The organism is Pannonibacter sp. (assembly GCF_051860505.1).
Classification (GTDB): domain Bacteria; phylum Pseudomonadota; class Alphaproteobacteria; order Rhizobiales; family Stappiaceae; genus Pannonibacter.
This window is the reverse complement of record NZ_JBHYDX010000004.1, coordinates 53396-109696: the sequence shown is the minus strand read 5'-3', so window position 1 is coordinate 109696 and position 56301 is coordinate 53396. Positions and strand designations below refer to the sequence as shown.

The following is a 56301-nucleotide window of genomic DNA, read 5'->3' as shown; positions in this document are numbered from 1 at the left end:
CCTTCGGTGCGTTTCTCCATTTGCAGGTCCTGTTGATCCATGTGCCGTCTGGCTGCCTACCTGGGGACCGAGATCCCCCTCGAGAACATCATCGCCAAGCCGAAACATTCCCTGCTTGTCCAGAGCCTTGATGCGCAAGAGGCAAAGCTCAGGGTCAATGGCGACGGGTTCGGGATCGCCTGGTACGGCCACCAGACAGAGCCGGGCCTGTTCAAGGACGTGCTGCCGGCCTGGGCCGACACGAACCTGCAGAGCATCTGCCGTCTGGTGAAGGCACGGCTGTTCCTCGCCCATGTGCGGGCTGCGACAACGGGCGCAACCTCGCGCGACAACTGCCATCCGTTCTCCTGCGGCCGCTGGTCCTTCATGCACAACGGCAACATCGGTGATTTCACGCGGATCCGCCGTGAAATGGAGATGCTGATCGACGAGGACTATTACGCCTGCCGCAAAGGCACGACGGACAGCGAACTGTTCTTCCTGCTGCTCATGACCAATGGTCTCGACGCAGATCCGCAGGCCGCGCTGGACAAGACACTGTCGCAGGTACTGGACATCGCCGTGCGGCGCACGACCGGGGACAAGCCGATCCGGCTGACCTGTGTGTTCACCGAAGGCGAGAAACTCTACGCGTTCCGCTTCGCCGACGATGGTCAGGCCCCGACCCTCTATCTCTCCGAATGCCTGGACCACGGCGGACGGGCCTTTGCATCGGAGCCACTGGAGGGGGCCTGCGCGCGGTGGCGTGCGGTGGAACCGGACAAGCTGTATGTGCTCAGCTGCGACGGCGCAGTTACACGTCCGCTGCGCCTGGAGAACGCCTTCGCAGAGGCTTGACGACCGACCATATTTGAGAAATATTCTCAAATATGGAAAACGCACACTCATCTCCCCCCGAGGCTGACCTCGATGCTCAGATTGCCCAGCGGCTGCGTCAGCTGCGCCTGGACAAGGGCTGGTCGCTCGATGACCTCGCCAAGCGTAGCGGCGTCAGCCGGGCGACCCTGTCACGGCTGGAGAACGCGGACGTCAGCGCAACGGCCCAGGTGCTGTCCCGTCTGACAACGGCGCATGGCATCACCCTGTCCCGACTGATGCAGATGGTCGAGGACGAAGCGCCGGCCCGCGTTCCGCTGGCCGCGCAAGTGCTGTGGACGGATCCGGACACCGGCTATCGCCGGCGGATCGTTTCGCCGCCAGCCCAATCGCTTGCCGGAGAGGTGCTGGAGTCCACCCTCCCCCCTGCGACCCGCATTGCCTATGACGCCCCGCCCAGGCCCAGCCTTGAGCATCATCTGGTGATGCTGGAGGGCACGCTGTCGGTGACCCTTGGCAACGTCCGGCATGACCTCTCCGCCGGCGACTGCCTGCGCTTCCGCCTGAACGGCAGCAACTCCTACGAAACGCCCGGCGACAGTGGCGCGCGGTATCTGCTGTTTCTGGTGTGAACGACGGCAGACCCAAAACGACAGATCAGGTCCGGGCGTGATCCCGACCCAAGACCCCCGACAGACTGAGGTGACAGATGACCCTTGCCGAGCAAACGCAGGCCCATGCCGCACGCCTTGTCCGCCTGACCGCAGACACGTTTGAAGACCACGTCGTTGGCCTTGCCGAAGTGCTGACCGCCTGCGTCCTTGACGGGGCGAGTGTCAGCTTCGTTGACCCGTTCAGCCCCCAGGACGCGCTGCGGTTCTGGCGCGGCAAGGCCTTGCCGGGTGTTCTCGCCGGCGACGTTGACCTGATCGTCGCGCTGGTCGGCGATGAGGTCGCAGGCACCGTGCAGCTGGCAGCCGATACGCCGGCCAACCAGCCGCAGCGCGCCGATGTGCGCAAGCTTCTGGTTCACCCCAAGCACCGCCGCAAGGGCATTGCCCGGTCGCTGATGCTGGAAGCCGAGGCCTGCGCGGCGGCCCGGTCGCGCAGCCTTCTCACCCTCGACACCCGGACAGGCGACGCCGGTGAGCAGCTCTATCTTGACCTTGGCTATCAGGTGATCGGCCACATCCCGGCCTACGCCCTCGACCCGCGCAAGCAGCGGTTCGAGGACTGCACCTTCATGTACAAGCGGCTTCGATAAACAGATTTACCAGCTCTTGAGCGAGCGCAGGAGATAGGACTTCTTGTACATGTGATCCCCCATGCGCCCGAGCAGCCGATCCAGCGTCGCGATACCGGCGAAAAGATGCGGCCCTTTGTTGAGCATGACGCATTCAGCCCGCGTGGCCATGGCCGCATCGGTCATCTCACCGCGTGAAGCAATGCCAGTCTTCAGGAAGCTCTCCATAACCTGCGTTGCCCAGATGGCCGGGACATGCGCGGCTTCGCAGAGCCACAGGATCTCCTCCTGCATTTCAGCAAGGCGGGCGAAACCGATCTCAACCGCCAGGTCACCGCGCGCAATCATGACTGCGGTGGGTTGCTGCCCGGCCGAAGCAACCAGCATTTCCGGAAGATTTCTGACAGCCCGTTTTGTTTCGACCTTGAGAACCAGCCCAAGTTCACGCCAATCGTCCGGCCGTTCCTGTGCGAGCGCGGCCTGCAGGTCAGCCACATCTGCAGCTGTTTGCACAAAGGAGAACTCAATTGCGTCGGCATGCCGGGCCAAAAAAGGCAGGAGCGACCGATCGTCATCAGTCAGCGCAGGCACGTCGATGTCGGCATCCGGAAAATTCAGTCCTTTCTCAGGTTTGAGCTTGTAGCCCTTGCCTTCGGGGCATACATCGACACCGAGCCTCAAGCCCCAGTCATTCGTCGCCAAGACTGTTGCGGCCACCTTGCCGTCATCGAGATAGACGAGATGGCCTGGCTCAGCCGCAAGCAATGCCGCACCAACCTCACACTCAACAGCCGGCAGCTTCTTCGGCGCGCGATCCATCTGCCCCGGGCAGACCACGGCAAACTCGTCTCCTGGCAACAGGCGGCTGCCCTTTGCACCCTTGCGAACCGCACCGGTGCGAATCTTGGGGCCGGGCAGGTCCATCATCACCTTCATCCGCCGTCCGGTCGAATCGGCCGCAGCCTCGACATGGGAGATCATCTTCGCCCAGGCGACAGCATCGTCATGGGCGCAGTTGATCCTGACGGCCTCAACGCCCCGTTCTGCGAGGTGTTTAAAGAATAAAGGATCATCCGCCGACTCACTTGGCAAAGTCACGAGAAGCCGGGTTGGGCGGTGGCGGGACAAGGCGCCGAGCAAGGCTTCAGCGCGAGAGGTGATCAGCTGTTCGCCGTCAAAAAAACCGGCATCGGCGAGAGGCTTGGGTGGCATGCGACCCGTCGCTGCGGCAAGGACCTGACCAAGGGCATCCAAAGTTGGCATGACGCGGCTTTCCGCCCGCCCCAATGATGAAAGTCCAAGAGCCATCAAGCGACGTTGCAGCGGGCGCAGATCGCGACGGCGCAGGGCCAGATACTGGGCGAGGTTACGCGCGCTCGCCGCAAAATCCGTCCTCGCATTTCCGGCGCTCCAGGTGGCAGCGATGGCCTCGGCATCATGCAGGATCGTCTGGCTCAGTTGCTCGATCTCGACGGCAAGCTCTGCCATATCGGATGTTCGAACATGGCCAGGGATTGAAAGAGCATCCGGCACGGCCTGAGGGGGGAGTGCTGCCTTTGCAGTCGCAGGACGTACGCGTTTGCGCGGTGACCCAGTCTGGGCGCCGGGCAGCGGCGAAGCGGGAGCCAAGTCAAGCCCTTGCGGCTCTTCGAGCGGCACAGCGGATACTTGGATCGGCGAAACTGGCTGGTCAGGGTCTTGCATCGGGCACCTCCGCGCTCTCGATAAGCGGACCAGGGCTCACCTGCCTTGATCTGTGGCAAAGCCGGACTGAAACAAAAGCCAGGCTCTCCCAGATCATCTGTTTGCGGTTTCGTAACCCTGTCGCCACGTTGCCAGCCGGTGGGCTTGCCCTTGCCATGTCCACGTCTCATTCCTCACCGAGGGTACGACCTCTCGGGGCAAACGGGACGACCAAGGAGGCAGGGCATGGCAACGACGAAGCGGTTCATTCTTTCCATCGACGGCGGCGGCATGCGCGGGTTGATCCCGCTCCGGGTACTCGAGGCCCTGGAAGGCCGGCTGACGCTGGCAGGTGTAGAACTGCCCATGCACCGGCTGTTCGACCTGATGTGCGGCAGTTCGACGGGTGGTCTCATTGCTGCGGGACTGGCTGCGCCACGCATCGAAACAGGACAAGCCGGCAATCCCTCGCACCTTCGCGGCGAAGCTGCAGCGACGCTCGGCGAGTTGCGCCGCTTTTTTGAGGAAGATGCAAGGTCGCTGCTGACCCACAGTCTCGGCAAGCGGCTCTCCCGCTTCGTGACCAATCCGCTTGGCGTCTTCGACGAACGCTATGACAGCCGGCCATTGGAGCAACTGCTGAAGGACAGGTTTGGCTGGACCTCCATGCAGAGCGCGCTGACCCATCTTCTGCTGACCGGTTACGATATCGAGCATCGCCGGACCCTGCTGATGGGCACCGTGCCGACGGGCGCAGGGACGCGCCCGGACGATTATTACATCTGGCAGGCCACACGCGGGGCCCTGGCGGCGCCGTCCTTCCTTGAGCCAGCACGGGTCGACAACCTGACGCTTGGCCGGCAAGAGACCATCATTGATGGCAGCATTGTGCATGCCGATCCGGTGCTGGTTGCCTATTCGGCAGCACGTCAGCTTGGCTGGGCACCGCGCGATATCGTCATCCTGTCGCTTGGCGTTGGCCGAGCACCGGACCGGGCCATCGACCCGGCCGAGGCAGAGAACTGGGGCGCCCATGGCTGGATGCTGCCTTCCAACGGCGCGCCTGTCTGGTCGATCCTGACCAGCGCCCAGTCCGAAGGCATCGCTGATGCCGCCGCCCTGATGTTCAATGAAATGAACGGCCCGACCTATATCCGCATTGATGGACTGGTGCCTGCCGAGGCTGAAGACTGGGACAATGCCCGCCCCGGAAACCTGCTTCTGCTGAATGGCGCGGCCGACCGGATCATTCGCGATCATGCGCAGGTGCTCGACCGGTTGGCTGCAATCATGGCCGCAACGCTCGCCGGAGATGACACCCTGTGCAATGATCCGGCCGATGTGGCAGCCGCTTGACCGCAGATGCTTGATGATTAACGAAACACAAATGCCTCCGGCGCAGGATGGGAAGCGGGGCCCGAGGCCCTGTTGCGGAGATCCGAGCATGTCACTACCAAGCCGTCCCAAGACCCGCATAACCGGCAGACACTGGCTGGTCGCAGGGGCTGGACTGCTGCTCCTGGGAGGATCGTTTGCACATGCCAACCCGGTTCCGGCGGCCAAGCCGGCGGCCGAATCCAATTCCAGGGCTGTGCCAAAGCCGCAGACTTCCCCTGAACCAGTCGCCGCCCTTAAGGGCGATGCCCCAGCCAAGGACTATTTCGGCGCGATGAAGGGCCCGGCACCGCTTGCCGCCCGCTCGATCGGATCCTATGCCAAGGGATGCCTGGCTGGCGCCAATGCGCTGCCGATCAACGGCCCGTCCTGGCAGGTCATGCGCCTGTCGCGCAACCGCAACTGGGGCCATCCGGAGCTGATCCGCTACCTGCAGGACCTTGCCAAGGCGGCCCCGTCGCTCGGCTGGAACGGTCTGCTGGTCGGCGATCTGGCGCAGCCGCGCGGCGGGCCGATGACATCAGGGCATTCCAGTCACCAGATTGGCCTTGATGCTGATCTCTGGCTCACGCCGATGCCGAACCGCGTCCTGAGCGCGGAGGAACGGGAGAACATTTCCGCGATCTCGATGGTCAAGCATCCGCAGGACAAGGCCGGGGCCGATCGCAGCGTTGACCGGGCGAAATGGACAGATACCCATGCTGCCTTAATCCGCCATGCTGCCAAGGACAGGCGTGTGGCGCGGATCTTCGTCAATCCGGCGATCAAGAAAGCCCTGTGCGAATTTGAAACCGCCGACCGGGCCTGGCTCAACAAGGTCCGACCCTGGTGGGGCCATGACTACCACTTCCATATCCGCATGGCCTGCCCGGCCGGCAGCACCGGCTGCTCGGACCAGGATGCACCGCCACCCGGCGACGGCTGCGGCTCGGACCTCACCTGGTGGCTTTCGGATGAACCCTGGGTGCCAAAACTCGATCCGGTGACAGGCAAACCGCCACCGGTCGAGAAAAAGCGGCCGATGGCGCTCTCTGCGCTGCCGAAGGACTGCACCAGCGTGCTGACAGCGCGCTGATCAACTCAGACAGCAGTTCCAGCAGCCGGCGCCGGTGCGTTGTCCAGGATCAGGGTCATGAACACCAGATCCAGCCAGCGGCCGAACTTGAAGCCGACCTGCGGCAGGCGGCCGGCGATCTCAAACCCGAACTTCTCGTGCAGGGCGATGGAGGCGGCGTTTTCCGCGTCGATTGCACCGACGAGAGCATGGACACCGGACGCTTTCGCCTCCGTGATCAGCCGCTGCAAAAGCGCCTTGCCGACGCCCCTGCCCTGGGCAGCCTCTGTCACATAGACGGAATGTTCCATGGTCAGCCGGTAGCCCTCCTTGGTGCGAAAGGGACCATAGCTGCCATAACCGAGGATCGTTCCGGCATCGTCCACGGCCACGACCACCGGCAGCCCGGCACCGGTCCGGCCAGTGAACCAGGCCTGCCGCTCTGCCAGTGTTTCCTGCTTGTCCGTCCAGATCGCGGCGAGGCGTCGGACCGCATCATTGTGAATGTCGAGAAGGGCGGGGACGTCATCGAGCGTGGCCGGTCGAAGCAGCATGGCGGCATCCTTTAGGGTCGTGTTCGCAATCCGCCTAGCCTGTTTGCCCTCAGGTGGGAATACGCCAGTTGCCGCAACCGCGAATTCGGCGGCAAAAGCTCAAATTCTCCGTATCTTCGCCGTGCAATCCCCTTTGCGCAAATCAAAGGGAGTGGTAAACGCTCGACCATGACGAGCCAGCCCATTTCCAATATTCGCAACTTCTCCATCGTGGCCCATATCGACCACGGCAAGTCCACACTCGCGGACCGTCTGATCCAGATGACGGGAACGATGACGGACCGGGAGATGACCGATCAGGTTCTCGACTCGATGGACATCGAGCGCGAGCGCGGCATCACGATCAAGGCGCAGACCGTGCGCCTGGTCTATGTGGCCAAGGATGGCAACAAATACACGCTGAACCTGATCGATACGCCGGGTCACGTGGACTTCGCCTATGAAGTGTCCCGCTCGCTGGCAGCCTGCGAAGGCTCGCTGCTGGTGGTCGACGCCAGCCAGGGCGTGGAAGCGCAGACGCTGGCCAACGTCTACCAGGCAATCGACAACAACCACGAGATCGTCACCGTCCTCAACAAGATCGACCTGCCGGCGGCCGAGCCCGACCGGGTGAAGGAGCAGATCGAGGAAGTGATCGGCATCGACGCGTCCGAAGCCGTGATGATCTCGGCCAAGACGGGCCTCGGCATCGAGGATGTGCTGGAAGCCATCGTCCACAAGCTGCCGGCGCCGAAGGGTGACCGCGATGCGCCGCTGAAGGCGATGCTGGTCGACAGCTGGTATGACGCCTATCTTGGCGTCATGGTGCTCGTGCGCATCATCGACGGCACGCTGAAGCGCGGCCAGCGCATCCGCATGATGGGCACCAATGCAGCTTATGAAGTTGACCGCATCGGCGTCATGACGCCGAAGTTTGTCACCTTCGAAGAACTTGGCCCGGGCGAGATCGGCGTCTTCACCGGCTCGATCAAGGAAGTCGCAGACACCCGCGTTGGTGACACGATCACGGACGAGCGCAAGCCCTGCGCCGAAGCCCTGCCGGGCTTCAAGCCGGCCCAGCCGGTGGTGTTCTGCGGCCTGTTCCCGGTCGACGCAGCCGATTTCGAGGATCTGCGGGCAGCGGTCGGCAAGCTGCGCCTCAACGATGCCAGCTTCTCCTTCGAGATGGAAACCTCTGCAGCGCTCGGCTTCGGCTTCCGCTGCGGCTTTCTCGGCCTGCTTCATCTGGAAATCATCCAGGAGCGCCTGTCGCGTGAATTTGATCTCGACCTGATCGCAACGGCTCCGTCGGTAGTCTACCAGATGAGCCTGACCGACGGCACCGACATCGATCTGCACAATCCGGCCGACATGCCGGATGTGGTCAAGATCAAGGAAATCCGCGAGCCGTGGATCCGCGCCAACATCATGACACCCGACGAGTATCTCGGCGCGATCCTCAAGCTGTGCCAGGACCGGCGCGGCGTCCAGATCGACCTTTCCTATGTTGGCTCGCGCGCGATGGTCACCTATGACCTGCCGCTGAACGAGGTCGTCTTCGATTTCTATGACCGGCTGAAGTCCATCTCGAAGGGTTATGCGTCCTTCGACTACACCTTGACGGACTATCGCGAAGGCGACCTCGTCAAGATGTCGATCCTCGTCAACGAGGAGCCGGTCGACGCCCTGTCGATGCTGATCCATCGCTCGCAGTCCGAGCGTCGCGGCCGTGCCATGTGCGAGAAGCTGAAGGACCTGATCCCGCGGCACATGTTCAAGATCCCGATCCAGGCTGCCATCGGCGCCCGGGTGATTGCGCGTGAAACCCTCGCCGCCCTGCGCAAGGACGTGACCGCCAAATGCTATGGCGGCGACGCCACCCGCAAGCGCAAGCTTCTGGAAAAGCAGAAGGAAGGCAAGAAGCGCATGCGGCAGTTCGGCAAGGTCGAGATCCCGCAGGAGGCCTTCATCAAGGCCCTCAAGATGGAAGAGTGATCCCTTCTCTTGCAGCCCGGTGCCGTGCTACCGTTTTCAGCATCGGGTCTGCGAGGGTAAGATGTCGCAAAAGCCGCCAATGCGAGAAACGATTGCCGTCAACAGCAAGCTGATGGCCCGTGCGCTTGACCTTAAACTGGATGTCGTCCGGGCGGCGGAGGCTGGTATCGACCGGGCAATCCAGGATGAGAAGGAACGTCTCTGGCGGCTTGAGAATGCCGAAGGCTTCGAGGCCGCCAACGACTGGGTGGCCCGCAACGGCCTTCCCCTGAACCGGTTCCGGACTTTCTGATGGCCCGTTTCCAGGTGCGCCGCCTGCGCAACAGCCCCGTGCTCGGCCTTGAACTGCAGGCCAATCTCCTCGACAAGCTGACGACCCGGGTGCTTGCGCCGCTGGTTCCTGTCGCCGAACTTGGACAAACCATCCGCCAGATCAATCCGGTGTTCGAGATCGACGGCGTGTCCTATGCGCTGTTGTCGCAGCACATTTCTGCCGTGCCACTGACCGAGATCGGCGATGTGGTGGCCGTTCTGTCGCGGCATTCCGACGCGATCGTCGCGGCGACGGATTTCATGTTCCAGGGATTTTAAACGCGAGATCGACCGGGATTTCAGGCTGCGGTTACAGCTGGCCTGGTCCAACGCCCCTGCTCGACATCTTCAACCTGCTTGTCGATCTCACTCACGACATAGCGGGAGAAGGGACCGAGGTGGACATAGAGCGCCATCATCATCAACACGGGCTTGATCGAGCGGAGATCGCGGGAGGCGGCATAGGCGAGGGTTCGCCAGAACGGCCCCCGAAACTCCGGGTGTCGAACACTCATTGACCAGAGCAGGCGGCCGAACAGTTTCAGGTCATGGAAGAGCCCGGCCCCGAGAAGCTGGCCATTTGCCCCGTCCAGGCGAAGATGATCCGCAACCCGCCGCACGCGCCGGAAATAGGCCTCGGGCGTGTAGATGTCGTCGACGATCTTGCGATAGTCGCGCAGAATGCTGGCCCGCGAACGCCGCGTGTCGAAATTCAGTCCGGACGTGCACTGGTCGCCCATCTGGTCGGCTTCGGCATTGGAAATGTCGAACTCAGCATGCAAACGCCCCTCCCGCTCCAATCGGCGGGTCAACTGTGTGTTGGGAAGCGCGTAGAGCAGACCAACCATGGAGACCGGTATCGCCGCCTCTTCGATCAGAGCTGAAATTTCCTCAGCGACCCGATCGTTCTCCTCGTCGAAACCGACGATAAAGCCGGCCAGAACCCAAATGCCGGCACCATAGATCTTGTGAACGCTCTTGGCGATGTCGCGCCGGGTGTTCTGCTTCTTGCGCGTCGCGTTGAGAACGTCGGGATCGGGGCTTTCGATGCCGATGAAGACCGAGAAGAAGCCCGCCTCCTGCATGAGGGAGAGCAATTCATCGTCATCCGCCAGATTGAGGGATGCCTCGGTCGACATTTCAAATGGCCGCTTCCGCTGCCGCTGCCATTCGGCAAGGGCAGGCAGGAAGGCCTTCACGGCCTTCTTGTTACCGATCAGGTTGTCATCGACAAAATCGACATGGCCGCGGTAGCCGAGTGCATGCAGCCGATCGAGTTCGGCCAGCATCTGCTCGTTGGTCTTTGTCCGAGGCTTTCGCCCGTAAAGCTCGATGATGTCGCAGAATTCGCAGGTGAAGGGACAACCGCGCGAGTATTGGACATTGACCTGGACGTAGTTGCTGAAATTCAGGAGATCGAACCGGGGAATCGGGCTTGTGGTCACATCCGCCTTGAATTTTTCTGCTGTGAACGTTCCCTGTCGCTCACCCCGTTCCCAGGCATCTAGGAACGAAGACAAGATACCTTCGGCCTCACCGAGCACGCGAAAATCAGCCTCCTCGTAGACATGCGGACTGGAGGTCGCATCTGGTCCGCCAACGACCACAGGCACCCCAACCGCCCGACACCGCCGGATCAGCGCCAGGGTGTCGCCCTGTTGCGGCAGCATGCCACCGGTCAGAACCACATCGGCCCAGGCAAGATGGTCGTCGGTCAGGTCATCTGTGTTGCGATCAACCAGTCGTACATCCCAGGTCTCCGGCAGCATTGCTGCAACCGTGATCAGGCCAAGCGGCGGAGCAGGATATTTGGCGCCGATCAGTTCGCAGGTTGCCTGGTAGTTCCAGAAGGACCCAGCGTTGAACCGAGGGTAGATAAGCAAGGCCTTGCAAGCCTGCCCTGCGGGCGTCGTCCTGTCGCTCATACTCTCCCCTCCACCGCCAAGTGACGGAGCACTATGGCCCCGCTTCATTGGAAGGAGATGACAACGCTACGTCAACGAAAAAGGACGAGGCGCAAACGCAACGGCAAACCTACGCGCCCCCTGCTTTGTCTTCAAAAAGCAGCTTTGAGGGGAAAGTTATGACCCAGAACCGTACCATTCCGGTCGGATTTACGAAAGATAGAAAGCCTCTTTACTGCGCAAAATGAAACTCAAATCTCTCGGAAGAGCGCTCTATTCACCACGAATGCAGTGCTCGTGACTTTCTTGGTTCCGAATGCAGGTTTCGATGCCTGCTTCATCCTTGATTAACGACATATGCGGCACTGTTCCACGACAAGGTGCGGCTGATCGACCTCAAGGGATCGCAAATCTACAGGAACCGGAGGCGCTTCCTGGGCGCCTAACACCGAGACAAAATCACATGGCAAAGCAGAAAGTCCTGCCTACGGGCGTTGAGCGATTTTTCAGCGACAAGGATCTGATTGTCTCCAAGACTGACCTGAAGGGCCGGATCACCTACACCAACCGGATCTTTCGGGACATCGCCGGATATTCAGGGGCAGATCTCGACGGCGCCCCGCACAGTCTCATCCGTCATCCGGACATGCCACGCTGCGTGTTCAAGCTGCTCTGGGATACGATCGAGGCCGGCGGCGAAGTGTTCGCCTATGTCAAGAACATGTGCGCGAATGGCGACCACTACTGGGTGCTGGCGCATGTGACCCCGTCCTATGACGCGGCGGGCCGGATGGTTGGATATCACTCCAATCGGCGCGTTCCCAATCCGACGCTCATCCGCGAAACCATCACTCCGCTTTACGCAAGGCTGCTGGAAGCAGAACGCCACGCTCCGGACCGCAAGATCGGGATGCAGGCGGGACATGCCCTCCTGACCGGGCTGCTGCAGGACAAGGGCACGAGCTATGATGAATTCATCCACACTCTCTAAAGCACTCGCCGCCACCGTCCTTGCGCTTGGCGCCTGCCTGTTGTCGGCCTTCTCCGCCCTGACGGGAGCATCCGGATTGGCAGCGGCTTCGGCCTTTGCGGCGATCGGCCTTCTGGGCCTGACGGTCATTCTGCTGCTGCGGAGCCGCGCCGCCATCGCCCATGCGGTGGATGTCTGCACGCGCGTTGGCTGGGGCGACTTCGAAGTCCGGGCCAATGATCTGTCAGCGAAAGGCGACCTTGGCGACCTGCTGCTGGCGTTGAACCACCTGATTGACCGGACGGACGCCTTCATGCGGGAAGCTGCCGCTTCCATGTCGGCGATCCACGAGAACCGGTACTATCGCCGCATTCAGCCCGGCGGGCTGGCAGGCGCGTTTTCGCGCAGTGCCGAAATCATGAACAAGGCAACCGAAACCATCCAGGGCCGTGTTGGCGCCTTCCATCATTCCACAGGCGCATTTGAAGCCGAGGTCAACGAGATCGCGCGGAAACTGGCAGAGGCGGCCGGCGACATGACCGGGACCGCGCGCGACCTGAATGAGGTTGCCCAATCGAACACGGAGCGGATGACAACCGTCGCAACTGCCACCGAAGAGGCCTCGGAAAATGTCAGGGTCGCTTCGGAAGCGACCGATCGACTGTCCCAGTCCGCGCGCGAGATCGGCGCCCAGATCAACAGATCTGCCACCATCGCCCGGCAGGCCGTCCAGCAGGTGGAACAAGGGCAGGCGAAAGCCAAGGGGCTCTCCGCCTCGACAGAAGCCATTTCGGCGATCATCGCCCTCATCTCCGACATCGCCGACCAGACAAACTTGCTGGCCCTCAACGCCACAATCGAGGCCGCACGCGCGGGTGAAATGGGGCGCGGCTTCGCCGTTGTCGCCAATGAAGTCAAACAGTTGGCCGGCCAGACGGCAAAGGCGACAAAGGAAATCACGGAGTCCCTCGCCGAGGTGGAAAGTGCCAGCCGGGAAACGGTCTTTGCTTTCGACACGGTGTCGACCACGATTGCGGAGATCGAGGGCATCACGTCGATCATCGCCTCCGCCTCCGGCGAACAAAGCCGCGCAACGGCCGAGATCGCCACGACCGTGGAGACGACAGCGCAGCGGACGAGCGAGGTCAGTGACAATGTGGTCGGGGTGAGCAATGCGGTCAGCAGTACCCAGGACTCGGCCGAGACAGTGCTTCACTCTGCCAGCAATGTCGCGCAGACGGCTGGCGAACTGACCGAAGTCGTAGCCCGGTTTGTACAGTCGCTGAAACGCGGCCCCCTGGAAGGGCGAGAAGCAGCCTGACGGTTTGCAGCAGGAAATTCGGAGCAACAAAAAAGGGCGGATCACTCCGCCCTTCGTCGTCTGATACCGTGACAGAATCCCCTGCAGCAGCAGCCGGGAAGGCGCGCTGCGGGCTTGGCCGTCAGAGTACCTTTACATGCTCGGCAAGGCCCCGTCCGGCCCGGAACGCCATATCGAAGGCCACAAGCTGGCCCTCCTTCAGCGTCTCGATGCCGGAGCGGCGGAGGCTGTCGATCTCGACCAGCACATCATCGCCTTCCTGGGGTTCGATTGCACCGATACCACGATGCATATCGAACCATTTTACGTTTCCATGATCCATGGACTTACTTCCGTTAATTACTCATTACGTCTTGATATTCCAGCCGAATAGCCGGACTTTGAAACGTCTTGATGACAGTTATGATTGAAACGTTGGCACAGACTACCGCTCACGGCTTGTGGCAACCTTACGCAAGTTTGCGGCCTTGTGGTTAACCAGCGGTTAAACCGCTCAATCTGCACCACCAGGATCGCCCAAAACGGGATATCGCAACCCCTTGCACCCCCAAGGTGGTATAGAACTGCGGCAATTTCAAGAGGCGTATCCATGTTTGTCTTGTGGTACGACCATTTTGCCGGTTTCAAACCCCTCCGACCGGCATCTTCTTATGATCCAGCCACCTGGAGTAAATCCCATGTCCGCCCTGCTTCTCGGCGATCTTGCGCCTGATTTCGAAGTCGACACCACCTCTGGCCCGCTGCGGTTCCACGAAGCCATCGATGGCCACTGGGCTGTCCTGTTTTCGCATCCGAAGGACTTCACGCCGGTCTGCACCACCGAGCTTGGCATGACCGCCAAGCTGAAGGACGAGTTCGACAAGCGTGGCGTCAAGGTCTTCGGCGTCTCGGTCGATCCGATCGAGGATCACCATGCCTGGATCGGCGACATCAAGGACACGCAAGGCGTGGCGCTGAACTTCCCGTTGATTGCCGATCCGGCCCGCACGGTCGCCAGCCTCTATGGCATGATCCATCCAAACGCCAGCGACACTTTTACGGTGCGCTCGCTGTTCGTCATCGGCCCGGACAAGAAGATCAAGCTGAAGATCGAATACCCGGCCTCGACGGGTCGCAACTTCGACGAAGTGCTGCGCGTCATCGACTCACTGCAGCTCACCGCCAAGCACCAGGTCGCGACGCCGGCCAACTGGACCTCGGGCGAGGACGTCATCATCGTGCCGTCGCTCAATGACGAGGCTGCCAAGGCGAAGTTCCCGGATGGCTGGAAGACGCTGAAGCCTTATCTGCGCATGGTTGCCCAGCCGAAGTGACATGCAAGGGCGGCTGGCGGATCAGTCCGCTTCGCCGGCCGCCTTCAGCGCGCTCAGCGCGATGCGGTAGTCGGGAAACTGGAACCGGTAGCCCAGTTCGGCTTTCACACGCGCATTGGAGACCCGCTTGTTCTCGCCGTAGAACGAGCGCGCCATTGGTGAGAGTTCGGCGGTCTCGAAATCCTGTTCCGGCGGTGGCGCCACGCCCATGAGTTCCGCCGCATAGGTGACCACGTCCTGTGGCGGCGCTGGCTCATCGTCAGTCACATTCAAAATACGGGTTTGCGGCCGGGCCATCGAGGCTTCCAGCGCACCGGCGATGTCGGCCACATGAATGCGGTTGAAGACCTGGCCCGGCTTGATCAGCCGCTTGGCCGTGCCCTTCTTGAAGTTCTCGAAGGCGTTGCGCCCAGGGCCGTAGATCCCCGACAGGCGGAAGATCTGGATTGGCAGGTCAGCCTCCCGGCCGAAGGCGAGCCAGGCGTTCTCAGCGTCGACGCGCTGCACCGAGCGCTTGGAAACCGGCTTGCAGGGCGTGTCCTCGTCGACCCAGGCCCCGTCATGATCGCCGTAGACGCCGACGGTCGAAAGATACCCGATCCACTCCGGCCGGGCGGCGGCGATGTCGCGGCCATGGTGGACCAACGCCGGATCGCCGGCCTCGTCCGGTCCGATCGACAACAGCACATGGGTGGCAGTCGCCAGCGCGGCAGCAATGCCCGCGCCCGGCGCGGTGCCGTCGAACAGAAAAGGCTCGACGCCCAACGCGCGGAGCCGTTCGGCCTTGTCCTGCGACCGCGTCGTGCCGCCAATCCACTCGAACCGGTGCTTCACCCGCTCGATGAAGGCGCGGGACGAAAACCCGACGCCGAAGACAAAGAGACGCATGCCAAGGCTCCTGCTGCGAAAGTCTGATCACTGACCCCGTTATAGGGCGAGATGCTTGCGGCGGATCTCGTAAAGCGCAATTCCCGTAGCGACAGCGAGATTTAGACTGTCCGCCTGCCCGGCCTGCGGGATGCGAACCAGCGTCTTGCAGGCGGCGGCGAGGTCTGCCGACAGGCCCTGCTGCTCGTTGCCCATCACCAACAGCGCCGGCTCGGTGTAGTCGACGGTGCGGTAGTCGACCGAGCCTTCCAGATGGGTCGCCACTACCGTGCCCGGCCAGCGGCCGACGAAGGCTTTGAAGGCCTCCGGGCTCGTCTTGACCAGCGGCACATGAAACAGCGAGCCCATCGTCGCGCGCACGGCTTCCACCGCGAAAGGATCGGTGCAGTCGCCGATGAGGATGACGCCCGACGCGCCGACGGCATCGGCGGTCCGAATGATCGTGCCGAGGTTGCCAGGATCCCGCACCCGGTCGAGGGCAATCCAGACGGTTGATGCGCGTGGATCGATGGCCTCGAGCGGCAGCATCTGCTGCTCGTAGACGCCCACCACCATCTGCGGATTGTCCTTGCGGGTGATCGCCTCGAGGATCGGCGTGTTGACCTCGAGGATCAGCGCCCCGCGGGCCTTTGCGGTTGCTGCAGCCTTCTGCGCCACCGGGTTGTCGCGCGCTTCCGGACCGATGGCGAGATAGCGCACCGTCCAGCCGGCGGCGAGAGCGTCGGTGGCGAGCTTCAACCCCTCGGCCACGAACAGGCCGGTCTGGGTCCGGTGCTTGCGCAGCGCCACCAGGCTCTTAATGTCCTTGATGATCGGGTTGGAGTGGCTGGTGATCTGCTTCACCGCGCCGACGCGCGGACGGGAAGTTTCGCTCATGCGCCGCTCCAGCGGGAAAAGAGGGAGGTGGAGAGGGCGCGCGGGCCGTTCTCCTCGCGGATGACCAGTTCGCCCGATTCCAGCAGGCCGCCCTGCCTGGCCAGCGTCTCGGCCATCAGCTCATGCACGGACAGGAACGAGGCGCGGATGGCATAGGCGGTCAGGATCATGAACAGTGCGTTGGGCGACAGGAGTTGCCGCAGCATGTCCAGCATCTCGGGCAGGTTCACGAACAGGTCCCACACCTCGCCCTTGGGGCCGCGGCCGTATTTCGGCGGATCAAGTATGATGCCGTCATAGGTGCTGCCGCGACGCACTTCACGGGCCACGAACTTGCTCGCATCCTCGAGGATCCAGCGGATCGGCAGGTCGTTCAGGCCGGAGAGGTCCTGGTTTTCGCGCGCATAGGCGATGGCCTTCTTGGAGGCATCGACGTGGGTTACCTGCGCCCCGGCCGTGGCCGGCAGCAGCGAGGCAAGGCCGGTGTAGCCGAAGAGATTTAGCACCTTGATCGGGCGGTCCGGCTCGGCGGCCTTTGCCGCACGCACCTTCTCCATCACCCAATCCCAGTGCGGGGCCTGCTCGGGGAACACGCCGACATGGCGGAAGGACATGAAACGCCCGAAATAGCGCGCCGGCCCATAGGCCATTTCCCAGGTCTCGGGCACGCTGCCGGCGAACTTCCAGCGGCCGGGGCCCTCCTCGTCCACGTCGCCGGTGAAGACCGCGTCGGCCCGCTCCCAGACGGCCGGCTTCAGGCGCGGTGTTCCCATCGCCTGCGGCTCCGGGCGCACCACGGTGAAGCGGCCATAGCGTTCCAGCTTCTGGCCGCGCCCCATGTCGAGAAGGGCGTAGTCCTTCCAGCCGGCCGTTTCGAGCACGACGGGCCAGCGCTGCAGCGGCGGCTGGCCGGCGCGCGGAAGGGACGAAGACTGCGGAGCGGCGGAAACCGGCGTGTCGGGCACGGCGTGACCTTTTCAACTGCGAAAGAAAACCAGAAGAAAGCCATTAGGCCGGGCGCGCCGCCCGGTCAATCAATCCAGCCCGAATTCCGCCCCTGCACGGACACGTGAGCGGCTTTCCCGGCGATAAATGCGAAAGCTTTTGACAAGACCGCCAGGATTTGATCGCCTAGCATATCAAGAGGAGACAAGCGGGCCACAAGAGCCCGCGTTGGGAGGAGAAACCATGCTGGGCGTTCCAGGACGCGGGCAGAGCCATGCGGATCGCGTGGCTGCAACGGTCAATAGCAAGGTCTGTGCCGCCACATCCGGCGTTGCGGCTTCCTGGCGACGCTCAATGGTCTATCACGGACTGGATCCCTCCGCTCGCAGACCTGCCCACCGCGTCGAAGCACCACGACTGGAACAGGCCCGAGAACGTTCGGCGTCCCTGATTCAGATCGCCCTGCCAACCCTGGAGCGGCTTTATTCTACGCTCGGCGGCAGCGGCTGCTCTGTCCTTCTGACCGATGCGGAGGGCCTTGTCCTCGAGACGAAACGACTGGCAGGCGATGCCCTCGACTTCGACACATGGGGCCTGACTTCGGGAGCGATCTGGAGTGAGGCGATGGAAGGCACGAACGGTATCGGAACTTGCGTCGCTGAGCGCCGAGCGGTCGTGATCCATCAGGACCAGCATTTCCGGGCAGACAATATCTCCATGAGCTGCATGGGGGCCCCGATCTTCGACCCGCTTGGCCAGATGGCTGGCGTCATCGACGTCTCAAGCTGCCGTCGCGACCTTGAGCTTCCCTATGCGCAGATGTTGGGAATGATCGTTGCTGAAAGCGCGCGCGCGGTGGAGAGCGACCTGTTCCGCTCTGCCTTTCCAGGTTGTCGCATCGTCGTTGCCGACGGTCATGGCACAACCGGTGTATCGTTGCTGGCGCTTGATGCTGACGATGTCATCGTCGGCGCGACGCGGCAGGCGCGCAAGGTCCTGGAACTGACGGATGCAGTGCTTGCCGCAGCGCCTGCGGCGGCCACCTATCTGGGAGAACAGGAAGGAGAGGTCCGGGGAGGCGAACGCGCTGCGCTGCGCCGGGCCTTGGCCCGCGCCCGCGGCAATGTGTCGGCCGCCGCCCGCGACCTTGGCATCAGCCGGGCAACGATTTACCGGAAGCTCGCGCAGCACGGTCTGGATGGCTGAAAGGGCACACCCTGCACTGGCCGTCGCGACGGGCTGACGGCACGAAAGACCTGTCTTGTCTCAGCCTTGAGACAACTACTCACTGTCGCAAGGGAAACTCGCTTGCCGGACCAGACGGTCGGGGGCAGTCTAGCATCCGTTGGATCGCAGCCGGGCAAACTTGGAGGAGACGCACGGCAGCAGGAGTTGGCGCCTGACGTTCCATTCGGAGATCGGGGGCGACTTCTTTTCGGACCCTGCTTGCCAGTGGCCCCAAGGTTCGACACTCTCGCGGTGACGCGACGCCGCGCCGCAAGTTTTACGTGCTGCTTCCTCCTTACGGCGCAAGAGATGGCAGCACGTAAAACTTGTGGCACGGCAGGGCCCCGGACTGGCCGGGTGCCAATTGAAGGGAGGCTGGACCGTCATGGACATGTCGGGTGAGTACCGTATTCCCGCGCCACGCAACGATGTGTGGAACGCCCTGAACGATCCCGAGGTGCTGAAGGCTTGCATTCCTGGCTGTGAAAGCCTGGAAATGACGTCGCCGACGCAGATGACGGCATCTGTCACCTCGAAAATCGGCCCGGTGAAAGCCCATTTTACCGGCGTCGTCACGCTCGAGAACATCAACCCGCCCCAAAGCTACACGATCACCGGCGAAGGCAAGGGCGGCGTCGCCGGTTTTGCCAAGGGCGGCGCGGATGTGAAGCTGACCGAAGACGGTGACGGAACGATCCTGACCTACACCGCTCGGGCGCAGGTGGGCGGAAAACTGGCCCAGCTGGGCAGCCGCCTGATCGATTCCACGGCGCGCAAGATGGCCGACGATTTCTTCGGCAAGTTCTCGCAGATGGTTGCGGGTGCCGCGTCTGGCGCTCAGGACGACGAGGCCGATGTCTCGGACCCGGATGTGGCGGTGCTGGAAGAGGCCCGGACCATCGCCATGACCCAGGCTGGCGAAGCTGTCGTTCACGCGGCAGTCGACGTGGAACACCGGATCGGCCAGGCCGTTGTGGACGCGGAAGGCAAGGTCGAGGAAGCCGCGGCCAAAGGCAGTTTCGGTGGCCCCGTCATGTGGGGCCTGATCGCGCTGGCTGCGGTTATCGCAGTTCTCGCGCTGGCAAGCTGAGGTGACCATCGGAGCGAAGACAAGACCGGTCCGGACGCAAAAAGACAACGTAAATCCATGACATGACCCTGCCTGACGGTGACGCGAACCGGTCGGGCAGACCTGAGGGAGGAACAAAAGCATGGCGAAAGTATCCATGACCGTGAACGGCAAGAAGGTCTCGGCCGATGTCGAAGACCGCACCTTGCTGGTTCACTATCTGCGGGAGGCCCAGGGCCTGACCGGAACGCATGTCGGCTGCGATACATCGCAGTGCGGCGCCTGCGTCGTGCATGTGAACGGCAAGGCCGTGAAGTCCTGCACCATGCTGGCGGCCCAGGCGAGCGGGGCAACCGTCACCACGATTGAAGGACTGGCCAACGGGGCAGATCTGCATCCGGTGCAGGCTGCGTTCCGCGAGCATCATGGCCTGCAATGCGGCTTCTGCACGCCCGGCATGATCATGGCCGCGGTCGACATGATCGAACGGCATGGCGCAAACCTCGATGAGGCCACCATCCGCCACGAGCTGGAAGGCAACATCTGCCGCTGCACCGGCTACCACAACATCGTCAAGGCGATCAAAGCCGCAGCTGACCAGATGGCCGGCATGCGCACGGCGGCCGAGTAAGCGGCACGCTTCAGTTTCCCACCTGCGCGGACGCCGCGCGGGACATCTGAACTGGACCGGCAGGCTGGATCACGGCCGTGAGGAGGCGGCACCAGCCGGGCCGGACACGCAGCAAGACGCTGCCTGAGGGAGAACGTCCATGGGAGTTCAAGGCATCGGGGCTCGTGCCCTGCGCAAGGAAGACAAGCGCTTCATCACCGGCAAGGGCCGGTACACCGACGACATGACGGCCGCGCGCATGACCTTTGCGGCTTTCGTGCGCTCGCCGCATGCCCACGCCCGGATCACCGGGATTGATGCCAGCGCGGCGCTGGAAATGCCCGGTGTCGAGGCCGTGCTCACGGGTGAGCAGCTGGTCGGCGACGGCGTCGGCAACCTCATCTGCGGCTGGATGATCCATTCGCGCGACGGCACGCCGATGAAGATGGGTGCCTGGCGCGCGCTGGAACCGGAGATCGTGCGCTACGCCGGACAGGCGGTGGCCGTTGTCATCGCCGAGACCCAGGGCCAGGCCCGGGATGCGGCAGAAGCTGTCGTCGTTTCCTATGAGGAACTGCCGGTCATCGTCGACCCGGCCGCGGCACTGGAACCCGGCGCACCGCAGCTCCATCCGGAAGCCCCCGGCAACCTGATCTATGACTGGGTCATCGGCGACGAGGCCGCCACCAGTGCGGCCTTCGCCAAGGCAGCCCATGTGACCAAGCTCGACATCACCAACAACCGTCTGGTGCCGAACCCGATGGAGCCGCGTGCGGCGCTTGCCGACTATGATGCGGCCGAGGAGCACTTCACGCTGCACACCACCTCGCAGAACCCGCATGTGGCGCGCCTGGTGCTGTCGGCCTTCTACAACATCGCACCCGAGCACAAGCTGCGCGTCATTGCGCCGGATGTGGGCGGCGGTTTCGGCTCGAAGATCTACATCTACCCGGAAGAGATGGTCTGCCTGTGGGCATCCAAGCGCGTTGGCCGTCCGGTGAAGTGGGTCAGCGACCGGACAGAGGCCTTCCTCACGGACGCCCATGGCCGCGATCACCGGTCTGAGGCCGAACTGGCGCTGGACGCCAACCACAAGATCATCGGCTTCCGCGTCAACACCATCGCGAACATCGGCGCTTACATGTCGCTGTTCTCGTCATCGGTGCCGACCTACCTCTATGCGACGCTGTTGTCGGGCCAGTACGACATCCCGGCCATCTTCTGCAACGTAAAGGCCGTTTACACCAACACCACGCCGGTCGACGCCTACCGTGGTGCCGGACGACCCGAGGCGACCTATCTGGTTGAACGCATGATGGAAACGGCTGCACGCGAAGTCGAGCTGGACCCGGCCGAGTTCCGCCGCCGCAACTTCATCCGCGCCTTCCCGCACCAGACGCCGGTGATCATGTGCTACGACGCGGGCGACTATGACGCCACGCTGGATGCGGCGCTGAAGGCTGTCGACTATGCCGGCTTCCCCGCCCGCAAGGCCGAGGCGGCTCGGCGCGGCAAGCTGCGCGGCATTGGCCTGTCCTGCTACATCGAGGCCTGCGGCATTGCGCCTTCGGCGGCAGTCGGGTCGCTCGGCGCAGGCGTCGGCCTCTGGGAATCGGCCGAGGTACGCGTCAATCCAGTTGGCACCATCGAGGTCCTGACGGGCTCGCACAGCCATGGCCAGGGTCATGAGACCACCTTCGCCCAGCTGATCTCGGATCGCTTCGGCGTCGACACCGACAGTGTGTCGATCGTGCATGGCGACACCGACAAGGTGCAGTTCGGCATGGGCACTTACGGCTCGCGGTCCGGCGCGGTTGGCATGTCGGCCATCGTCAAGGCCCTCGACAAGGTCGAGGCAAAGGCCAAAAAGATCGCCGCGCACCTGATGGAAGCAGCTGAAGGTGATATCGTCTTCGAAGGCGGCCAGCTGAAGGTTGCCGGCACGGACAAGGCCCTGCCCTTCTTCCAGGTGGCACTCGCCGCCTACACGGCCCACAACCTGCCGGCAGGCATGGAGCCGGGCCTCAAGGAAGGCGCGTTCTACGATCCGTCGAACTTCACCTTCCCCGCTGGCACCTATGTCTGCGAGGTCGAGATCGATCCGGAAACCGGCAAGACGCAGATCATCAATTTCGTGGCTGCGGATGACTTCGGCAAGATCATCAACCCGATGATCGTCGAGGGCCAGGTGCATGGCGGTCTGACCCAGGGCATCGGGCAGGCGCTTCTGGAGAACGCCGCCTATGACGAAGGTGGTCAGCTGATCACCGGCTCGTTCATGGACTACGCCATGCCGCGCGCGGACGACGTGCCGTCCTACACGCTGATGACGACGGAGACCATCTGCCCGGGCAACCCGCTCGGCATGAAGGGCTGCGGCGAAGCCGGCGCGATCGGCTCGCCCCCGGCCGTCATCAACGCCATCACCGACGCGCTCGGCATCCGCGAGATGGCCATGCCGGCGACACCGGAGCGCGTCTGGAAGGCCATCCAGGACAGCCGCCGGGCGATGGCAGCCGAGTGACCAATGGCAGCGGGCTGGCGCGCTGATACGGCAGCGCCAGCCCCGGTTCCCCTTCACGCTTTCCCCAAGGGAGCACGAACACGATGTATGAAACCAATTATCACCGCGCCGGATCGGTCAGCGAAGCGGCCAGCTTGATGGCCAAGGCTGATGACGGCAAGTTCCTCGCCGGCGGCCAGACCCTGATCCCGACCATGAAGCAGCGCCTGGCAGCACCAAGCGATCTCATCGACCTTGGCCAGATTGCCGAGCTTCAGGGTATCACCGAGGCTGGCGGCAGCCTGCGTATCGGAGCCGGAACCAAGCATGCAGACGTGGCCAGCTCCGCGCTGGTCCAGCGCCTGATCCCCGGCCTTGCCAAGCTCGCCGGCGGCATTGGCGACCCGCACGTCCGCCACATGGGCACCATTGGCGGCTCAGTCGCCAACAATGACCCGGCAGCGGACTACCCTTCAGCCGTGATGGCGCTCGGGGCGACGGTTCACACCAGCGCGCGCGACATCGCTGCTGAAGGTTACTTCACCGGCATGTTCGATACCGCGCTTGAGGAGAACGAGATCATCACCGCGATCAGCTTCCCGGTGCCGGAAAAGTCAGCCTACGCCAAGTACCCGAACCCGGCCTCGCGCTATGCCATGGCTGGCGTCTTCGTCGCCCGCTTCAAGGATGGTTCGGTCCGCGTCGCTGCGACCGGTGCCGGGCAGAGCGGCGTATTCCGCATCCCGGCCATGGAAGCAGCCCTCAGTGCCAACTGGTCCGCAGATGCCGTCGCCTCGATCAGCGTGCCTGCGGACGACATGCTGTCCGACATCCATGGCTCGGCCGACTACCGCGCCAATCTCGTGACCGTGATGGCCAAGCGCGCTGTTGCTGCAGCCTGATACGACAGACAAAGCGGCCCCGGAGCGCGATGCCGCTCCGGGGCCGCTGTTTTCAGCATCACCTGTCTTCCGTCCTGACCTCAAGCAGCGGCAACGGCTTCGAGGAACCGGTCAACCTCCAGCTTCAGATGCCGGGTTTTATCGTTGACGTCGCTTGACGCGGACAGGACACGTTCGGCCGAACGTGCTGTCTCGTCCACCGCCGCCGACAGCCCGGTCATGTTGCCCGAGACCGATGTTGTTCCGGCCGCCGCCCGCCTGACATTTTGCGAGATGTTGCTGGTGGCCGCACTCTGCTCGGTCACTGCCGAAGCAATCGAGCTTGTGTAGTCGTTCACCTGGTCCATGACGCGGCTGATACTGGCAATCGCTTCTGCGGACTCATCAGTGGCCAGCTGGATCGCCGAAATCTGGGCGGAGATTTCCTCGGTTGCCCGCGATGTCTGGTTGGCGAGTTCCTTGACCTCTGCCGCCACCACGGCAAAGCCGCGACCGGCTTCACCAGCACGGGCTGCCTCGATCGTGGCATTCAGCGCAAGAAGGTTGGTCTGGGCGGCGATGCTCTGGATCAGCGTCACCACTTCACCGATCTTCTCGGCAGCGGCGGCAAGGCTTGTCACCTTGGCATTGGTTTCGCGGGTTCCGACAGTTGCTTCGCTTACAATCCGGGTTGTCAGAGAGACCTGCTGGCCGATCTCGTTGATCGATGCTGCCAGTTGTTCGGCAGCACCGGCAACGCTTTCGACACTGTCAGTTGCAGCGCCAGCGGCGGCTTCCGTCTCGTCGGCGCGCGTGGCACTGACGCGGGCGATTTCAGTCAATGTCTGTGCGGTTTCGCCAAGCCCCTGGGCCGTTGCCTCAACCGAACCGATCAATTCCTGCGCGGTCATGCGGAAGGAGCCGACGAGATGCTCGATCATGTCCTGACGTCGGCGCTGGGTCTCCGTCTCGGTCTGGCTCCGGGCTTCCAGACGGATCCGTTCAACGGCATTGTCCTTGAACACCTGAACTGCCCGTCCCATGTCACCGATCTCATCGCCCCTCTCAAGTCCGGGCACATCGGTTGCCGTATCGCCAGCCGCAAGACGCCGCATCGTCGCTGTCATTGCTCGGATCGGGTTGGTGATGACATTGTTCAAGGCGAAGGCAAGACCAAGCCCGACAAGAATGGCCACAACAACCGACACGCCAATGGTGGTGACAGCAGCCTGTCCGGCAGACCGGTTGGCGGCAGACTGGGCACTGGCAAGCCCGGTCACCGTATCCTGCAGCAGAACCGTGAGCCGATCGAGTTCGGTGCGGTTTTCCTCCAGGTTGGCTTTCGCTGCCCTGATTGCGGTAAAGGCCGCAGCGTAGTCCTCCAGCGCCTTCGGCATGGCAGCGATTGCGGTTGCAGCGGCCGGGACCTGCGCGCTGGCCCCCTCCATCTGCATCGCATACATGCCAAGCATATCGATTTCCGCCTCCACGGCATCAGGAGCAATGTCACCGGTTCCAGTCAGAAAGCTCGTGGTGCCGTTCTTGACGGTCGAGATCGATCCGGCGATTTCAAGCGCCTGCTGACCGATGGTGCTCAGTGATGCCAGTCTTTTCTGCATCGCATTGGACACATCAAGCGCCTGATCAAGCGCTGCGTAGACTGCAAGGCGGGCGTCGGTCGTCAGCGAGGCCAGCGCGTTCAGCCGGTCAGTTGCATCCATTCTCCGGCTGTCAACATCCTCCTGGCTAAACGCATCAAGCAAGCCGGGCAGCAGCGTCGCCAAGGCCTCGGCTTCCCCGCCCATCCTGTCGCCGGTCTGCTTCTGAACGACCTGCAGACGAGACGATACAAGCTTGAGCGCATTCGCCTTGATCTGTACCAGCGCTGCATCAACCTTGTTGCGCAGGTCCTGCGGCATGCCGCCAGGGTTGAAATCGGCACCCTTGCCGAACACCGACTGCAGGAACGCAATCTGCGCCTGCATGTCACTGGCTGTCCGGCTCAGCCTGCGCAAGTCGTTCTGGGAAGCCTCAGCCAGGATCGACGCATCAGCGGCGTCTCGCTGCTGGCGTTGCAACTCGTTGCCAATGGTTCGGGTCAGGCTGTCGAGTTGCGCCGTTGCCCGGTCGATCACCACCAGTTTGTCGGCCAGCGATTGACTGTCTTGCCGAACCATCGCGAAAGTTGCCTCAAAGGCGATTGCCTTTTCGCGGGCGATCTCGACGCTTGCCAACGACTGAGGTTCGGCAGCCAGCGCCTCGGCCAGGCCATCCAGCGTGCTGCTGATGCCAGACAGGGCGAGCGAAACCCGCTCGCCACCTTCGGGGGCCGGATGGCGCAGAAAAGACTCCCGTTCCACCGACAGGCTCTGGAGGTCGGTGAGAGTGACCAACGCCCTGTCCGAAATTTCGCTGCGCTGCGAAAGGCCTACCAGCGTGTAAATTGCTGTCGCCCCAATTGCAGCAATCAGAACAAGAAGGGAAACCAGCCCGCCAGAGACCTTGAAGAACAGGCGAATGTCGTTGAACATTCGAATGAATTGAGTCATCGGAACCTCGATGTAAGTGCAATTGCAGTCTCACCCCAGGCTTCTCTGACATCATTTTCTTAAGGCTATGTATATTTTTAAAATTACTTGAAATTACATTATACCATGTGAGTTTATTAGTTGGCTTTTCTATTTATTGCGGAAAGAACGCATGAAATACACATTTGAATAATTTCAATCTTGGAAAGCATCCAGACCCTGGCAACGCAGAGACGCGTCACTTCACGGCATTGGAGAATATTGTTCTCTTCGTAGACGTTGCTCTTTCGCCACCAGTCTTGATCAACTCAAACCCTTGGCAAGGCACATCCCGAGGTCATTTTCTTCGCGGCGCACAAAAAAAGGGGGCGTTGCGCCCCCTTTCCTCATCGTCATGCACTTGCAAGATCAGGCCGCTGCGACGGTCGATACAAACCGATCAAAAGCGGCGCGCAAACGCTCGGTCTGGTCGCTGACGCGCCCGGATGCACCGAGCACCTGACCAGCAGCTTCGCTTGTCTGGTTCACGGATGCCGCAAGGCTATGGATGTCCTGCGAGACCTCCATGGTGCCGCGGGTCGCCTGCTGCACATTGTGACTGATCTCATTGGTCGCAGCACCTTGCTGCTCGACCGATGCAGCAATCTCGGTGGTGTAGCCATCAACCGTCTGCATGGTCGCGGCAATCTCCTGGATCGCCTGGACGGCTTCGCCGGTCGAAGCCTGGATGGCCGAGATTTGCGACCCGATTTCTTCCGTTGCCTTGGAGGTCTGGTTGGCCAGTTCCTTGACTTCGGCAGCAACGACCGCAAAGCCTCGTCCGGCGTCGCCGGCGCGGGCGGCCTCAATGGTCGCGTTCAAGGCCAGCAGATTGGTCTGCTCGGCAATCGCCTGGATGAGCGTAACCACTTCGCCGATCTTGTTGGCAGCCAATGCGAGCGACGAGACCTTCTGGTTTGTCACGAGGGTGCTCTGGGTTGCCTTGGCAACGATCTGGCTGGTTCGGGCGACCTGACCACTGATTTCGGCAATCGACGCGGACAATTCCTCGGCGGCACTGGCGACAGACTGCACGTTGCTGGACGCTTCGGTCGAGGCGCTGGCCGCCGTGGAGGTCCGCTCCGAGGAGGCCCTGGCAATGTTCGACAGCGTGCCGGCGGTCGTTTCCATTTCATGGGTGCTCTGGGCAACAGCCGACAGAAGCGCGTCGACCGTGGAGCGGAACTCGGTCACGGCCGATTCGATCTGGATCTGGCGGTCGTGTTGCGCCTTCTGTTCGAGTGCCTGCTCATCCTGAAGATGGTTGCGTTCACGGGCATTGGTCTGGAAGACGGCTACCGTGCGGCTCATGTCACCGATCTCGTCACCGCGCTCGAGGCCTGGAATTGCGACATCGACCTGGCCTTCGGCAAGGTTCAGCATCGCACCTTGAAGCGACTTCAATGGTGCCGTGATGGAGCGCACGATCAACCCTGCAACGACAGCCAGGATCGCCAGAAGACCAAGCCCGAGGCCCAGACGTGTCTGGAAATCAGCCCAGAAAATTGCCGAGAGGTCATCCATGTAGACGCCGGTCAGGACAAACATGTTCCAGGGCCGGAACGCTTCGAAATAGGAGATCTTGCCAACGGGCGCCTCACCGCCGGCCTTCGGCCAGACATACTGCACGGTGCCCTTGCCGGCCCGAAGGGCAATGTCGCCCATTTCCTTGGCAAACAGCTTGCCATTGGCGTCGGCCAATGTGGTCTGGTCAGTGCCGACGAGGTCCGGACGCGCCGGATGCATCACAACGGGGTAGCCCGCTCCCATGCTCTGAACGACAAAATAGTTGCCACCACCATAGCGCATGGCGCGCAACACATCGAAAGCACGTATTTTTGCCTCTTCGGCGGTCAGCTTGCCATCCTGAGCCATCTTGTAGTGATCAGCCAGCACGCCGACGGCCGTTTCAGTCAGGCTGCGCAACTCCGCCTGCTTCAACGCCGTCAAGGCATGGGACTGGCGCCAGGACTCGACAGCGATCAAGCCAGCCAGCCCGAGCGCAAACAGGACAAGCAATCCATAGAGCCGATAACCAATTGAAATTTTACGTTGGGTCAAATTCATTCTGCGATCCCCAATTGCAGCCTCCGGGGAGTTTGCAGCCTTGACCGGTTAAGCCTTCCCTAAACCGGTTTCACTCGTAGAAACTAAGCGTTGAATTCAACCCAAAAGAAATACCTTGTAGCCAATTCAATCCAAGAATGTTGCGTTGGAAAGAAGTGGCGCAAGGGCAGGTACCAGTGGGCACAGCCCACCGATACCAGATGATTCGGTCAGGCTGCAGCAACCTCCTTGAGGAAGGTATCAATCTCCCGCCGCAGAATACCGGTGCGTTCAGAGAGATCGTTTGAAGCACCGAGAACACTTTCTGCCGAGTTTGCCGTGTTCTCGACTGCTTTGGACAGTTGTTCAACATTGCTGGACACAGCGGTGGTTCCGTAGGCTGCTTGCTGTACGTTTCGAGAGATTTCGGTTGTGGCTGCACCTTGCTCTTCAACAGCGGAAGCAATTGCATTGGTGTAGCTGTTCACTTCCTCCATGGTTCTTGTGATCGCAGCAATTGCTTGTACAGATTCATCTGTCGCGGACTGGATAGCTGAAATCTGCGCACTGATCTCCTCTGTCGCCCTCGATGTCTGGGTTGCGAGTTCCTTCACCTCAGCAGCAACCACCGCGAAGCCCCGTCCGGCTTCCCCTGCTCGCGCAGCTTCAATCGTTGCGTTCAGTGCCAAGAGATTCGTCTGCTCGGCAATAGCCTGGATGAGGGTTACCACCTCGCCGATCTTCGCTGCCGATGCGGCAAGCCCTTCAACCTTTTCATTGGTTACACGAGTTCCCTGGGTCGCCTTGCCGACGACATTTGCGGTCTGAGCGACCTGACGACGAATTTCCCCAATCGACGCGGCAAGTTCCTCGGCTGCGCTGGCAACTGTCTGCACGTTGCTCGTGGCCTCGTTGGATGCCGACTGTGTTTCAGTTGCATGCCCTGCACTACCCCTGGCGATGTCAGTCAAGTCCCGCGCCGTGTCAGTCAGTCCGCTGGCAGTGTCCGAGACACCAGACAACAGACTGCGTACATTGGCGCGAAACTGCTCGACACGGCGCAAAACATCTTGCTGGCGGGCTTCGCGTTCGGAATCCGATTGTTCCTGGGCGCTCGCCAGTTGCCGGCGCTCAAAGGACTTGCCTTTCAATGTAGCGACCGCCTTGGCCATCATGCCGATCTGGTCGACACGAGTGAGATAGGGTACCTCGACATCCAGGTTGTCGTCCGCGATCAATTCCGTGGTCTGCGCCAACTCTGTTACGGGACGCAGCAGGCGACGAGCGAGAAAAGCCGTAACAACGATAACAACAAGCACGACGGGGATTATCGCCATCGCCAGTTTGACCATCATTTCGGAGACGCCCGCCATGATCTTCGTCCGCTCCACTCCAGCATAAAGAATACCTACTGGCTGATTGCTCGAATTCACGATTGGCTGATAGATTGTGAAATAGGGCTTGCCGAGGATCACAGCTTCACCCTTGTAGGTCTGCCCCTTCATGGCAACCGGATAGACGGCGCCAGTTTTGCCGAGGGGCGTCCCAACTGCGCGGTTGCCATCGGACTTGATGATGTTGGTCGTCATTCGCACGAAGTCTTGCTGGGCAGGGTCCCACGCAAAGACTGTCGCTGTCTCTCCTGTCATACGGCCAACGGTGTCAATAATTGCGTGGTTGTCAAATGTCGGGAGGCTCTCTACCTCGATCCGCTGAACTGACCCGCCTGACCCCCAACGGACCTTCAGCCCGGGAATGTCCCGCTCAAGGATCGTAGCCGCAATTCGCAGACTGGCATTCTGCTGATTGACGGCATTCTGGTGGGCGTTGTTTGTCATCACGGAATTGACAATCACACCCACCACAAGAAGTGCGAGTATTACAAGAAACGCTGAAGTTGTAGAAATACTTTGCGTTATGCTCAATCGGGGCATGTAGTTTCTCATCTCGTCACCTCATTCGCAAAAACACCTATCTAGAAAATTTACTCAACGGCATTAAAATTCAGTGAAGGGTAGATACTGCAGTCGCGAACCATATCCCCTGAAATCGCCTGGAACAATTTTGAAAATACAACCAATATATTAGCGCCGCAGGATACAAACTCGCTTCATCCAACCAAACTAAACATGCTGGCCGCCGTTGATATGGATCTCTGATCCTGTGACATATGAGGACGGCGCCGTGCACAGAAAGTGGATGGTCTCGGCAACCTCGTCCGGCTGACCAAGGCGGCGCAAGGGGATGGCGTCGATCAGTTTCTCCGTCCCCGGAGACAGGATCGAGGTGTCGATTTCGCCCGGCGCGATTGCATTGACGCGAATGCCATGCGGGCCGAAATCAGCCGCCATCTCGCGTGTCAGTGCTGCAAGGGCGGCCTTGGACGTCGCATAAGCCGTTCCGGCAAATGGATGAACCCGCATGCCGGCAATTGACGTCACATTGACGATCGAGCCTCGCGCGGTTTCCAGCTCCTTGAACAGGCCACGGGCCAGCATGATCGGGGCAAAGAAGTTGACCTGAAACACGTGCCGCCAGATGTGCATCGGCGTCGACAGGCTGTCGAGCCGCTGGCCGCCATCGTCCTTCGGGCTGATGCCGGCATTGTTGACAAGCGCGTGGAGCTTCGACCCATTCGGCTCCAGCCGGCGCCGGATTTCCTGCACGGCGTAGCCGAGGTTTTCAGGATCCGACAGATCGATCTGGATGTGATCTTCCGGTCCGGACGGCCAGGGGCAGCGGGTAGAGAAGGCATGGCGCGAACAGGTGATGACGCGCCAGCCCTCGGCAGAGAACTTCTTGACAGTCGCATGACCGATGCCACGGCTGGCTCCGGTCAGCACGATGGCGGGACGCTCGTCGATGATCGGGGCGGCCTGGGTCTGTGGTTCACTCATCACGGGCTTTCCGGCCGCTGACTGCGCGGCATCGCTTGCAAAAGTTGACTCTGGACGGAAACTTTAGTTTATCCCGCCGGTCGATTCCATGACAGACTTGGAGCAGACTAGGCTTTAAATGTGACCCGGCTTACCGGTGCGGCGGAAAACACGACAAGGCAATGATCATCTGTTCCTGCAACGTCCTGTCGGACAAGCAACTGCGCGAAGCCGCAGAGGAGATGCGGGCGGATCCGGACGCCCGGCTGCCGACGCCTGGGGCTGTCTTCCGCAAGCTTGGCTGCCGGCCGAGATGCGGCGGATGCTTCCCGAATGTCATTGATATCATTCACGACATGCCAGTCGACAACAAGACGTGACAGCGCGCCAAACTGGATGAGGCGACCGATTGGCGCTTCATCTCAAAGGCTGAAAAGAGGGAGATAAAGTGATGAAGGGTGATGTCAAAGTCATCGAATATCTCAACCGGGCGCTGCGCCATGAGTTGACCGCCGTCAATCAGTACTGGCTGCACAATCGCCTGCTTGCCGACTGGGGCTTCACCAAGCTGGCCAAGAAGGAACGGGAAGAATCCATCGAGGAGATGCAGCATGCCGACCAGCTGATCGACCGCATCATTTTCCTCGAAGGTCATCCCAACCTGCAGATGCTGGATCCCTTGCGCATCGGCCAGTCGCTGAAGGAAGTGATCGAGTGCGACCTCGCCGGAGAGTATTCCGCGCGGGCGCTCTACAAGGAAGCGCGCGAAGTCTGCCTGGAAGCCGGCGACTATGTCACCATGAAGCTGTTCGAGACGCTCATGGCTGACGAAGAGGCGCATATCGACTTTCTGGAATCCCAGCTGGAACTGCTGTCCCGCATCGGCATCGAGCGTTACGGCATGCTGCAGGCCGATCCGGCCGACGCATCCGAGTAACCCGTTTTCGCGTCCAGCGAGACGATTGCTCCACCCGCTGCCGCTGCGTCCTGCGGGTCGTGGGTGACCAGCACGACAGGCAGCCCGGCTCCACGGGCTGCCGCAAACACAAGGTGCCGCATGGTGTCGCGGGTCCTGGCGTCGAGGCTTGAGAACGGCTCATCCAGCAGGAGCGCCTGCGGCGCCGACAGCAGCACCCGGATCAAAGCCACCCGCGATTGCTGACCGCCGGACAGGGTCTGCGGATGGCGCGCGAAGAACCCGTCCAGTCCGGCTTCTGCCAGGGCCATCGTGACCGTTTCGCGTCGCTGATGGCGTGAACCGCCCTGCGGCAGGGCGAACAAAAGGTTCTCGCCGACACTCATATGCGGAAACAGCAGGGGATGCTGAAACATCAGCCCCATTCGCCGGAGTTGAGGCTGCTGGTGCGTGACATCGCGTCCGGCCAGGATGATCCTGCCCTCGACCTGGAACGGCGCGGCCACAAAGCCGGCAAGCGCTGCCAGCAGGCTCGACTTGCCGCTGCCCGACATTCCCATCACCGTGAGCACCGAGCCAGGTGCGACCTGTGCGTCGAGTGACACCAGAACGCGTCCGTTGAGCCGGAGCTGCAACGATTGCAGGGACAAGCCGGTAGAGGGGCGCGCAGGGCTCATGAAAACGTCCCGGAATAGAGCCGAGGCACCACCAGGCGCGGCAGGAGAGCTGCCACGGCAAAGCCGGCGAAGGGCAGGAGGATTTGCGCCAGTGCATGAACCGCGATCAGCGGTCTGCTGCCACCACTGGCCAGAGCCACCGCCTCGGTGGTGACCGTCACCACCCGGCCACCGCCCACCAGCAGCGTCGGCAGATACTGGCTGACGGACACCGCCAGGCCGAGCGCGACAGCCGTGGCAAGCGCGGGGAGCATCAGCGGCAGGCGGATGCGCCAGAACACCTTGGCTTCACTTGCACCAAGGCTCAGCGCCAATTGCCGATAGCGCGGATCGAGCGCCGCCCAGGGGCCTGAAAGTGACAGGATGACATAGGGCAAAACAAACACCAGATGCGACACGGCAACGGCCCACCAGCTGCCGTCCAGGCCAGCCTGCAGGAACAGCACCTGCAAGCCAAACAGGAAGGCCACTTGCGGCACGAGAAGTGGCAGGAACACCAGCGCCGACATCCAGGCACCACCATGGCCAAGCACCGGTTGCCCGCGAGTCCGAGCGCCCTCCTGCAACATTGCCACGACAACGACAGCTGCCACCAGACTGACTGACAGCCCGAGAAACAAGGTCGTGGAGACTGATTTGATCAGATCGGAACCGGCCTGAAGCCATGGCTGCACGGTCCATCTGCGCGGAAGAACGTCAGGATAATGCCAGGTTCCCGAGACCGACCACAGGCCAAGGACACACAGCGAGGCAACGGCAAGAACCACGAGGATGTAGATCCAGACAAGGCTCAGCGCGCGCACGGTCCGGTCGGACGCCAGGCGGCGACCGCCAGTTGCCATGTGCCGAACCAGAAAGCCGGCCAGCCGCTCAGCGGAGATCCAGACGAGCACGGCTAGACCACTGACCCCGAGCTGCAGCAGAGCTCCTGCCGCGCCTTTCATGCGGATCGCAAGATCCGGATCTCCCATCCAGCCGGCAACACGAACGGACAGGGTTGCCGGCAGACCCGGGCCGAGGATCAGCGCCATGTCCACGACAGACGTCGAAAAAGCCAAAACGGCCAGCACCGGCAGCCGCATTTGCCGGTAGAGCGACGGGGCAACGGCATAAATAAAGGCAGCGATGCGGCCATAGCCAAGGCTTTCTGCCAGCCGCACGCGCGGCAAGGCAGCGACCTGATGCAGTGCGGCCAGCGCCATCAGCAGCAGAAACGGCACTTCCTTCAGAACAAGGCCGAGCGTCAAGGACAGGGCGAATGGATCCTGCAGGATCAACCAGTCCGGGGGGCGGTCGAGCGCCGGACTGAAAGGCGCGGCCAGACGCACCAGCAGGCCGGACGGCGCAATCACGAGCGCAAGACCAAGAGCTGCTGCGGCATGGGGAACGGACAGAAGTGGCGCCAGCAACCGGCGCAAAACTGTAAAAACAGGGCTGTTCATCCACCCCGCAAGCAACAGGAACACCAGCAGCAGTGACAGGGCTGTGGCGGCAAGACCACTGCCGAGGCTGAGGAAAACCGAACGGCTGAGACCCGGTGTTTCCATCAGCATGGACACTGGCGCCAGCGACATCTCCCTGGCTCCGGCGGCTGGCAAATAGCCAAGTGCCGGCAGGGCGGTCCCGATGAGGCCTGCGGCAACCGGCATCACCAGGAACACCGCAATTGCCAGAGTTGCAGGACGACAAGCCGCCGGTTTCAAGGTCACTGGCTCATTGCGCGCCGTAGCGCTTGGCCCAGGCGGCCTCCAGCGCCTCCATCCAGCTTGGATGCGGCTCAGGGAGCGTCGGGCCGAGGGCGGACGGAGACAGTCCAGCCTTTCCAAGATCAATGGCGGCGAAGCGTGCCTTGTCGGCGTCGGCAAGCGCGGCGACATTCAGCACCGTCGGATCGCCCCAGATCGCCGGATCTTCCTTGCGTGCCTGCGCCTCGGGCGACAGCAGGAAATTGGCGAGCACCTTGGCAGCGGCCGGGGCGTTTGCATTGAAGGGAATGGCGACGAAGTGACTGTTGCCGATGGTGCCGCCAGCAAAGACGAAACTGCGGACCGTATCCGGCAGCTCACCTGCGGCTATCGCGGCCGAGGCGTCGCCGGGGTTGAAGCTGAAGGCGATGTCGATCTCGCCATCGGCCAGCAACTGCCGAAGGGCCGCAACGGACTGCGGGAAGGCCTTGCCGCCACGCCACAGGTTCGGGTGCAGGGCATCGAGCCAGGCGAAGAGCGCGGCCGTATCGGCCTCGAAACGGGCCGGGTCGACCGGCTGCTGCAGCCGCGCGGGATCGTCGATCAGGTCGGTCAAGGCCTGTTTCAGGAAGGTCGAGCCATGGAAGTTGGGTGGCTGAGGATAGGTGAAGCGTCCCGGGTTCGCCTTGGCAAAATCAGCCAGCGCCTGGAGCGAGGCCGGCGGTTCGGCCAGTCTTGCGCTGTCATGCATGAACACCAGCTTCGCCATGCCCCAAGGGCTTTCGAGGCCATCGGTGGAGACGGTGAAGTCCTTGCGCACCGTCGGCTTGCCCTCGACATCGACCAGCGCCCAGTTTGGCAGGCGTTCGGCCCAGGCCTCGGTCTGCAGCAGGCCTTCGCGCTTCATGGCCGCGAAGTTCTCGCCATTGATCCAGACGAGATCAACCGCGCCGCCGCTGGTCTTGCCGGCGGTCTTCTCGGCCAGAACCCGCGCGACCACATTGGCGGTGTCATCGACCTTCACGTGCTCCAGGGTCACGCCATACTGCTGCTTTAGCTCGCCGGCGACCCAGTCGATATAGGCGTTGATGCGCGGCTCGCCGCCCCAGGCGTGGAAATAGACGGTCTGGCCCTTTGCGGCATCCTTGATGCCGGCCCAGTCTGCCGGCTCGGCAGCAAGGGTCGGGCCCGTTGCCAGAACGGCCACAAGCGAGATGGTGGCAAGACCCTGCAAAAACCGGCGGCGGATCACCTGCATCGAAACAACTCCCGGAACTCTTCTCAACTTGGCTATCGGCCTTGGTGCCGTGCCGCTGCGATGACGGTCAACACACAGCTCCGTGACGCTGACATGGGCGCGCTCAGATGGGAAGCACATGCGTGTCCTTCACGTCCTCCATCACCGCATAGGTGTGGGTTTCGCGCACGCCGGGCAGGTTGAGGATCACCTCGGCGAGAAACTGCCGATAATGCGTCATGTCCCGCACGCGGCTCTTCACCAGATAATCGAAGCCGCCGGCCACCATATGGCATTCCAGCACCTCCGGAGAGCGCGAGACGGCGGCGGCGAAAGCGTCGAATACGTCCGCCGTCGTCTTGTCCAGCTTGACCTCGACGAAGACCAGCAGCGACAGGTTCAGCTTCTGCGGATTCAGCTCCGCCGTGAAGCGCAGGATGTAGCCGTCGCGGATCAGGCGTTTCATCCGGTCGGCCGTCGCCGTCGAGGACAAGCCAACCTTGTCAGCCAGATCGGTGGTGGTGATGCGGCCGTCGGTCTGCAGCACTCCGAGGATCTTGCGGTCGATCCGGTCCAGATCCGTGGAATCTTCAGTCATGACCACCTCAAAAATTAGATTTCCCGGATTTTACGTCAAAAATACCCGGAAAAGAAGGCGCCTACGCTGATATCTTCGCGGAAAATCAGGTCCTCGCCGCGTCCTGCGGCGGAAGCGGAGTAACGTCTCGTGACTACGGCAAGCGCTCTCGATTCCACCCCCCCGTTCCGTGCTGACTTCGCGCCGGAGGACGCCGATCTGGTCAAGCGCATGCTGGCCGAAACGCGGCTGTCGCCGGATGCCGAATCCCGTATCGACGCCAAGGCCACCGACTACATCCAGACCATGCGTGCCACGCGCTCAGGCCTCGGCGGTGTCGAGGATTTCATGCGCGAGTTTGGCCTGACCACCCGCGAGGGCCTTGCCATGATGGTGCTGGCCGAGGCACTGCTGCGCGTGCCGGATGCGGCGACCGCCGACAAGCTGATCGAGGACAAGCTGGCCGCCGCCAAGTTTGGCGAAGGCGACGGCATGAAATCCGACACCTGGCTGGTGTCGGCGTCGTCCTGGGCGCTTGGTGTTACCTCGCGCCTGCTGCACCCGGGCGATACGCCGGACACGATCCTCGCCTCGCTGGTCAAGCGCCTCGGCATGCCGGCCGTGCGCACCGCGACCAAGCAGGCGATGCGCCTGCTGGGCCACCAGTTCGTTCTGGGCGAGACGATTTCCAAGGCCCTGTCGCGCGCCAGCGGCCAGGAGCCGAAGGGCTACCGTTTCTCCTATGACATGCTGGGCGAAGGGGCCCGCACCCAAGACGACGCTGACCGCTATTTCCGCTCCTATGCGGCGGCCATCGAAGCCATCGGCAAGGCAGCAGGCGACAAGCCGCTGCCGGACCGCCCGGGCATCTCCGTCAAACTGTCGGCCCTGCATCCGCGCTATGAGGCGACCAAGGGCAAGCGCGTCGAGACCGAGTTGCTGCCGAAGGTGCTGGACCTCGTGAAGATGGCCCGCGGCTACAATCTCAACTTCACCATCGATGCGGAAGAGGCCGACCGGCTCGAGATCTCGCTCGACCTTATCGCCGCCATCGTCGCGCATCCGGTGCTGGATGGCTGGGACGGGTTCGGCCTCGCGGTCCAGGCCTACCAGAAGCGCGGCCGCGAGGTCATCGACTGGCTGATTGATCTGGCCCGCCTGCACAACCGCCGCCTGATGGTGCGCCTCGTCAAGGGCGCCTACTGGGACACGGAAGTGAAGCGCGCGCAGGAGCGCGGCCTTGCCGACTATCCGGTCTTCTCCCGCAAGGCGGCGACGGACCTGTCCTATCTCGTCTGCGCCCGCCGCATGCTGGCCGCGCGCGATGTGCTCTACCCGCAGTTTGCCACGCACAACGCCCTTACCGTTGCCCAGATCCAGGAAATGGCCGGCAACCAGGGCGGCTACGAGTTCCAGCGCCTGCATGGCATGGGCGAGAGCCTCTACAAGTCCGTGGTCGAGCGCGACGCCTTCCCCTGCCGCGTCTATGCGCCGGTCGGCGGCCACAAGGATCTCCTCGCCTATCTCGTCCGGCGTCTGCTCGAGAACGGCGCCAATTCTTCCTTCGTCTCCATTGTCGGAGATGCTTCCATCCCGGTGGGTCAGATGCTGCAACGTCCTGGTGATATCCTCGAAGGGGGCGACCGCGCCCGCAACGGTTCCATCCCGCGCCCCGAAGGCCTTTACGGCAGCTCGCGCGCCAACTCTGCCGGCCTTGAACTCGGCCATGCAGCCGAGCGCCAGCAGCTCCTGGCCGGCATGGCGGCTGTCGGCCTGCCGGCCGGCACGGCCCGCCCGCTGGTTCCCGGCCACGAGGCCACCGGCGCTGCCCGTCCGCTGCGCTCGCCCATCGACGGCAGCCTGGTCGTCGGGGAAGTGATCGAGGCCGATGTGTCCCTCGCCTCCTCCGCGATGGTTGTTGCCGCCAAGGGCTTTGAAAGCTGGTCGCGCACCCCGGTCGAAACCCGCGCCGCCGCGCTGGAAAAAATGGCTGACCTCATGGAAGCCAAGCGCGACCGCCTGATGACGCTGCTGGCTGTGGAAGCCGGCAAGACGCTCTCGGACGGCATTGCCGAGATCCGCGAGGCGGTGGACTTCTGCCGCTACTACGCCGCCGAGGCCCGGGGCCTGTTCGGCGAAGGCCGGCTGATGCCGGGGCCGACCGGCGAGGAAAACCGCTACCGCCTGCGCGGCCGCGGCGTCTTCGTCTGCATCTCGCCCTGGAACTTCCCGCTGGCCATCTTCCTTGGTCAGGTGGCTGCAGCGCTCGTCGCCGGCAACGCCGTGGTCGCCAAGCCGGCAGAGCAGACGCCGCTTGTCGCCTTCGAGGCAGTGAAGATGCTGCATGAGGCCGGTGTGCCGGAAGACGCGCTGGTGTTCGTGCCCGGCGACGGCCGTGTCGGCGCTGCGCTCACCGGTCACCCGCATGTCGGCGGTGTCGCCTTCACCGGCTCGACCGAGACCGCCTGGGCGATCAACGGCGCACTTGCCACCAAGCGTGGGCCCATCGTGCCGCTGATCGCCGAGACCGGCGGCATCAACGCCATGCTGGTGGACGCAACGGCACTGCCGGAGCAGGTCTGCGACGATGTTGTCACCTCGGCCTTCCGCTCGGCTGGCCAGCGCTGCTCGGCCCTGCGCCTTGTCTATCTGCAGGAAGACGTTGCCGATCATCTGATCGAGATGATCGAGGGTGCGGCCAAGGAGCTGGAACTGGGCGATCCGCGCCTGACGACGACGGATGTCGGTCCGGTGATCGACGCCGAGGCGCGCGACAACATCCTGTCGCACCTCTCCCAGATGGACAAGCTCGGCCGCGTCAAGTTTGCCGGCAAGCTGCCGGGTGGCGCGCTGTCCGGCGGGACCTATGTTGCCCCGCATATCGTGGTGCTGGACCGTCCGGAAGACCTCACCCGCGAGGTCTTCGGCCCGGTGCTGCATGTGGTGCGCTACAAGGCCAAGGACTTTGACGCCATGCTCGACAGCATTGCGGCCACCGGCTACGGCCTGACCCTCGGCGTGCACAGCCGCATCGACGCGACGGTGAAGCGCGTCGTCGACCGCCTGTCGGTCGGCAACGTCTACGTCAACCGCAACACCATCGGCGCGGTCGTCGGCACGCAGCCCTTCGGCGGCTCCGGGCTCTCCGGCACCGGCCCGAAGGCAGGCGGCCCGGCCTATCTGCAGCGCTTTGCGCTGGAGCAGGTGGTGTCGATCAACACCGCAGCTTCCGGCGGCAACGCCTCGCTGCTCGCCCATTCCGGCGAGTAAGCGTCCCCCCGTTTGTCCCGGACCCGGCAAGAGGTCCGGACAAGTCAGGCCCCGGCCCGTTGGACCGGGGCTTGTTGCACCTGCGCCCCATCGCAGCCCAAAAGAACAAGCCGCCGCCGGGAACTGCGGCGGCTTGTTGCTTTACGTTCAACGCCTCCTGACGTGTCCGCACCTTGCTCCGTGTCACCCCGGCCGAGCAACGCGAGAGCCGGGGGCTACTCATTTGCAGAGCGGTCGAAAGAGGGTTGGCATTCCGTTTCGCCGGGATCCCGACTCAAGCTCTGCGAGCGAGTAGGCCCCGGATCTGCGCTTCGCTCCGCCCGGGGTGACACTGAGGGACACAGCCGCAAACCGGCCATTGGCTGCCGGGAAGAGGCGTTGACGTGGGGCGAGAGCGGTGTAAACAGCGGGGAACCCTTGGCGAGCCGCGGTTGCGCCCCATGTCGACCCAACCCACAGCAGATGATGCGATTGCCTTGGCCGATACGCTTTCCATGACCGATCCCGCCTCTGCGCCTGCGTCCCTCCTCGGCCCGGGCACGGTTATTCTTGTCGACGCCCTAACCGAGCGGCGCGCGCGCGTGTTCCGGCAGCCGAAGCGGGTGCTGACCTGCCATGCGCTCGACGAGGCACAAGCCTTTCTGGCCAGGCTGGAGGCTGAGCGGGCTACGGGCGCGCATCTGGCCGGGTTCCTTGCCTATGAGTTCGGCTTTGCCTTCGAGCCGAAGCTGGCGGCCAGCTGGCAGGCCGACGATGAGCCGCTGGCCTGGTTCGGGGCCTATGACGCCCCCGAGATCCTGTCACTTGAGGCCCTGAACGAGGTGTTGCGGCAGGCGAGCGGTCAGCTGGAGGCTACGATCGACAGTTTCAGCTACGACATGGACCGGGCCCGCTATGCCCGGGCCTTCGCGGCTGTGCAGCACCATCTGGCGGTGGGGGATATCTATCAGGCCAACCTGACCATGCGGGCCCGCTTTCGCCACGAAGGCCCGGCGGCGGCACAATTTGCGCGGCTGATCCGGCGCCAGCCGGTGGCGCATGGGGCGTTCCTGCAGTTGGAGGACCGGGCGATCCTGTCGCTTTCGCCGGAGCTGTTCCTGGAGCGGGAAGGCCAGCGGCTGCGCACCCGGCCGATGAAGGGCACCGCGCCGCGCGGGCGCGACGCCAGCGAGGACGCGGCGATCGCCTCCGCGCTTGCCGGTGACCCGAAGCAGCGGGCCGAGAATGTGATGATCGCCGACCTGATGCGCAACGACCTGTCGCGCGTCTGCAAGCCCGGCTCGGTGAGCGTGCATGACGTGTTTGCGGTCGAGCGCTACAGGAGCCTGCACCAGATGGTGACGGGCGTCGAAGGCGAGCTGGAGGACGGCGTTGGCCTTGGCGAGATCATCGCCAACCTGTTCCCCTGCGGCTCGATCACCGGAGCGCCGAAACTGTCGGCGATGCAGATCATCAAGGCCGAGGAGACCGGGCCGCGCGGGATCTATACGGGCTCCATCGGCCATGTGACGCCGGCGGGCGACTTCCGCTTCAACGTGGCGATCCGCACGCTGGTGCTGCGCGACACCGGACTGGGCGAGGCAGGCGTCGGGTCCGGGGTGGTGTTCGATTCCGGGGCTGCGCCCGAGTATGACGAGTGCCTGCTCAAGCTGAAGTTCCTGACCGCCGCCGAACCTCCGGCCTTCGGGCTGATCGAGACGCTGGGCTGGAGCCCGGACCAGGGCTATCTGCTCCTGGAGCGGCACCTCGACCGGCTGGCCGGATCGGCCGCCTATTTCGGCTTCACCTGCGATCTTGCGGCCGTGGACGCGGCGCTGCAGGACGTGGCGGCGGGCTTTGCCGGGCCGACGCGGGTACGGCTGGAACTGGCCAGCGACGGCAGCCACCAGATCACCCATGCGCCGATGCAGGCCGTTGCCCCGGGCGAGGTCTGGGATGTGTGCCTGGCGGATGTCCGGACCGACGCCGGCGACCGCTTCTACTATCACAAGACCACCAACCGCGAGATCTACGACGGCACCCGCAACCGGATGGTGGCGGCGCAGCCCGGCCTCAGGGAGGTACTGTTCGGGAACACCGATGGCTTCCTCACCGAAGGCAGTTTCACGACGCTGTTCGTGGCAAGGAACGGACGGCTGCTGACGCCGGCGCTGCGCCACGGGGTGCTGCCGGGCACGTTGCGCGCGGCTTTGCTGGAGACACGGATTGCAGCGGAGGCGGACCTGACGCGGGCGGATCTGATCACGGGTGATCCTGTCTATGTCGGAAATTCCGTGCGCGGCCTCATTCGGGTGCGGCTCGTCAATTCCGTTTGACCGAAGCCGCAATAGCGCCTATCGGCGTGGCTGTCCGAACGAGACTGGAGCCCTTTGCGTGACCACGCCGACCGATCCGATCCTTCCGCGCAACGGCATCGCGCCGACTGAAGTTGACGGCAAGCAGGTGGTCGGCTGGAAGGAATGGGTCAGCTTGCCGGATCTGGGCGTCCCGCGCTTGCTTGCCAAGTTCGACACGGGAGCCAGGTCCTCGGCCTTGCATGTGCCCCGAGCCAGGGTCATCGAGATTGGCGGATTGCCCCATGTTACTTTCGATCTCGACGAAGACGCACCGGACGCGACCGGTCTGTTGAAGCACACGGCTCCGCTGGTTGACCTCAGAACCGTGAAATCGTCGTCCGGCCATGCCGAGCAGCGGCTGACAATCCACACGACTTTGTCCTTTGCCGGAATACAGTGGCTGATCGAACTGACACTGACCGATCGCTCGGACATGAAGCTTCCAATGCTTGTGGGCCGCTCGGCAATGCACAGCCGGCTCATGATTGATCCGTCGAGAAGCTTCCTCGCCGGACGAAGAGTTAGAAAACCTTCACAAAAATCCCGCTAGCGGACCGCATGGATTTCAGGATATTGGCGCTGCTTCCTCGCTGGAGAGTGACTTGCCATGCGCCTTGCCATGCTTGCCCGGAATCCGGGCCTCTATTCGCACAAGCGCCTGGTCGAGGCGGCCGAGGCGAGAGGCCATACGCTCGACATCTACAACACCCTGCGCTGCTACATGGACATCACGTCCCACCGGCCCTCGGTGATCTACAATGGCGAACGCGTCACCGGATATGATGCCGTAATCCCGCGTATTGGCGCATCGGTGACCTATTACGGCCTCGCCGTGCTGCGCCAGTTCGAGATGATGGGCGTCTATCCGCTCAACGAATCCGTTGCCATCGGCCGCTCGCGCGACAAGCTGCGGGCGCTGCAGATCCTGGCCCGCGACGGTATCGGCCTGCCCGTTACCGCCTTTGCTTACGACCCGAAACAGGCGGAAGAAGTCATCAAACTGGTCGGCGGCGCTCCGGCCATCATCAAGCTTGTGGAAGGCACCCAGGGTATCGGGGTGGTCCTCGGCGAGACGATGTCCAGCGCGAAATCCGTGGTCGAAGCCTTTCGCGGTGCCAAGGTGAACATCCTGGTGCAGGAGTTCATCAAGGAGGCCGGCGCCTCGGACATCCGGGCGCTGGTTGTCGGTGGCAAGGTCATCGCTGCCATGCGCCGCAACGGCGGGGTCGGCGAATTCCGCTCGAACCTGCACCGGGGCGGCTCGGCAGAAGCCATCAAGATCACGCCGGAGGAGCGCTCCACCGCAATCCGAGCGGCCAAGGCCCTCGGGCTGAATGTGGCCGGCGTCGATATGCTGCGCTCCAACCATGGCCCCGTGGTCATGGAAGTCAACTCGTCTCCCGGCCTGGAAGGCATTGAAAAATCGACAGGGGTGGACGTCGCAGGCAAAATCATCGAATTTATCGAGAAGAACGCCAAGATGGGGCAGACGAAGACCAAGGGAAAGGGCTAATGAATGCGTGACACCGTGCGGCGCGATCCCTTTCGGATCGGGCCCTTCGAGATTGCCGCCGGCGAGCGGCGCACGGTGGACCTGCCCTTCAGCCTGCTGTCGAACCATACGCCCATGACGCTGCCGGTGCAGGTGGTGCATGGCAAGAAGCCCGGGCCGGTGCTGTTCATCTCCGGCGTCGTGCATGGCGATGAGGTTCTCGGCGTCGAGATTATTCGCCGCATCCTCAAGAAGCCGCAGCTGAGCCGCCTCGCCGGAACGCTGCTGGCCATTCCCGTGGTCAATGCCTACGGCCTGATCTCGCATTCGCGCTATCTGCCGGACCGGCGTGATCTCAACCGCTCGTTCCCCGGTTCCGAACGCGGGTCATTGGCTGCCCAACTGGCCGATCTGTTCCGTCGGGAGATCGTTGCGCGCTCCGACGTTGGCATCGACCTGCACACGGCCGCGCTGCACCGGACCAACCTGCCCCAGCTGCGCGTTGCCAGCTACAGCGGCCGGATGCGGGAACTGGCAGACGCCTTCGGTGCCCCGCTGGTGATGGAAGCGAACCTGCGCCATGGCTCTTTGCGCGAAACTGCGTTGACGATGGGCGTCGACGTATTGCTTTACGAAGCTGGCGAGGCGCTGCGCTTCGATGAGAACGCAATCCGGGTCGGAGAACGTGGCATTCTTTCGGTCATGCACCGGCTCGGCATGTTGTCCGGCAACGGACCGAAACCTGTTCCCGCTCCGCTCTACTCCCGCAAGTCCTTCTGGATCCGGGCTTCAGAAGGCGGCATTTTCCGCGCTTTGCGGCAGTCCGGCCATCACGCTTTGGCGGGTGAATTGCTCGGGGTTGTGGCCGATCCGTTCGGTGACACGGAATTCGAGCTGCATAGCCCGCATGACGGGCTAATCATCGGGCATTCACATCTGCCCGTGGTCAACCAGGGCGATGCACTGTTCCATGTGGCCCGACTGACGCCGGCTGGACCCGTCGTCGCCGAAGACGGCGAAGCGACCGAACGCGACACCCTCTTCGACGAAGACGAGATCATCTGACAGCCTCGATCGAAAAGGAAGCCCCGCGTGGGTCGCACGCGGGGCTTCTGCATTCAGGATCAGACCGCTCAGCCGCGAAGGGTGCCGCCGGTGGCCTTCTCGACGGCGGCGACGATCTTCTTTGCCACGGTGTCGATTTCCTCGTCGGTCAGCGTGCGGTCCTTGGGCTGCAGCGTCACGTCGATGGCGAGCGACTTCTTGCCTTCGCCCACGCCCTGCCCTTCGTAGATGTCGAAGAGGTTGACGTCAGCGATCAACGCCTTGTCGGCGCCTCGGGCGGCCCTCAGAAGCTTGTCGGCGCTGAGGTCCTTGTCGACCACGAAGGCGAAGTCGCGGCGGACCGGCATCAGGTCGGCGATGTCGAGCGCGCCCTTGGAGCGGGTCGGCTTGGCCTTCGCCTCGGGGATGGCGTCGAGATAGATCTCGAAGGCGACCAGCGGACCGGCGACGTCCATCAGCCCCAGCGTGCGCGGATGCACCTCGCCGAAGACGGCGAGCGTCTGCTTCGGACCGAGCTTGAAGGCACCGGAGCGGCCCGGGTGGAACCAGACGGGCGCATCGGTGAAGACCTGCAGCTTGTCGACCGGCGCGCCGGCGGCGGCCAGAACGGCTTCCGCATCGGCCTTGGCATCAAACACGTCAACGCTGCCGGCGGAGCCCGACCAGTGACGGCCATTGCCGGAGAGCTTGGCGGTGCCGCGGCGGACGCCGGCGACGACCATGCGCTGGCCATCCTCGCGGGCGGTGAGGAACACCTGCCCCACCTCGAACAGGGCGACATCGGCATAGCCGCGGTCGGCGTTGCGCTGTGCGGCGGCGATCAGGCCCGGCAGCAGGCTCGGGCGCATCTGTGACATGTCGGCGGAGATCGGGTTGGCGAGTTCCAGCTCAGGCGCGCCGCCGCCGAAGGCTTCCGCATAGGTTTTGGCGATGAAGGACCAGGTGACCGCCTCGTCCATGCCGCGCGCGGCCAGCGTGCGGCGAGCACGCGAACGACGGATCTGGCTGGCAGTCAGCACCTTGGCGCCAACGGAGCCACCGCGCGGCAGCGGCGTCGGCGCGACGCGGTCGAGACCGACGATGCGCACGACCTCTTCGGCGAGATCGGCCTTGCCCTCGATGTCGGGACGCCAGCTTGGCGGCGCGACACGGACAGTGTCGCCGCTGCCGGAGACCCAGAAGCCGAGGGACTTCAGGATCAGGTTGATCTCGGCAACCGCCAGGTCGAGGCCGGTGAGGCGCTTCACCTCGCGGTAGGGGAACTCGATGATGCGCGAGGTGTCCGGCACCTGGCCGACGCTGACAACCTCCGACGGCGTGCCGCCGCACAGGTCCAGCACCATCTGGGTCGCCATCTCGAGACCCGGCAGCATGAAGTCCGGATCGACGCCGCGCTCGAAGCGGTAGCGGGCATCGGTGTTGACGCCGAGCTTGCGGCCGGTGCGGGCAATGCCGTTCTCGTCCCAGAGCGCAGATTCGATCAGCACGTCGACGGTGGTCTCGTCACAGCCGGAATGCTCGCCGCCGAGGATGCCGCCGAGCGACTCCAGCCCCTTGTCATCGGCGATGACGCAGATGCTGTCGTCGACCTGGTAGGCCTTGCCGTTGAGGCCCTGGATCTCCTCGCCCGCGCGGCCGCGGCGGACGACCAGATTGCCGGTCACCTTCGCCGCGTCGAAGACGTGCAGCGGGCGGCCCTGGTCGAAGGTCATGTAGTTGGTGATGTCGACGAGCGTGTTAATCGGGCGAAGGCCGATGGCAACCAGACGGTCCTGCAGCCACTTCGGCGACGGGCCGTTCTTGACGCCCTTGACGAGGCGCAGGCCGAAGGCCTTGCACAGGGCCGGCGTGTCGCCGAAGTCGAGCACGACCTTGGTCGGGCACGGGAAGCTGCCCCGGATCTGGAGGTGCTTGCGCTCCTTCAGCTTGCCAAGGCCGGCCGCAGCGAGATCCCGGGCGATGCCGTAGACGGCGGTGCAGTCCGGCCGGTTCGGCGTCAGGCCGATCTCGATCACCGGATCGCCAAGACCCATGTATTCGGCGAAGGACATGCCGACCGGCGCGTCGGCCGGCAGGTCGATGATGCCGTTGTGCTCATCCGACAGCTCTAGCTCGCGTTCGGAGCACATCATGCCGAAGCTCTCGACATCGCGGATCTTGCCGACGGACAGGGTGACGTCGAGGCCGGGGACGTAGTCGCCCGGCTTGCCGAGCACGCCGACGAGGCCGGCGCGGGCGTTGGGCGCACCGCAGACGACCTGCAGCAGCTCGCCCGAACCGGTGTCGACCTTGAGCACGCGCAGGCGATCCGCGTTCGGGTGCTGTTCGGCGGAAACGACCCTGGCGATCTTGAACGGGGCAAGGCGCGCGGCGCGGTCGGTGACCTCTTCGACTTCCAGACCGATCATGGTCAGGCGCTCGACGATCTGGTCGAGCGTTGCGTCGGTCTCCAGATGCTCCTTGAGCCAGGAAAGCGTGAACTTCATCGTGTCATCTCGTGTCTTTGGCATCGCGCGGGCTGGACTGACAGCCCCTGCGCGGCACGCCGGGAGGGATCGATCGGGTCAGGACGACAGGCCGCCGAACAGGGTCGGCAGGTCGAGCGGGCGGAAACCGTAGTGCTTGATCCAGCGGACATCGGCATCAAAGAAGGCGCGCAGGTCCGGCATGCCGTATTTCAGCATGGCGATGCGGTCGATGCCCATGCCCCAGGCAAAGCCCTGGTACTCGTCCGGATCGAGGCCACAGTTGCGGATGACATTGGGATGCACCATGCCGCAGCCGAGGATCTCGAGCCAGTCGTTGCCTTCGCCGAACTTCACTTCGGCGCCCGAGCGGTCGCACTGGATGTCCACTTCCATGGACGGTTCCGTGAAGGGGAAGAAGGATGGGCGGAAGCGCATCTTGATGTCCTTGACCTCGAAGAAGGCCTTGCAGAACTCCTCCAGAATCCACTTCAGGTGACCCATGTGGCTGCCCTTGTCGATGACGAGGCCTTCCACCTGATGGAACATCGGCGTGTGGGTCTGGTCGCTGTCGCAGCGATAGGTGCGCCCCGGAATGATGACGCGGATCGGCGGCTGCTGGCTGCGCATGGTGCGGATCTGCACCGGCGAGGTGTGGGTGCGCAGCAGCAGGCGTTCACCGGCTTCGTCCGGATGGAAGAAGAAAGTGTCGTGCATGTCGCGCGCCGGATGGCCGAGCGGGAAATTCAGCGCGGTGAAGTTCAGCTCGTCGCTTTCGATATCCGGACCTTCGGCAATTGAGAAGCCCATGTCGGCGAAGATCGCGGTCAGCTCGTCGATCACCTGGGCGATCGGATGGATCCGGCCCATTTCGGCGGGCGCGGCACGCAGCGGCAGGGTGACGTCGACCCGCTCGCTGGCCAGACGCGCCTCGAGCGCGGCTTCCTTCAGCACGTCCTTGCGGGCGGCCAGTTCGTCGGTAACGCGGGTCTTGAGGCCGTTGATGGCCGCGCCCTTGGTCTGGCGCTCTTCCGGGCTCATCGAGCCCAGCGTCTTCAGCATCTCGGAAATGCTGCCCTTCTTGCCAAGGGCGCTGATGCGCACCTCTTCGAGGGCTGCCTCGCTGGTGGCCGCAGCGATGGCGGCCGAAATCTCGGTGTAAAGGCTGTCGATGTCAGACATGAGCTCTTCGGTCGTTGGGCCATGTGCGGGTCCTCGGCAGGCGGATCCGGCAGCAGGCGATCAGGTCGTTGGGTCTTTTAGCAGAATTGCGCGCGCATGCCACAGGAAGGCAGGCGATGGCGGACGGGAATGTCAGAGGCGCTAAGAGCGTCCTCAGCGGGTAAATCGTCCGCACGCCGGGCCCTGGGCAGCCGGGTTGCGCAGACGGCGCACGACGAAGATCTTCGCCCGCATTCCGCTGGCGGCAAGGCTGTTCCCAGTCGTGGCAAGGCCGGTGGTCATGGCGCATCCCTTTGAGGCGAGCGGGAGTATACGCAGCCTGGGTTCAATGGCAAGCTGAGGCAGCCCATTCACGTCGGGACCCTTTAGTGAAGGCACGCTGCATGTCCAAAGTGACCGTTGACTTGCCGCAGTCCGTCAAGCGGCGTCCTCGCGTTGATCGCGCCTTGGTCACCCATTCAAGCCCAGCAGGGCCTTGATCTTGCCCTGGATCTCGGGACCGATCTGCGGGCAGGATTCGATATAGGCGGCCGCGCGGGCCGACCAGTCGAAACTCTTGACTTGATCGGATAGGACGGCTCCCGAGGTCTTTGCCCCTGCGGGCAAGGCAACCTCGAACGGGTAACCCTTGATCTGCGACGTGATCGGGCACAAGACGCAGAGGCGGGTCAGCGTGTTGTAGCGACGCGGCGACAGAACCAGCGCGGGCCGGCGGTTGGCCTGTTCCCTACCCTGCTGCGGGTCAAAGCTGATCCAGATGATGTCGAAGCGCTCCGGGCAATAGGCGTCCAGATTAGCGCTCACGGTCAGGCCTCATTGCCAACGGAGGGGCCGCCGCTGATCTCGTCATGCAGGCTTTCAGGCGTGATGCCGTCCAGCAGCTGATCGAGCGAAAAATCCTGGGTATCGGCCACAGGCTTCAGCACCAGCGTGCCGTCAACGACCGAAATGTCCAGCTGCATGCCTTCGCGCGCCGAGATTTCGCGGGCAAAGGCCGTCGGGATCCGCAACGCAAGGCTGTTTCCCCATTTGGCGACTGTGGCGATCATGGCCGTGCTCCCGTTGGCGCAACCCGCTGGATATACATTGAAGATACGTTCTTGCTGTCCCCTCCGCAACCGGAAAGGCAACCGGCGACCGCAAAAGAGACTTCCCCGACGCAGAGCGCGGGCCTAATCTGGTGCTTCCCAAATCACTTTTCAGGAACATTCCCTCCATGAACATCGATCTGTTGCGCCGGCTGTGTGAGACCCCGGGCGTTCCCGGTCACGAGCACCGGGTGCGGGCGCTCATCGAAACGGAAATCAAGGGCCTGTTCGACGAGGTGACCGTCGACCCGATGGGCTCGCTCCTGTGCCGGCGCGATCCGCGTAAGAAGTCGAAGTCGCCGAAGAAGGTGATGCTGCTCTGCCACATGGACGAGATCGGCTTCCTGGTCTCGCATGTGACGGACAAGGGCTTCGTCCACGTCCATCCGGTCGGCGGGTTTGACCCGCGCAACCTGTTCTCGCGCCGCGTGCTGGTGTCGACGGACAAGGGGGATTTCAAGGCCGTGATGAACCCCGGCGGCCGGCCGATCCACATTTCCTCGCCCGACGAGCGCAAGAAGGTGCCGGAGCCGGACGAGTTCGTCATCGACATGGGCCTTGGCGAGAAGGCCAAGGAGATCGTCAAGATCGGCGACATGGTGACCATGGACGAGCCGCTGCTGGAAATGGGCGATACCATCGTTTCCAAGGCGCTCGACAACCGCATCGCCTGCTGGCTCGGCATCGAGGCGATCCGCGCCCTCGGCAAGGCCAAGCATGAGTGCGAGATCCATGTCGCCTTCACGGCGCAGGAGGAAGTGGGCCTGCGCGGCGCCCGCACTGCGTCCTACGCGATCAAGCCGGACATCGGCCTTGGCATCGACGTGACGCTGGCTTGCGACACGCCGGGCGTGCCCGAGCAGGACCGCACGACGACGCTCGGCGGAGGGTTCGGCCTGCATGTGAAGGACGGCTCGTTCATCGCCGACCGCCAGTTGGTCAGCGAGATCGAGGCGCTCGCCATCGCCGAGAAGATCCCGTACCAGCGCACCATGCTGCGGTCTGGCGGCCAGGATGGTGCGGCGGCCCAGCAGGCTGCGGCCGGTGCCCGGGCGGTCGGCATCGTCGTCGGCACCCGCTACATCCACACGGTGACCGAGATGATCGCCAAGAAAGACCTGGAAGCCGCCCGCGACATCATCGCGGCCTATCTGAAGCAGGTCTGATCGGCTCGCTCACCTCTCTTGTCTTCCGGCGGCGGTGCCGCCGTGCAAGGCTCCGGGCGTCCAGATGATTCCCGGAGCCTTGTCATGTCCGCCAGTCTATCCTGCCTCGAAGATGTCAGCCGCGACCGGCTCCGTCTGGGCGATCCGGCGCAGGCCAGCGAGGATGAGCGGCGGGCAGCGCTGATCCGGCTGATCGGCGCGATGCCGGTGGTGCTCAAGATCCTGGAGACAATCCGTGATCTGGGTCTGCCCGATGCGTGGCTCGTCTCCGGCGGGATCTACCAGAACGCCTGGAACCTGATGACCGGCAAGCCGGTTGGCCATGGCATCAAGGATTATGACGTCACCTATTTCGATGGCGGCGACCTGTCCTACGACGCAGAGGACCGGATGATCCGCAGCGTTGCCGCCGCGCTGCCGGAGCTGTCCGGCCTGATCGAGACGCGCAACCAGGCGCGGGTGCATCTGTGGTATCCTGAGCGCTTCGGCAATGCCTATCCAAGGCTCACCTGCAGCACGGAAGCGCTGACGCTTTATGCGTCGAAGACCCATGCGGTTGCGGCCCGGATGACCGAGCAGGGCGCGGTCGAGATCGCCGCGCCGTTCGGTCTTGCCAATCTCTTTGCCATGCGGCTGGTGCCAAACAAGGTGCTCGACAATGCAAAGACCCATGCCGAGAAGAGCGCAAGGCTGAAGGGCCTGTGGCCCGAGCTTCAGGTGATCGGCTGGGACGACGCAGAGGCCTGAGCACGGCCCGCGTTTGCCTGCTGCCACCCGGTCGGGCTCTGGCCAGTGACACGCCGGAATTCGCGGTTGAAGTTGGACTTGGTGCGGAAGCCGGCCTCGAACATGGCTTCGGTGACGCTGGTCCCGGCCATCAGCGCCCGGCAGGCCAGCTCGACCCGGTAGCGGTTGACGAATTGGCTGACGTTCATCTGTTCGACCCGGTTGATGGCGGCGGACAATGTCTTGGCCGGAACCGTGAGGCGGCGGGCGAGGCGGGCGAGGGTCAGGTCCGGATCGGCAGCAAGGCGCGAGGTCGTCAGAAGATCGAACGCGCGGCCAACCAGCTGCCGCTCCTCTTCGCTCGGATGCACCGCGTCCGCCTGTTCGACCGCATCGATTGGGGCGTCTTCGCCCGACGCCGGCGCGTCCGGTTCATCCTGCGCCCGCTCCAGACCCATCAGCCCGACGCCCAGCAGCAGCAGCGAGGACGTGACGCTGGTGATGCTGCCCTTGAGGTCACCGGCGAAGAGCAGGATATCGGCGACGATCAGCACGTCGCTGGCCGCCGATCCGATCAGCAGGATCGCAAGCAGCCGCCAGGAGCGCAGGGACGGCGCGCTGGATTCCAGCCGGGCCAGCGGCAGGCGGTCCGCCCCGTTCCGCATCGCATGAAGCATCAGCAGACCGTAGCCAGTGAAGAGCGCCGGCAGGACCGCGTCGAGCGTCAACGGCGCAAAGACGATGCAGAAGAGCACGAAGGCCGGTGCGGCAAGCTGCGCCAGCACATCCCGTGGCGCCAGCGGGCGCAAGGCACCATGCACGAAGGCGAGCCAAGTGAGCGGCGGAATGAGGGATGCCGTGAAGGGCTGAAGGAAGCGCAGCTCCACAATCCCGTAGTGCTGCACGGCGGCGGCAATCAGCGACTGGACCGCCGTTACGGCGATGAGCAAGCGCAGCCAGCGACTGCCCTCCCCGCTCCAGACAAGGCGCAGGAGCAGGCAGGCGAGGATTGCCGCGGCAAAGACGGGGACGGGAAAGCTCGGCATCGGGGCCAACCGGGTGTGCGTGGCGAAAGTGCGACCGAATGCGGGGTCCCAGATGCAGGTCCCGGATCGGCCGTTTCCCTGTCTCTACCTCCTTGATCCGGTTCGTGGCGACCTGAATCCGGTTCAAGGTCGCCACAAACGGCATGTGCCGGTCATCTGATGCAAGCGTTCCCGCTGACACAGGAGACACCAGCATGACCGTCACTTCTCGCAACTTCGCCCATACCTTCACCCGCCATTTCGTGAAATCCGCCTGCCTGATCCTTGCTCTTACCGGGCCGGCCAGGGCAGCCGACAGACTTGATCCAGGACACGAACGGCTGCAGGTCGCGGCCGCGCACCGGGACGCTCCGCTGATGGCCTCGGTCTGGTATCCGGCGGGCGGCAAGACCTATCGCGGTCTCGTAGGAGACAATCCGGTGTTCGTCGGCAACCCGGTCAACATGGGCGCGCCCTATCCGGCCGGCAAACATCCGCTGGTCCTGCTGTCGCATGGATCGGGCAACAACATCGACGCCATGAGCTGGCTGGCCAACGGGTTGGTGGCACAGGGCTTTATCGTCGCCGGCGTCAATCACCCCGGCAGCACCAGCGGCGACAGCTCGCCGCGCCGCAGCCTGCGCCACTGGGAGCGGGCCGAGGATGTCAGCGCGCTGCTTACCAGCCTGTTGCAGACCCCGGAACTGGGCCAGCTCATCGATACGGGCCGGATCTCCGTCGTCGGCTTTTCGCTGGGCGGGGTGACGGCGTTGACGCTGGCCGGGGCTGAGACGAGCCAGCAGGCCTTCGTGGACTATTGCGCCGAGCCGGCTCCGGGCAAGGTCGATTGCCGCTTCTACGCCAAGGGCCGAACGGACCTGACCGGCGTGCCGCAGGCCGAGTTCGAGCAGTCGCTGACCGATCCGCGCATTTCGCGGAGCGTGGCCGTCGATCCGGCCATGGCGCAGTCCTACAAGGCGGGCAGCTTGAAGGCGATCCGCATTCCGGTGGCGGTCATCAGCCTGGGGGCGCCCGGCGATATCCCGATCGCGGCGGATGTCGGGGCAAGCGGCGGCAAGTTCGCGGAGCTGATCCCCGACTTCAGGCACAGCTACATCGCACCGGCGCATCATTACAGCTTCCTCGCCCTGTGCAAGCCCGGCGCGGCGGAGCTGCTGGAAGCGGAAGGGGAAGATCCGATCTGCGCGGACCCTGCAGGATCGGACCGGGCGAAGGTCCACGCCGAGGCGCTGCGCCGGATTTCGGACTTCCTCTTGCCGCCAGCGGCGAAGTGATCAACCGGCCAATGCAGGGAGTGGCCTTCGGCCACTTCCGACAGAAAGACCGGCGCACCCTGGCGCCGGTCGTTGTCCTGTTTCGTCTGGCGGGGTCAGGCGACGTCGCGCAGGAACGTATCGATCATGGAGCGCATACGGGCAGCTTCCTGCTCCAGTTCTTCCGCAGTCCTTGCGACATTGGATACGGACCCGGTCGTCTGTTCGGCCGAAACGCTAAGGCCGCTGACGTTGCTGGCAACCAGCTCCGTACCATTGGCTGCCTGGGCAACGTTGCGCGAGATTTCGGCGGTTGCCGCTCCCTGCTCCTCTACCGCCGCAGCAATGGCGCCGGTGTAGCGGTTGACGTCCTCCATGGTCAGTGCAATGGCCCCGATGGCCTCGACTGCCCCCTTGGTTTCAGCCTGGATTGCGGTAATCTGCGCCCCGATCTCCTCCGTCGCCTTCGAGGTCTGCGTGGCCAGTTCTTTCACTTCGGCGGCGACAACGGCAAAACCGCGTCCGGCCTCGCCGGCTCTGGCCGCCTCAATTGTCGCATTCAGCGCCAGAAGGTTGGTCTGCTCGGCAATTGCCTGAATGAGTGTGACGACCTCACCAATCCGGCTGGCGGCATTGGCGAGACTGGCGACCTTGGAATTGGATGTCTGCGCCCCTTCCGTCGCCCTGGCGACAATCTGGGTTGTCTGCGCAACCTGACGAGATATCTCGGAGATGGACGAGGACAGTTCCTCTGCCGCTGCAGACACCGTCTGAACATTGTCAGATGCCTTGTCCGAGGCGGCTGCTGCCGTGGCCGCCTGGCTGGCGGTGCCGGAAATCAAAGTGCCGAGCTGGGACGAGGCTTCACGCATCTGGCGGCTGCGATCAGAAACACCGGTAAGCAGGGCTTCAATCTCATTGCGAAAGCTCGCAATGCGGGCGATGACGGCTTTTTGCCGTTCGCCGTTGCGGTGAGATTGTTCCTCCATTGCCGTTTGCGCTGCCTGGGCGGTGCCTTGCGCCGCTTCAGCCGCGTCAAGAGCCGCTCCTGCCTCCTGGAAGGCCTTCGACAACTGATCGGTCAGCCACCAAAGCGCGCCGACCTCGACCACGACAATGACCGCATGAAACACAACGCGGCCAAAATTTGCTCCAGCCGGGAACACGGCCATCGGCAGGGCAAAATTCAGCACGAGGTGATGAACTGCGACGACGCCGGCATAGGCAACCAGGGCACGCCAGTCGACCCAGCCCGCCAGAATGGCGAGAACGGCGAAGAAATACATGTGGCCATCAAGCTGGAAGGACGAAGCCGGATCGCCCCCTCCCAGCGCTGCAACGAACAGGGCCACCAGCCCGGCCAGCGAAATTGCCGACACGATCCGCGTTTCCGCTGCCGTGCCGCATTTCATCCAGGTTCCGGTTGCCACGGTTCCAAACAGAAGCGCAATACCTGCAATTGCGACGCTGGCAACAGCATCGTTTGACAGCGCCGTTCCGATCACAAGCAAGACGTTGAACCAGATAAAAAACATCAATGCTTTCGCGAAAGCCTCGCGAATATTCTCCAATCCGCTCATCATCTCGCTACCTCGCTTGTTTCAACAGACAGTCCAGCCACATTCAACGCCACACAGGCTTTCGCGAACCACGCCGCCGTCACCAGACTGGCACCAGCGTCATAGAGTGCACCGATATCGCCAGCTGCTGAAGTAGGTGTTACGGCAACCCGGCCATTCGCCGAGATCAACAGCAATTGCCCGTTTGCCCGCGCAACAATCTGCGCAGCATTCGCCGCCCCCGCCCATGTAAACACGGCCACCTGGCTGCCCTGAACGGGAGCCAGAACTGCCGCACCCATCAATCCGCAGGCCACGACGAAGTACAGCCCGATCAGGCTGCGTCCAAGACCGGAGACCGGATTTGATGTCGATGGGGCTGCGGGGCGCATGTGTTTCAACCAAGGCGGTGACGCAAGGAGAATCACACGACCTTGGTTAACAACTCCGGAAGACAGGTGAAAGTTGCACCACTCGGCCAGTTGTCGGTCCGTTGTCCTTAAACGGAATCCTAGAGCCCACTTCCCCGATCGAGCACCGTACGCTGCCGATCCCGAATCCGGCGCCACAATGCCTTGCGTTCGAGCCAGACCGCTTCGGGTGATGCCAGGGGAACTGCACCATTGGCCTTTTGCGCGCACAACCTGCGATACAGCGCATCAACCTTGAGATATCTCGCCAGATCCTCGGCTTGAGCGTTGATCTGCAGCGACGAGAGGGGGCTGTCCCCGCGCCATTCGGCCGCCAGCACACGGGCCATTTCTGCCTGACGGCGCAATGACTTTAGCCAGCGTCGGCACAAATCCGGCTCCCGGGTGGACAGCGCAGACCTTGCGCGGGAGAGACTTTGGCGCCGCGCCTTTGCCAAGGCCTGCGCCGCGCCGACTGCGTCAATCAGTCCGGGCGCAAGGCTGACCGCATCCACTTCGCAGCGGCGCAAGAGACCGTCCAGTTCGGCGATCCGACGGTCCTCCTCAAGTGCCGGCAAATCCGTCGTCAACACCAGTCCGACCGGTGCCCGCTGCGGTTCGGCATCCAGCATTTTCAAGGCGCCTGCGCAGAGTTTCAACCGCGCAGCCCGCGCCGCGTATGATGGACCGAGGCTGTCCCGGCACACTTTCAACAGCAACCGTGCCCGCCGCACCGCCAGCCGCGCCTTGGCAACACGGACCGACAGCGGCAGCCGCAGATCGGCCAACACATGGCGCGCTTCGATCACGGCCTGTAGCAGATTGGCGCGAAGGCGCATGCCGAACGGATCCTGCAGCCGGGCGTGCGATGCCCGCACAGGCACCGCCCTTGCCTCGTCCCCATCTTCCATTTCCTGGCCCGGCCGTGCCAACTCCTGTTCGAGCCGCTTGCGCAAATCATCTTCCCTGTTCATCCGTGGGTCCCTTCAAGACCGCTGTCCTCAAAAAACGGTCCTGCCGGCACGCCGCAGCCGCGCGTTCCGCAAGTCGCGCCCTCCACACGGGCAAGATGCTGCTGCTGATAGGCTTCGGCGAAATAAAACCTCGTGTCGACGGCGAGGATC

52 protein-coding genes (1 of these 52 running past the window's edge) are annotated in these 56301 nt (G+C 63.2%); 27 read left to right on the top strand and 25 right to left on the bottom strand.

Translation table 11 applies throughout. The annotated features are described in order from the left end of the window. Positions 1-39 precede the first annotated feature (39 nt). The 3 genes from ACTIFE_RS04275 to ACTIFE_RS04265 all read left to right on the top strand — a co-directional run bounded on the left by ACTIFE_RS04275 (position 40) and on the right by ACTIFE_RS04265 (position 2080). Positions 40-837: a class II glutamine amidotransferase gene (locus ACTIFE_RS04275; RefSeq protein WP_439527928.1), complete on the top strand. Its 798-nt coding sequence runs from the start codon at positions 40-42 to the stop codon at positions 835-837. A gap of 32 nt (positions 838-869) precedes the next feature. Further along, a complete protein-coding gene (locus ACTIFE_RS04270) occupies positions 870-1448 on the top strand; it encodes a helix-turn-helix domain-containing protein (RefSeq protein WP_439527927.1) in 579 nt (192 codons plus the stop codon). 77 nt (positions 1449-1525) lie between these two features. Beyond that, positions 1526-2080: a GNAT family N-acetyltransferase gene (locus tag ACTIFE_RS04265; RefSeq protein WP_439527926.1), complete on the top strand. Its 555-nt coding sequence runs from the start codon at positions 1526-1528 to the stop codon at positions 2078-2080. A gap of 6 nt (positions 2081-2086) precedes the next feature. Here ACTIFE_RS04265 and ACTIFE_RS04260 read toward each other — a convergent pair whose 3' ends face one another. Beyond that, the gene (locus ACTIFE_RS04260) at positions 2087-3199 is read right to left on the bottom strand and encodes a pyruvate kinase (RefSeq protein ID WP_439527925.1); all 1113 of its coding nucleotides are present in this window, start codon (positions 3197-3199) and stop codon (positions 2087-2089) included. Positions 3200-3376: 177 nt separating this feature from the next. Here ACTIFE_RS04260 and ACTIFE_RS04255 point away from each other — a divergent pair, with 177 nt between their 5' ends. The 3 genes from ACTIFE_RS04255 to mepA all read left to right on the top strand — a co-directional run bounded on the left by ACTIFE_RS04255 (position 3377) and on the right by mepA (position 6212). Further along, positions 3377-3577, top strand: coding sequence for a hypothetical protein (locus tag ACTIFE_RS04255; protein WP_439527924.1), 201 nt, complete (start codon positions 3377-3379; stop codon positions 3575-3577). Between the two features lie 411 nt (positions 3578-3988). Further along, a complete protein-coding gene (locus ACTIFE_RS04250) occupies positions 3989-5098 on the top strand; it encodes a patatin-like phospholipase family protein (protein ID WP_439527923.1) in 1110 nt (369 codons plus the stop codon). An 88-nt stretch (positions 5099-5186) separates the two neighbouring features. Next, positions 5187-6212: a penicillin-insensitive murein endopeptidase gene (mepA, locus tag ACTIFE_RS04245; protein WP_439527922.1), complete on the top strand. Its 1026-nt coding sequence runs from the start codon at positions 5187-5189 to the stop codon at positions 6210-6212. 5 nt (positions 6213-6217) lie between these two features. On the opposite strand, the gene ACTIFE_RS04240 is transcribed toward mepA, so the two are convergent. After that, a complete protein-coding gene (locus ACTIFE_RS04240) occupies positions 6218-6745 on the bottom strand; it encodes a GNAT family N-acetyltransferase (protein WP_439527921.1) in 528 nt (175 codons plus the stop codon). A 168-nt stretch (positions 6746-6913) separates the two neighbouring features. Between ACTIFE_RS04240 and lepA the strand changes: the two genes are divergently transcribed. From lepA to ACTIFE_RS04225, 3 genes are all read left to right on the top strand, one after another. Continuing rightward, positions 6914-8719: a translation elongation factor 4 gene (gene lepA, locus ACTIFE_RS04235; RefSeq protein WP_439527920.1), complete on the top strand. Its 1806-nt coding sequence runs from the start codon at positions 6914-6916 to the stop codon at positions 8717-8719. Between the two features lie 61 nt (positions 8720-8780). Continuing rightward, a complete protein-coding gene (locus ACTIFE_RS04230; protein ID WP_106753896.1) occupies positions 8781-9011 on the top strand; it encodes a type II toxin-antitoxin system CcdA family antitoxin in 231 nt (76 codons plus the stop codon). Next, positions 9011-9310, top strand: a complete 300-nt coding sequence (locus tag ACTIFE_RS04225; RefSeq protein WP_439527919.1) for a CcdB family protein — start codon at positions 9011-9013, stop codon at positions 9308-9310. The genes ACTIFE_RS04230 and ACTIFE_RS04225 overlap by 1 nt, the downstream gene beginning before the upstream one ends. Positions 9311-9330: 20 nt before the next feature. Here ACTIFE_RS04225 and ACTIFE_RS04220 read toward each other — a convergent pair whose 3' ends face one another. Continuing rightward, on the bottom strand, positions 9331-10956 hold the full coding sequence (locus ACTIFE_RS04220) for a B12-binding domain-containing radical SAM protein (protein WP_439527918.1): 1626 nt from the start codon (positions 10954-10956) through the stop codon (positions 9331-9333). Positions 10957-11398: 442 nt separating this feature from the next. On the opposite strand from ACTIFE_RS04220, the gene ACTIFE_RS04215 reads away from it, so the two are divergent. Beyond that, complete coding sequence (locus tag ACTIFE_RS04215) at positions 11399-11926, top strand: PAS domain-containing protein (protein ID WP_439527917.1); 528 nt, start codon at positions 11399-11401, stop codon at positions 11924-11926. Continuing rightward, positions 11904-13226 (top strand): methyl-accepting chemotaxis protein, encoded by a 1323-nt coding sequence (locus tag ACTIFE_RS04210; protein ID WP_439527916.1) that lies wholly within the window; start codon positions 11904-11906, stop codon positions 13224-13226. Before ACTIFE_RS04215 ends, ACTIFE_RS04210 begins: the two co-directional genes overlap by 23 nt. A gap of 121 nt (positions 13227-13347) precedes the next feature. Here the strand turns inward: ACTIFE_RS04210 and ACTIFE_RS04205 are convergent, their stop codons facing one another. Then, a complete protein-coding gene (locus tag ACTIFE_RS04205; protein ID WP_106753891.1) occupies positions 13348-13548 on the bottom strand; it encodes a cold-shock protein in 201 nt (66 codons plus the stop codon). A gap of 355 nt (positions 13549-13903) precedes the next feature. Between ACTIFE_RS04205 and ACTIFE_RS04200 the strand changes: the two genes are divergently transcribed. Then, complete coding sequence (locus ACTIFE_RS04200; RefSeq protein ID WP_439527915.1) at positions 13904-14539, top strand: peroxiredoxin; 636 nt, start codon at positions 13904-13906, stop codon at positions 14537-14539. 21 nt (positions 14540-14560) lie between these two features. Here ACTIFE_RS04200 and ACTIFE_RS04195 read toward each other — a convergent pair whose 3' ends face one another. The 3 genes from ACTIFE_RS04195 to ACTIFE_RS04185 are packed head-to-tail and all read right to left on the bottom strand — an operon-like array spanning position 14561 to position 17268. Beyond that, entirely contained in the window at positions 14561-15427 is an 867-nt protein-coding gene (locus ACTIFE_RS04195) for an SDR family oxidoreductase (protein ID WP_439527914.1), read from the bottom strand. 39 nt (positions 15428-15466) lie between these two features. After that, complete coding sequence (locus ACTIFE_RS04190) at positions 15467-16303, bottom strand: TrmH family RNA methyltransferase (RefSeq protein WP_439527913.1); 837 nt, start codon at positions 16301-16303, stop codon at positions 15467-15469. After that, complete coding sequence (locus tag ACTIFE_RS04185) at positions 16300-17268, bottom strand: class I SAM-dependent methyltransferase (protein WP_439527912.1); 969 nt, start codon at positions 17266-17268, stop codon at positions 16300-16302. The genes ACTIFE_RS04190 and ACTIFE_RS04185 overlap by 4 nt, the downstream gene beginning before the upstream one ends. 223 nt (positions 17269-17491) lie before the next feature. Here ACTIFE_RS04185 and ACTIFE_RS04180 point away from each other — a divergent pair, with 223 nt between their 5' ends. From ACTIFE_RS04180 to ACTIFE_RS04160, 5 genes are all read left to right on the top strand, one after another. Next, positions 17492-18454: a GAF domain-containing protein gene (locus ACTIFE_RS04180; RefSeq protein WP_439527911.1), complete on the top strand. Its 963-nt coding sequence runs from the start codon at positions 17492-17494 to the stop codon at positions 18452-18454. 406 nt (positions 18455-18860) lie between these two features. After that, positions 18861-19565, top strand: coding sequence for an SRPBCC family protein (locus ACTIFE_RS04175; RefSeq protein WP_439527910.1), 705 nt, complete (start codon positions 18861-18863; stop codon positions 19563-19565). 121 nt (positions 19566-19686) lie between these two features. Further along, positions 19687-20175: a (2Fe-2S)-binding protein gene (locus tag ACTIFE_RS04170; protein ID WP_439527909.1), complete on the top strand. Its 489-nt coding sequence runs from the start codon at positions 19687-19689 to the stop codon at positions 20173-20175. Between the two features lie 139 nt (positions 20176-20314). Beyond that, positions 20315-22678 carry a xanthine dehydrogenase family protein molybdopterin-binding subunit gene (locus ACTIFE_RS04165; RefSeq protein WP_439527908.1) on the top strand — a complete coding sequence of 788 codons (2364 nt, stop codon included), beginning with the start codon at positions 20315-20317 and terminating at the stop codon, positions 22676-22678. An 83-nt stretch (positions 22679-22761) separates the two neighbouring features. Next, the gene (locus ACTIFE_RS04160) at positions 22762-23559 is read left to right on the top strand and encodes an FAD binding domain-containing protein (RefSeq protein WP_439527907.1); all 798 of its coding nucleotides are present in this window, start codon (positions 22762-22764) and stop codon (positions 23557-23559) included. An 80-nt stretch (positions 23560-23639) separates the two neighbouring features. Here ACTIFE_RS04160 and ACTIFE_RS04155 read toward each other — a convergent pair whose 3' ends face one another. The 4 genes from ACTIFE_RS04155 to ACTIFE_RS04140 form a co-directional block, all read right to left on the bottom strand. Beyond that, positions 23640-26087, bottom strand: a complete 2448-nt coding sequence (locus tag ACTIFE_RS04155; RefSeq protein ID WP_439527906.1) for a methyl-accepting chemotaxis protein — start codon at positions 26085-26087, stop codon at positions 23640-23642. A 387-nt stretch (positions 26088-26474) separates the two neighbouring features. Next, positions 26475-28172 (bottom strand): methyl-accepting chemotaxis protein, encoded by a 1698-nt coding sequence (locus tag ACTIFE_RS04150; RefSeq protein ID WP_439527905.1) that lies wholly within the window; start codon positions 28170-28172, stop codon positions 26475-26477. 209 nt (positions 28173-28381) lie between these two features. Beyond that, on the bottom strand, positions 28382-30097 hold the full coding sequence (locus ACTIFE_RS04145) for a methyl-accepting chemotaxis protein (protein WP_439527904.1): 1716 nt from the start codon (positions 30095-30097) through the stop codon (positions 28382-28384). A gap of 177 nt (positions 30098-30274) precedes the next feature. Continuing rightward, on the bottom strand, positions 30275-31048 hold the full coding sequence (locus tag ACTIFE_RS04140; protein ID WP_439527903.1) for an SDR family NAD(P)-dependent oxidoreductase: 774 nt from the start codon (positions 31046-31048) through the stop codon (positions 30275-30277). A 161-nt stretch (positions 31049-31209) separates the two neighbouring features. Here ACTIFE_RS04140 and ACTIFE_RS04135 point away from each other — a divergent pair, with 161 nt between their 5' ends. After that, positions 31210-31407, top strand: coding sequence for a (2Fe-2S)-binding protein (locus ACTIFE_RS04135; RefSeq protein WP_439527902.1), 198 nt, complete (start codon positions 31210-31212; stop codon positions 31405-31407). Positions 31408-31478: 71 nt separating this feature from the next. After that, entirely contained in the window at positions 31479-31964 is a 486-nt protein-coding gene (gene bfr / locus ACTIFE_RS04130) for a bacterioferritin (protein WP_439527901.1), read from the top strand. Here the strand turns inward: bfr and ACTIFE_RS04125 are convergent. The 4 genes from ACTIFE_RS04125 to ACTIFE_RS04110 all read right to left on the bottom strand — a co-directional run bounded on the left by ACTIFE_RS04125 (position 31922) and on the right by ACTIFE_RS04110 (position 36140). After that, positions 31922-32620, bottom strand: coding sequence for an ATP-binding cassette domain-containing protein (locus tag ACTIFE_RS04125; protein ID WP_439527900.1), 699 nt, complete (start codon positions 32618-32620; stop codon positions 31922-31924). The genes bfr and ACTIFE_RS04125 overlap by 43 nt on opposite strands. Further along, entirely contained in the window at positions 32617-34329 is a 1713-nt protein-coding gene (locus ACTIFE_RS04120; RefSeq protein WP_439527899.1) for an ABC transporter permease, read from the bottom strand. Before ACTIFE_RS04120 ends, ACTIFE_RS04125 begins: the two co-directional genes overlap by 4 nt. 4 nt (positions 34330-34333) lie before the next feature. Continuing rightward, positions 34334-35563 (bottom strand): ABC transporter substrate-binding protein, encoded by a 1230-nt coding sequence (locus ACTIFE_RS04115; protein WP_439527898.1) that lies wholly within the window; start codon positions 35561-35563, stop codon positions 34334-34336. A gap of 103 nt (positions 35564-35666) precedes the next feature. After that, a complete protein-coding gene (locus ACTIFE_RS04110; protein WP_439527897.1) occupies positions 35667-36140 on the bottom strand; it encodes an Lrp/AsnC ligand binding domain-containing protein in 474 nt (157 codons plus the stop codon). 129 nt (positions 36141-36269) lie between these two features. On the opposite strand from ACTIFE_RS04110, the gene putA reads away from it, so the two are divergent. From putA to ACTIFE_RS04085, 5 genes are all read left to right on the top strand, one after another. Further along, a complete protein-coding gene (gene putA, locus ACTIFE_RS04105; protein ID WP_439527896.1) occupies positions 36270-39389 on the top strand; it encodes a bifunctional proline dehydrogenase/L-glutamate gamma-semialdehyde dehydrogenase PutA in 3120 nt (1039 codons plus the stop codon). Positions 39390-39829: 440 nt separating this feature from the next. Further along, positions 39830-41704 (top strand): aminodeoxychorismate synthase component I, encoded by a 1875-nt coding sequence (pabB, locus tag ACTIFE_RS04100; RefSeq protein ID WP_439527895.1) that lies wholly within the window; start codon positions 39830-39832, stop codon positions 41702-41704. A gap of 58 nt (positions 41705-41762) precedes the next feature. Further along, positions 41763-42275: an ATP-dependent zinc protease family protein gene (locus ACTIFE_RS04095; RefSeq protein WP_439527894.1), complete on the top strand. Its 513-nt coding sequence runs from the start codon at positions 41763-41765 to the stop codon at positions 42273-42275. Positions 42276-42332: 57 nt separating this feature from the next. Then, on the top strand, positions 42333-43238 hold the full coding sequence (gene rimK, locus ACTIFE_RS04090) for a 30S ribosomal protein S6--L-glutamate ligase (protein WP_439527893.1): 906 nt from the start codon (positions 42333-42335) through the stop codon (positions 43236-43238). A gap of 3 nt (positions 43239-43241) precedes the next feature. Further along, positions 43242-44282, top strand: a complete 1041-nt coding sequence (locus ACTIFE_RS04085) for a succinylglutamate desuccinylase/aspartoacylase family protein (protein ID WP_439527892.1) — start codon at positions 43242-43244, stop codon at positions 44280-44282. Between the two features lie 68 nt (positions 44283-44350). Here the strand turns inward: ACTIFE_RS04085 and pheT are convergent, their stop codons facing one another. The 5 genes from pheT to ACTIFE_RS04060 all read right to left on the bottom strand — a co-directional run bounded on the left by pheT (position 44351) and on the right by ACTIFE_RS04060 (position 48978). After that, complete coding sequence (gene pheT / locus ACTIFE_RS04080; protein ID WP_439527891.1) at positions 44351-46768, bottom strand: phenylalanine--tRNA ligase subunit beta; 2418 nt, start codon at positions 46766-46768, stop codon at positions 44351-44353. A 78-nt stretch (positions 46769-46846) separates the two neighbouring features. Next, positions 46847-47929, bottom strand: a complete 1083-nt coding sequence (gene pheS / locus ACTIFE_RS04075; RefSeq protein ID WP_268139505.1) for a phenylalanine--tRNA ligase subunit alpha — start codon at positions 47927-47929, stop codon at positions 46847-46849. Between the two features lie 153 nt (positions 47930-48082). Next, positions 48083-48211 carry a hypothetical protein gene (locus tag ACTIFE_RS04070; protein WP_439527890.1) on the bottom strand — a complete coding sequence of 43 codons (129 nt, stop codon included), beginning with the start codon at positions 48209-48211 and terminating at the stop codon, positions 48083-48085. 168 nt (positions 48212-48379) lie between these two features. Then, positions 48380-48733, bottom strand: a complete 354-nt coding sequence (locus ACTIFE_RS04065; protein WP_439527889.1) for a type II toxin-antitoxin system PemK/MazF family toxin — start codon at positions 48731-48733, stop codon at positions 48380-48382. Positions 48734-48735: 2 nt separating this feature from the next. Next, positions 48736-48978, bottom strand: a complete 243-nt coding sequence (locus ACTIFE_RS04060; protein WP_439527888.1) for an AbrB/MazE/SpoVT family DNA-binding domain-containing protein — start codon at positions 48976-48978, stop codon at positions 48736-48738. A 167-nt stretch (positions 48979-49145) separates the two neighbouring features. On the opposite strand from ACTIFE_RS04060, the gene ACTIFE_RS04055 reads away from it, so the two are divergent. Then, positions 49146-50183 carry a M42 family metallopeptidase gene (locus ACTIFE_RS04055; RefSeq protein ID WP_106753864.1) on the top strand — a complete coding sequence of 346 codons (1038 nt, stop codon included), beginning with the start codon at positions 49146-49148 and terminating at the stop codon, positions 50181-50183. Between the two features lie 84 nt (positions 50184-50267). Beyond that, complete coding sequence (locus ACTIFE_RS04050) at positions 50268-50930, top strand: nucleotidyltransferase family protein (protein WP_439527887.1); 663 nt, start codon at positions 50268-50270, stop codon at positions 50928-50930. On the opposite strand, the gene ACTIFE_RS04045 is transcribed toward ACTIFE_RS04050, so the two are convergent. Next, positions 50897-51955 carry a helix-turn-helix domain-containing protein gene (locus ACTIFE_RS04045; protein ID WP_439527886.1) on the bottom strand — a complete coding sequence of 353 codons (1059 nt, stop codon included), beginning with the start codon at positions 51953-51955 and terminating at the stop codon, positions 50897-50899. The two genes, ACTIFE_RS04050 and ACTIFE_RS04045, sit on opposite strands and share 34 nt — an antisense overlap. Positions 51956-52149: 194 nt before the next feature. On the opposite strand from ACTIFE_RS04045, the gene ACTIFE_RS04040 reads away from it, so the two are divergent. Next, entirely contained in the window at positions 52150-53229 is a 1080-nt protein-coding gene (locus tag ACTIFE_RS04040; RefSeq protein ID WP_439527885.1) for an alpha/beta hydrolase family protein, read from the top strand. 95 nt (positions 53230-53324) lie between these two features. On the opposite strand, the gene ACTIFE_RS04035 is transcribed toward ACTIFE_RS04040, so the two are convergent. The 4 genes from ACTIFE_RS04035 to msrA form a co-directional block, all read right to left on the bottom strand. Continuing rightward, positions 53325-54743 carry a methyl-accepting chemotaxis protein gene (locus ACTIFE_RS04035; protein ID WP_439527884.1) on the bottom strand — a complete coding sequence of 473 codons (1419 nt, stop codon included), beginning with the start codon at positions 54741-54743 and terminating at the stop codon, positions 53325-53327. A 44-nt stretch (positions 54744-54787) separates the two neighbouring features. Beyond that, on the bottom strand, positions 54788-55159 hold the full coding sequence (locus ACTIFE_RS04030) for a hypothetical protein (protein ID WP_439527883.1): 372 nt from the start codon (positions 55157-55159) through the stop codon (positions 54788-54790). 119 nt (positions 55160-55278) lie between these two features. After that, positions 55279-56151 (bottom strand): hypothetical protein, encoded by an 873-nt coding sequence (locus tag ACTIFE_RS04025; RefSeq protein ID WP_439527882.1) that lies wholly within the window; start codon positions 56149-56151, stop codon positions 55279-55281. Further along, positions 56148-56301, bottom strand: the 3' portion of a protein-coding gene (gene msrA, locus ACTIFE_RS04020; protein WP_439527881.1) for a peptide-methionine (S)-S-oxide reductase MsrA. The gene runs 530 nt beyond the window's last position; 154 of the gene's 684 nt are visible here — the last part of the coding sequence; the start codon falls outside the window, past its right edge; it ends in the stop codon at positions 56148-56150. Before msrA ends, ACTIFE_RS04025 begins: the two co-directional genes overlap by 4 nt.

What these genes read in the sequence shown, in the direction of transcription:
- ACTIFE_RS04135 (WP_439527902.1), top strand. Translation starts at nt 31,210, where the DNA reads ATGATCATCTGTTCCTGCAACGTCCTGTCGGACAAGCAACTGCGCGAA.
- pabB (WP_439527895.1), top strand. Translation starts at nt 39,830, where the DNA reads ATGTCGACCCAACCCACAGCAGATGATGCGATTGCCTTGGCCGATACG.
- ACTIFE_RS04275 (WP_439527928.1), top strand. Translation starts at nt 40, where the DNA reads ATGTGCCGTCTGGCTGCCTACCTGGGGACCGAGATCCCCCTCGAGAAC.
- pheT (WP_439527891.1), bottom strand. Translation starts at nt 46,768, where the DNA reads ATGAAGTTCACGCTTTCCTGGCTCAAGGAGCATCTGGAGACCGACGCA.
- ACTIFE_RS04165 (WP_439527908.1), top strand. Translation starts at nt 20,315, where the DNA reads ATGGGAGTTCAAGGCATCGGGGCTCGTGCCCTGCGCAAGGAAGACAAG.
- ACTIFE_RS04270 (WP_439527927.1), top strand. Translation starts at nt 870, where the DNA reads ATGGAAAACGCACACTCATCTCCCCCCGAGGCTGACCTCGATGCTCAG.
- ACTIFE_RS04160 (WP_439527907.1), top strand. Translation starts at nt 22,762, where the DNA reads ATGTATGAAACCAATTATCACCGCGCCGGATCGGTCAGCGAAGCGGCC.
- ACTIFE_RS04265 (WP_439527926.1), top strand. Translation starts at nt 1,526, where the DNA reads ATGACCCTTGCCGAGCAAACGCAGGCCCATGCCGCACGCCTTGTCCGC.
- ACTIFE_RS04200 (WP_439527915.1), top strand. Translation starts at nt 13,904, where the DNA reads ATGTCCGCCCTGCTTCTCGGCGATCTTGCGCCTGATTTCGAAGTCGAC.
- ACTIFE_RS04155 (WP_439527906.1), bottom strand. Translation starts at nt 26,087, where the DNA reads ATGACTCAATTCATTCGAATGTTCAACGACATTCGCCTGTTCTTCAAG.
- ACTIFE_RS04045 (WP_439527886.1), bottom strand. Translation starts at nt 51,955, where the DNA reads ATGCCGAGCTTTCCCGTCCCCGTCTTTGCCGCGGCAATCCTCGCCTGC.
- ACTIFE_RS04040 (WP_439527885.1), top strand. Translation starts at nt 52,150, where the DNA reads ATGACCGTCACTTCTCGCAACTTCGCCCATACCTTCACCCGCCATTTC.
- ACTIFE_RS04180 (WP_439527911.1), top strand. Translation starts at nt 17,492, where the DNA reads ATGCTGGGCGTTCCAGGACGCGGGCAGAGCCATGCGGATCGCGTGGCT.
- ACTIFE_RS04030 (WP_439527883.1), bottom strand. Translation starts at nt 55,159, where the DNA reads ATGCGCCCCGCAGCCCCATCGACATCAAATCCGGTCTCCGGTCTTGGA.
- ACTIFE_RS04230 (WP_106753896.1), top strand. Translation starts at nt 8,781, where the DNA reads ATGTCGCAAAAGCCGCCAATGCGAGAAACGATTGCCGTCAACAGCAAG.
- ACTIFE_RS04115 (WP_439527898.1), bottom strand. Translation starts at nt 35,563, where the DNA reads ATGCAGGTGATCCGCCGCCGGTTTTTGCAGGGTCTTGCCACCATCTCG.
- ACTIFE_RS04140 (WP_439527903.1), bottom strand. Translation starts at nt 31,048, where the DNA reads ATGAGTGAACCACAGACCCAGGCCGCCCCGATCATCGACGAGCGTCCC.
- mepA (WP_439527922.1), top strand. Translation starts at nt 5,187, where the DNA reads ATGTCACTACCAAGCCGTCCCAAGACCCGCATAACCGGCAGACACTGG.
- ACTIFE_RS04150 (WP_439527905.1), bottom strand. Translation starts at nt 28,172, where the DNA reads ATGAATTTGACCCAACGTAAAATTTCAATTGGTTATCGGCTCTATGGA.
- ACTIFE_RS04125 (WP_439527900.1), bottom strand. Translation starts at nt 32,620, where the DNA reads ATGAGCCCTGCGCGCCCCTCTACCGGCTTGTCCCTGCAATCGTTGCAG.
- ACTIFE_RS04035 (WP_439527884.1), bottom strand. Translation starts at nt 54,743, where the DNA reads ATGTTTTTTATCTGGTTCAACGTCTTGCTTGTGATCGGAACGGCGCTG.
- ACTIFE_RS04170 (WP_439527909.1), top strand. Translation starts at nt 19,687, where the DNA reads ATGGCGAAAGTATCCATGACCGTGAACGGCAAGAAGGTCTCGGCCGAT.
- ACTIFE_RS04220 (WP_439527918.1), bottom strand. Translation starts at nt 10,956, where the DNA reads ATGAGCGACAGGACGACGCCCGCAGGGCAGGCTTGCAAGGCCTTGCTT.
- lepA (WP_439527920.1), top strand. Translation starts at nt 6,914, where the DNA reads ATGACGAGCCAGCCCATTTCCAATATTCGCAACTTCTCCATCGTGGCC.
- ACTIFE_RS04055 (WP_106753864.1), top strand. Translation starts at nt 49,146, where the DNA reads ATGAACATCGATCTGTTGCGCCGGCTGTGTGAGACCCCGGGCGTTCCC.
- rimK (WP_439527893.1), top strand. Translation starts at nt 42,333, where the DNA reads ATGCGCCTTGCCATGCTTGCCCGGAATCCGGGCCTCTATTCGCACAAG.
- ACTIFE_RS04250 (WP_439527923.1), top strand. Translation starts at nt 3,989, where the DNA reads ATGGCAACGACGAAGCGGTTCATTCTTTCCATCGACGGCGGCGGCATG.
- ACTIFE_RS04070 (WP_439527890.1), bottom strand. Translation starts at nt 48,211, where the DNA reads ATGACCACCGGCCTTGCCACGACTGGGAACAGCCTTGCCGCCAGCGGA.
- ACTIFE_RS04085 (WP_439527892.1), top strand. Translation starts at nt 43,242, where the DNA reads ATGCGTGACACCGTGCGGCGCGATCCCTTTCGGATCGGGCCCTTCGAG.
- ACTIFE_RS04225 (WP_439527919.1), top strand. Translation starts at nt 9,011, where the DNA reads ATGGCCCGTTTCCAGGTGCGCCGCCTGCGCAACAGCCCCGTGCTCGGC.
- ACTIFE_RS04175 (WP_439527910.1), top strand. Translation starts at nt 18,861, where the DNA reads ATGGACATGTCGGGTGAGTACCGTATTCCCGCGCCACGCAACGATGTG.
- ACTIFE_RS04195 (WP_439527914.1), bottom strand. Translation starts at nt 15,427, where the DNA reads ATGCGTCTCTTTGTCTTCGGCGTCGGGTTTTCGTCCCGCGCCTTCATC.
- ACTIFE_RS04050 (WP_439527887.1), top strand. Translation starts at nt 50,268, where the DNA reads ATGTCCGCCAGTCTATCCTGCCTCGAAGATGTCAGCCGCGACCGGCTC.
- ACTIFE_RS04025 (WP_439527882.1), bottom strand. Translation starts at nt 56,151, where the DNA reads ATGAACAGGGAAGATGATTTGCGCAAGCGGCTCGAACAGGAGTTGGCA.
- ACTIFE_RS04145 (WP_439527904.1), bottom strand. Translation starts at nt 30,097, where the DNA reads ATGAGAAACTACATGCCCCGATTGAGCATAACGCAAAGTATTTCTACA.
- ACTIFE_RS04210 (WP_439527916.1), top strand. Translation starts at nt 11,904, where the DNA reads ATGAATTCATCCACACTCTCTAAAGCACTCGCCGCCACCGTCCTTGCG.
- ACTIFE_RS04190 (WP_439527913.1), bottom strand. Translation starts at nt 16,303, where the DNA reads ATGAGCGAAACTTCCCGTCCGCGCGTCGGCGCGGTGAAGCAGATCACC.
- ACTIFE_RS04205 (WP_106753891.1), bottom strand. Translation starts at nt 13,548, where the DNA reads ATGGATCATGGAAACGTAAAATGGTTCGATATGCATCGTGGTATCGGT.
- ACTIFE_RS04110 (WP_439527897.1), bottom strand. Translation starts at nt 36,140, where the DNA reads ATGACTGAAGATTCCACGGATCTGGACCGGATCGACCGCAAGATCCTC.
- ACTIFE_RS04215 (WP_439527917.1), top strand. Translation starts at nt 11,399, where the DNA reads ATGGCAAAGCAGAAAGTCCTGCCTACGGGCGTTGAGCGATTTTTCAGC.
- ACTIFE_RS04240 (WP_439527921.1), bottom strand. Translation starts at nt 6,745, where the DNA reads ATGCTGCTTCGACCGGCCACGCTCGATGACGTCCCCGCCCTTCTCGAC.
- pheS (WP_268139505.1), bottom strand. Translation starts at nt 47,929, where the DNA reads ATGTCTGACATCGACAGCCTTTACACCGAGATTTCGGCCGCCATCGCT.
- ACTIFE_RS04060 (WP_439527888.1), bottom strand. Translation starts at nt 48,978, where the DNA reads ATGATCGCCACAGTCGCCAAATGGGGAAACAGCCTTGCGTTGCGGATC.
- bfr (WP_439527901.1), top strand. Translation starts at nt 31,479, where the DNA reads ATGAAGGGTGATGTCAAAGTCATCGAATATCTCAACCGGGCGCTGCGC.